Source organism: Cupriavidus basilensis, from assembly GCF_008801925.2.
In the GTDB taxonomy this organism is placed as follows: domain Bacteria; phylum Pseudomonadota; class Gammaproteobacteria; order Burkholderiales; family Burkholderiaceae; genus Cupriavidus; species Cupriavidus basilensis.
This window is the reverse complement of sequence record NZ_CP062804.1, coordinates 454,530-509,893: the sequence shown is the minus strand read 5'-3', so window position 1 is coordinate 509,893 and position 55,364 is coordinate 454,530. Positions and strand designations below refer to the sequence as shown.

The 55,364-nt window shown below is 64.5% G+C and carries 56 protein-coding genes and 1 pseudogene (2 of these 57 cut by a window edge); 33 read left to right on the top strand and 24 right to left on the bottom strand.

What is annotated here, in order from left to right:
• Positions 1 to 747: the 5' portion of an ATP adenylyltransferase family protein gene (locus tag F7R26_RS23270; protein ID WP_150984246.1), read on the bottom strand. 210 nt of this gene lie to the left of the window's left edge; 747 of the gene's 957 nt are visible here — the first part of the coding sequence; it begins with the start codon at positions 745 to 747; the stop codon falls past the left edge of the window.
• Positions 748 to 904: 157 nt separating this feature from the next.
• Here F7R26_RS23270 and F7R26_RS23265 point away from each other — a divergent pair, with 157 nt between their 5' ends.
• Positions 905 to 1,270, top strand: coding sequence for a hypothetical protein (locus tag F7R26_RS23265; protein ID WP_150984247.1), 366 nt, complete (start codon positions 905 to 907; stop codon positions 1,268 to 1,270).
• A gap of 61 nt (positions 1,271 to 1,331) precedes the next feature.
• Here the strand turns inward: F7R26_RS23265 and F7R26_RS23260 are convergent, their stop codons facing one another.
• Positions 1,332 to 1,760, bottom strand: a complete 429-nt coding sequence (locus F7R26_RS23260; protein ID WP_241754812.1) for an Lrp/AsnC family transcriptional regulator — start codon at positions 1,758 to 1,760, stop codon at positions 1,332 to 1,334.
• A gap of 160 nt (positions 1,761 to 1,920) precedes the next feature.
• Between F7R26_RS23260 and F7R26_RS23255 the strand changes: the two genes are divergently transcribed.
• The 4 genes from F7R26_RS23255 to F7R26_RS23240 all read left to right on the top strand — a co-directional run bounded on the left by F7R26_RS23255 (position 1,921) and on the right by F7R26_RS23240 (position 4,996).
• The gene (locus F7R26_RS23255) at positions 1,921 to 2,550 is read left to right on the top strand and encodes a LysE family translocator (RefSeq protein WP_150984249.1); all 630 of its coding nucleotides are present in this window, start codon (positions 1,921 to 1,923) and stop codon (positions 2,548 to 2,550) included.
• Positions 2,551 to 2,676: 126 nt separating this feature from the next.
• Entirely contained in the window at positions 2,677 to 2,832 is a 156-nt protein-coding gene (locus tag F7R26_RS23250) for a hypothetical protein (protein ID WP_170301749.1), read from the top strand.
• A gap of 21 nt (positions 2,833 to 2,853) precedes the next feature.
• Positions 2,854 to 4,008 (top strand): patatin-like phospholipase family protein, encoded by a 1,155-nt coding sequence (locus F7R26_RS23245; RefSeq protein WP_150984250.1) that lies wholly within the window; start codon positions 2,854 to 2,856, stop codon positions 4,006 to 4,008.
• A 187-nt stretch (positions 4,009 to 4,195) separates the two neighbouring features.
• Positions 4,196 to 4,996 (top strand): SDR family oxidoreductase, encoded by an 801-nt coding sequence (locus F7R26_RS23240; RefSeq protein WP_150984251.1) that lies wholly within the window; start codon positions 4,196 to 4,198, stop codon positions 4,994 to 4,996.
• A 112-nt stretch (positions 4,997 to 5,108) separates the two neighbouring features.
• Here F7R26_RS23240 and F7R26_RS23235 read toward each other — a convergent pair whose 3' ends face one another.
• Positions 5,109 to 6,017, bottom strand: coding sequence for a LysR family transcriptional regulator (locus F7R26_RS23235; protein WP_150984252.1), 909 nt, complete (start codon positions 6,015 to 6,017; stop codon positions 5,109 to 5,111).
• Between the two features lie 248 nt (positions 6,018 to 6,265).
• Between F7R26_RS23235 and F7R26_RS23230 the strand changes: the two genes are divergently transcribed.
• Positions 6,266 to 7,822, top strand: a complete 1,557-nt coding sequence (locus F7R26_RS23230; protein ID WP_150984253.1) for an MFS transporter — start codon at positions 6,266 to 6,268, stop codon at positions 7,820 to 7,822.
• Between the two features lie 19 nt (positions 7,823 to 7,841).
• On the opposite strand, the gene F7R26_RS23225 is transcribed toward F7R26_RS23230, so the two are convergent.
• The 6 genes from F7R26_RS23225 to F7R26_RS23200 are packed head-to-tail and all read right to left on the bottom strand — an operon-like array spanning position 7,842 to position 13,926.
• On the bottom strand, positions 7,842 to 8,837 hold the full coding sequence (locus tag F7R26_RS23225; protein WP_241754697.1) for a Bug family tripartite tricarboxylate transporter substrate binding protein: 996 nt from the start codon (positions 8,835 to 8,837) through the stop codon (positions 7,842 to 7,844).
• Between the two features lie 36 nt (positions 8,838 to 8,873).
• Positions 8,874 to 10,316, bottom strand: a complete 1,443-nt coding sequence (locus tag F7R26_RS23220; RefSeq protein WP_241754696.1) for an MmgE/PrpD family protein — start codon at positions 10,314 to 10,316, stop codon at positions 8,874 to 8,876.
• 58 nt (positions 10,317 to 10,374) lie between these two features.
• Positions 10,375 to 11,001, bottom strand: a complete 627-nt coding sequence (locus tag F7R26_RS23215; protein WP_150984254.1) for a YbhB/YbcL family Raf kinase inhibitor-like protein — start codon at positions 10,999 to 11,001, stop codon at positions 10,375 to 10,377.
• On the bottom strand, positions 10,998 to 11,624 hold the full coding sequence (leuD, locus tag F7R26_RS23210) for a 3-isopropylmalate dehydratase small subunit (protein WP_170301760.1): 627 nt from the start codon (positions 11,622 to 11,624) through the stop codon (positions 10,998 to 11,000). The genes F7R26_RS23215 and leuD overlap by 4 nt, the downstream gene beginning before the upstream one ends.
• A gap of 2 nt (positions 11,625 to 11,626) precedes the next feature.
• On the bottom strand, positions 11,627 to 13,027 hold the full coding sequence (gene leuC, locus F7R26_RS23205; RefSeq protein ID WP_150984256.1) for a 3-isopropylmalate dehydratase large subunit: 1,401 nt from the start codon (positions 13,025 to 13,027) through the stop codon (positions 11,627 to 11,629).
• 2 nt (positions 13,028 to 13,029) lie between these two features.
• Positions 13,030 to 13,926: an isocitrate lyase/PEP mutase family protein gene (locus F7R26_RS23200; protein ID WP_150984257.1), complete on the bottom strand. Its 897-nt coding sequence runs from the start codon at positions 13,924 to 13,926 to the stop codon at positions 13,030 to 13,032.
• A 198-nt stretch (positions 13,927 to 14,124) separates the two neighbouring features.
• On the opposite strand from F7R26_RS23200, the gene F7R26_RS23195 reads away from it, so the two are divergent.
• Positions 14,125 to 14,928: a GntR family transcriptional regulator gene (locus tag F7R26_RS23195; RefSeq protein WP_150984258.1), complete on the top strand. Its 804-nt coding sequence runs from the start codon at positions 14,125 to 14,127 to the stop codon at positions 14,926 to 14,928.
• A 24-nt stretch (positions 14,929 to 14,952) separates the two neighbouring features.
• On the opposite strand, the gene F7R26_RS23190 is transcribed toward F7R26_RS23195, so the two are convergent.
• The gene (locus F7R26_RS23190) at positions 14,953 to 15,336 is read right to left on the bottom strand and encodes a DUF427 domain-containing protein (RefSeq protein WP_150984259.1); all 384 of its coding nucleotides are present in this window, start codon (positions 15,334 to 15,336) and stop codon (positions 14,953 to 14,955) included.
• 67 nt (positions 15,337 to 15,403) lie between these two features.
• Positions 15,404 to 16,102, bottom strand: a complete 699-nt coding sequence (locus F7R26_RS23185) for an aspartate/glutamate racemase family protein (RefSeq protein ID WP_150984260.1) — start codon at positions 16,100 to 16,102, stop codon at positions 15,404 to 15,406.
• Between the two features lie 158 nt (positions 16,103 to 16,260).
• Between F7R26_RS23185 and F7R26_RS23180 the strand changes: the two genes are divergently transcribed.
• Entirely contained in the window at positions 16,261 to 16,503 is a 243-nt protein-coding gene (locus F7R26_RS23180) for an antitoxin (RefSeq protein ID WP_150984261.1), read from the top strand.
• A complete protein-coding gene (locus F7R26_RS23175; protein ID WP_150984262.1) occupies positions 16,500 to 16,892 on the top strand; it encodes a type II toxin-antitoxin system VapC family toxin in 393 nt (130 codons plus the stop codon). Before F7R26_RS23180 ends, F7R26_RS23175 begins: the two co-directional genes overlap by 4 nt.
• 44 nt (positions 16,893 to 16,936) lie before the next feature.
• Here the strand turns inward: F7R26_RS23175 and purT are convergent, their stop codons facing one another.
• Positions 16,937 to 18,142 carry a formate-dependent phosphoribosylglycinamide formyltransferase gene (gene purT / locus F7R26_RS23170; RefSeq protein WP_150984263.1) on the bottom strand — a complete coding sequence of 402 codons (1,206 nt, stop codon included), beginning with the start codon at positions 18,140 to 18,142 and terminating at the stop codon, positions 16,937 to 16,939.
• A 216-nt stretch (positions 18,143 to 18,358) separates the two neighbouring features.
• On the opposite strand from purT, the gene F7R26_RS23165 reads away from it, so the two are divergent.
• Together F7R26_RS23165 and F7R26_RS23160 are read left to right on the top strand one after the other, a co-directional pair.
• Entirely contained in the window at positions 18,359 to 19,396 is a 1,038-nt protein-coding gene (locus F7R26_RS23165; protein ID WP_170301750.1) for an OmpA family protein, read from the top strand.
• 325 nt (positions 19,397 to 19,721) lie between these two features.
• Entirely contained in the window at positions 19,722 to 20,516 is a 795-nt protein-coding gene (locus tag F7R26_RS23160) for an SDR family NAD(P)-dependent oxidoreductase (RefSeq protein WP_150984266.1), read from the top strand.
• A gap of 55 nt (positions 20,517 to 20,571) precedes the next feature.
• Here the strand turns inward: F7R26_RS23160 and F7R26_RS23155 are convergent.
• Together F7R26_RS23155 and F7R26_RS23150 are read right to left on the bottom strand one after the other, a co-directional pair.
• Positions 20,572 to 21,002, bottom strand: a pseudogene (locus tag F7R26_RS23155) (NAD(P)/FAD-dependent oxidoreductase); the annotation flags it as partial.
• Between the two features lie 241 nt (positions 21,003 to 21,243).
• Positions 21,244 to 21,798 (bottom strand): YbhB/YbcL family Raf kinase inhibitor-like protein, encoded by a 555-nt coding sequence (locus F7R26_RS23150; protein WP_150984452.1) that lies wholly within the window; start codon positions 21,796 to 21,798, stop codon positions 21,244 to 21,246.
• A 187-nt stretch (positions 21,799 to 21,985) separates the two neighbouring features.
• On the opposite strand from F7R26_RS23150, the gene F7R26_RS23145 reads away from it, so the two are divergent.
• The 5 genes from F7R26_RS23145 (at position 21,986) to F7R26_RS23125 (ending at position 25,985) form a co-directional block, all read left to right on the top strand.
• Positions 21,986 to 22,153, top strand: coding sequence for a hypothetical protein (locus tag F7R26_RS23145; RefSeq protein ID WP_170301751.1), 168 nt, complete (start codon positions 21,986 to 21,988; stop codon positions 22,151 to 22,153).
• A 43-nt stretch (positions 22,154 to 22,196) separates the two neighbouring features.
• The gene (locus F7R26_RS23140) at positions 22,197 to 22,814 is read left to right on the top strand and encodes an SH3 domain-containing protein (RefSeq protein WP_150984267.1); all 618 of its coding nucleotides are present in this window, start codon (positions 22,197 to 22,199) and stop codon (positions 22,812 to 22,814) included.
• 159 nt (positions 22,815 to 22,973) lie between these two features.
• Entirely contained in the window at positions 22,974 to 24,623 is a 1,650-nt protein-coding gene (locus tag F7R26_RS23135) for an acyl-CoA synthetase (RefSeq protein ID WP_150984268.1), read from the top strand.
• Between the two features lie 220 nt (positions 24,624 to 24,843).
• Positions 24,844 to 25,593: an SDR family oxidoreductase gene (locus F7R26_RS23130; RefSeq protein WP_150984269.1), complete on the top strand. Its 750-nt coding sequence runs from the start codon at positions 24,844 to 24,846 to the stop codon at positions 25,591 to 25,593.
• A gap of 68 nt (positions 25,594 to 25,661) precedes the next feature.
• Positions 25,662 to 25,985 (top strand): putative quinol monooxygenase, encoded by a 324-nt coding sequence (locus F7R26_RS23125; RefSeq protein WP_150984270.1) that lies wholly within the window; start codon positions 25,662 to 25,664, stop codon positions 25,983 to 25,985.
• Between the two features lie 47 nt (positions 25,986 to 26,032).
• Here F7R26_RS23125 and F7R26_RS23120 read toward each other — a convergent pair whose 3' ends face one another.
• A complete protein-coding gene (locus F7R26_RS23120; protein ID WP_170301752.1) occupies positions 26,033 to 27,184 on the bottom strand; it encodes a GNAT family N-acetyltransferase in 1,152 nt (383 codons plus the stop codon).
• 379 nt (positions 27,185 to 27,563) lie between these two features.
• Here F7R26_RS23120 and phaP point away from each other — a divergent pair, with 379 nt between their 5' ends.
• Complete coding sequence (phaP, locus tag F7R26_RS23115) at positions 27,564 to 28,124, top strand: TIGR01841 family phasin (protein WP_150984272.1); 561 nt, start codon at positions 27,564 to 27,566, stop codon at positions 28,122 to 28,124.
• A 194-nt stretch (positions 28,125 to 28,318) separates the two neighbouring features.
• Here phaP and F7R26_RS23110 read toward each other — a convergent pair whose 3' ends face one another.
• Both F7R26_RS23110 and F7R26_RS23105 read right to left on the bottom strand, forming a co-directional pair.
• Entirely contained in the window at positions 28,319 to 28,465 is a 147-nt protein-coding gene (locus F7R26_RS23110; protein WP_150984273.1) for a DUF3096 domain-containing protein, read from the bottom strand.
• Between the two features lie 159 nt (positions 28,466 to 28,624).
• Positions 28,625 to 29,050 carry a phasin family protein gene (locus F7R26_RS23105; RefSeq protein WP_150984274.1) on the bottom strand — a complete coding sequence of 142 codons (426 nt, stop codon included), beginning with the start codon at positions 29,048 to 29,050 and terminating at the stop codon, positions 28,625 to 28,627.
• Between the two features lie 316 nt (positions 29,051 to 29,366).
• Between F7R26_RS23105 and F7R26_RS23100 the strand changes: the two genes are divergently transcribed.
• The 4 genes from F7R26_RS23100 (at position 29,367) to F7R26_RS23085 (ending at position 33,617) form a co-directional block, all read left to right on the top strand.
• Positions 29,367 to 30,548 carry a CaiB/BaiF CoA transferase family protein gene (locus F7R26_RS23100; RefSeq protein ID WP_150984275.1) on the top strand — a complete coding sequence of 394 codons (1,182 nt, stop codon included), beginning with the start codon at positions 29,367 to 29,369 and terminating at the stop codon, positions 30,546 to 30,548.
• Positions 30,549 to 30,594: 46 nt separating this feature from the next.
• Positions 30,595 to 31,566 (top strand): Bug family tripartite tricarboxylate transporter substrate binding protein, encoded by a 972-nt coding sequence (locus F7R26_RS23095; protein ID WP_150984276.1) that lies wholly within the window; start codon positions 30,595 to 30,597, stop codon positions 31,564 to 31,566.
• 9 nt (positions 31,567 to 31,575) lie between these two features.
• Positions 31,576 to 32,352, top strand: a complete 777-nt coding sequence (locus tag F7R26_RS23090) for an enoyl-CoA hydratase (RefSeq protein WP_150984277.1) — start codon at positions 31,576 to 31,578, stop codon at positions 32,350 to 32,352.
• 173 nt (positions 32,353 to 32,525) lie between these two features.
• Entirely contained in the window at positions 32,526 to 33,617 is a 1,092-nt protein-coding gene (locus tag F7R26_RS23085; protein WP_150984278.1) for a porin, read from the top strand.
• 22 nt (positions 33,618 to 33,639) lie between these two features.
• Here F7R26_RS23085 and F7R26_RS23080 read toward each other — a convergent pair whose 3' ends face one another.
• On the bottom strand, positions 33,640 to 34,290 hold the full coding sequence (locus tag F7R26_RS23080; protein WP_170301753.1) for a response regulator transcription factor: 651 nt from the start codon (positions 34,288 to 34,290) through the stop codon (positions 33,640 to 33,642).
• Positions 34,291 to 34,688: 398 nt separating this feature from the next.
• Between F7R26_RS23080 and F7R26_RS23075 the strand changes: the two genes are divergently transcribed.
• Together F7R26_RS23075 and F7R26_RS23070 are read left to right on the top strand one after the other, a co-directional pair.
• On the top strand, positions 34,689 to 36,164 hold the full coding sequence (locus F7R26_RS23075) for an outer membrane beta-barrel protein (RefSeq protein WP_170301754.1): 1,476 nt from the start codon (positions 34,689 to 34,691) through the stop codon (positions 36,162 to 36,164).
• A gap of 86 nt (positions 36,165 to 36,250) precedes the next feature.
• Positions 36,251 to 36,448 (top strand): hypothetical protein, encoded by a 198-nt coding sequence (locus tag F7R26_RS23070; RefSeq protein ID WP_193692228.1) that lies wholly within the window; start codon positions 36,251 to 36,253, stop codon positions 36,446 to 36,448.
• A gap of 100 nt (positions 36,449 to 36,548) precedes the next feature.
• Here F7R26_RS23070 and F7R26_RS23065 read toward each other — a convergent pair whose 3' ends face one another.
• On the bottom strand, positions 36,549 to 39,128 hold the full coding sequence (locus tag F7R26_RS23065; protein WP_150984282.1) for a penicillin acylase family protein: 2,580 nt from the start codon (positions 39,126 to 39,128) through the stop codon (positions 36,549 to 36,551).
• Between the two features lie 677 nt (positions 39,129 to 39,805).
• Positions 39,806 to 40,324 (bottom strand): universal stress protein, encoded by a 519-nt coding sequence (locus tag F7R26_RS23060; protein ID WP_150984283.1) that lies wholly within the window; start codon positions 40,322 to 40,324, stop codon positions 39,806 to 39,808.
• Between the two features lie 429 nt (positions 40,325 to 40,753).
• Here F7R26_RS23060 and kdpF point away from each other — a divergent pair, with 429 nt between their 5' ends.
• From kdpF to F7R26_RS23025, 7 genes are all read left to right on the top strand, one after another.
• Entirely contained in the window at positions 40,754 to 40,852 is a 99-nt protein-coding gene (gene kdpF, locus F7R26_RS23055; protein WP_150984284.1) for a K(+)-transporting ATPase subunit F, read from the top strand.
• A complete protein-coding gene (kdpA, locus tag F7R26_RS23050; protein WP_150984285.1) occupies positions 40,849 to 42,636 on the top strand; it encodes a potassium-transporting ATPase subunit KdpA in 1,788 nt (595 codons plus the stop codon). Before kdpF ends, kdpA begins: the two co-directional genes overlap by 4 nt.
• Before the next feature lie 10 nt (positions 42,637 to 42,646).
• Complete coding sequence (kdpB, locus tag F7R26_RS23045) at positions 42,647 to 44,764, top strand: potassium-transporting ATPase subunit KdpB (RefSeq protein ID WP_241754695.1); 2,118 nt, start codon at positions 42,647 to 42,649, stop codon at positions 44,762 to 44,764.
• 44 nt (positions 44,765 to 44,808) lie between these two features.
• A complete protein-coding gene (gene kdpC, locus F7R26_RS23040) occupies positions 44,809 to 45,378 on the top strand; it encodes a potassium-transporting ATPase subunit KdpC (RefSeq protein WP_150984286.1) in 570 nt (189 codons plus the stop codon).
• A gap of 82 nt (positions 45,379 to 45,460) precedes the next feature.
• Positions 45,461 to 48,169 (top strand): DUF4118 domain-containing protein, encoded by a 2,709-nt coding sequence (locus F7R26_RS23035; RefSeq protein WP_150984287.1) that lies wholly within the window; start codon positions 45,461 to 45,463, stop codon positions 48,167 to 48,169.
• A gap of 10 nt (positions 48,170 to 48,179) precedes the next feature.
• The gene (locus F7R26_RS23030) at positions 48,180 to 48,881 is read left to right on the top strand and encodes a response regulator (RefSeq protein WP_373887611.1); all 702 of its coding nucleotides are present in this window, start codon (positions 48,180 to 48,182) and stop codon (positions 48,879 to 48,881) included.
• 63 nt (positions 48,882 to 48,944) lie between these two features.
• Positions 48,945 to 50,189, top strand: coding sequence for a cation:proton antiporter (locus F7R26_RS23025; RefSeq protein ID WP_150984289.1), 1,245 nt, complete (start codon positions 48,945 to 48,947; stop codon positions 50,187 to 50,189).
• 238 nt (positions 50,190 to 50,427) lie between these two features.
• Here the strand turns inward: F7R26_RS23025 and F7R26_RS23020 are convergent, their stop codons facing one another.
• The gene (locus F7R26_RS23020) at positions 50,428 to 50,712 is read right to left on the bottom strand and encodes a DUF2188 domain-containing protein (RefSeq protein WP_241754694.1); all 285 of its coding nucleotides are present in this window, start codon (positions 50,710 to 50,712) and stop codon (positions 50,428 to 50,430) included.
• Between the two features lie 25 nt (positions 50,713 to 50,737).
• Here F7R26_RS23020 and F7R26_RS23015 point away from each other — a divergent pair, with 25 nt between their 5' ends.
• Complete coding sequence (locus F7R26_RS23015) at positions 50,738 to 50,992, top strand: hypothetical protein (RefSeq protein ID WP_170301755.1); 255 nt, start codon at positions 50,738 to 50,740, stop codon at positions 50,990 to 50,992.
• Between the two features lie 503 nt (positions 50,993 to 51,495).
• Complete coding sequence (locus F7R26_RS23010; protein WP_150984292.1) at positions 51,496 to 52,308, top strand: helix-turn-helix domain-containing protein; 813 nt, start codon at positions 51,496 to 51,498, stop codon at positions 52,306 to 52,308.
• Between the two features lie 155 nt (positions 52,309 to 52,463).
• Here F7R26_RS23010 and F7R26_RS23005 read toward each other — a convergent pair whose 3' ends face one another.
• A complete protein-coding gene (locus F7R26_RS23005) occupies positions 52,464 to 52,751 on the bottom strand; it encodes a hypothetical protein (RefSeq protein WP_150984293.1) in 288 nt (95 codons plus the stop codon).
• Between the two features lie 274 nt (positions 52,752 to 53,025).
• Here F7R26_RS23005 and F7R26_RS23000 point away from each other — a divergent pair, with 274 nt between their 5' ends.
• Positions 53,026 to 53,847, top strand: coding sequence for a CPBP family intramembrane glutamic endopeptidase (locus F7R26_RS23000; RefSeq protein ID WP_150984294.1), 822 nt, complete (start codon positions 53,026 to 53,028; stop codon positions 53,845 to 53,847).
• A gap of 94 nt (positions 53,848 to 53,941) precedes the next feature.
• Here F7R26_RS23000 and F7R26_RS22995 read toward each other — a convergent pair whose 3' ends face one another.
• Positions 53,942 to 55,024 (bottom strand): FUSC family protein, encoded by a 1,083-nt coding sequence (locus F7R26_RS22995; protein WP_170301762.1) that lies wholly within the window; start codon positions 55,022 to 55,024, stop codon positions 53,942 to 53,944.
• Positions 55,025 to 55,241: 217 nt separating this feature from the next.
• Positions 55,242 to 55,364 carry the 3' portion of a CzcE family metal-binding protein gene (locus F7R26_RS22990; protein ID WP_150984295.1) on the bottom strand. 240 nt of this gene lie beyond the right edge of the window, so 123 of the gene's 363 nt are visible here — the last part of the coding sequence; its start codon lies beyond the right edge, outside the window; its stop codon occupies positions 55,242 to 55,244.

The window sequence follows — 55,364 nt, the reverse complement described above, 5'->3', positions numbered from 1 at the left end:
GTTGTATGGCGTGCATGCTTGCGACGCTCCATCCACATCGATCACCCGCACGGCGGCCGCGGCCAGCAGCGCGCGGTAGCGCTCAAGTGCGGTGCGCGCCAGATCCGGCCCGCGGGCCGCCGGCAAAGCCAGCGGCGCGAACGCATGCGAAAACGCTAGCCCCGGCACTGTGCCGACGGCGCCATCGATGCGCGCGGCCGCAAGCAGCGGCGCGATGGGCAACGCCGGGCCTTCGCTGGCAAGCGGCAGCGGCACAAGTTGCAGGTGCTTGTGGCGCTGGCTGGCGCCGGCCGCCGCGCCGCCGTTATAGAAGCCAAGGCCATCGAACTCGGCCATGCAGGCCAGCAGTGCCTCGAAGTCCGCCAGGTTAAGCAGCGCGTCCTGCGGCTCGAAGCGGCGGGTAACAATCAGCAGGTGATGGTCCAGGACGTTGAACTTGTTCAGCAGCGCAAGATGGGTCTCGGAGATATCGGCGACAAACAGGTCCGGGTCGTAGGGAAGGAACAGGTCGGCGCCCGCCTGGCTGCCGGCAGCGGCGTTGTCGTTCTGGCGCGCGTGGCCCTGGTCCCTGTAGCGGTCCTTGCGCGCAAGGCTGGAAACCTGGCGCACCAGGAAGCGCACGCCGCCATCGTCGATGCCCACCTGGAAGGTCTCGATCGGACGCAGCGCGCCGCATTGCAAGGCGTGCTCCGTCTGGCGCAGGATGGCCGGCCACAGCGTGCCGGGCTGGAGAGATCGATGTGGCATGGTCTGGCCCAAGGGGTGAATGACTGTAGCCGGAGGAGTCTGATCGATCTTATCCCTCGGAGGCAGGGCAGGCTGGAAGTGACGCGCCCTTTATTACAATACGTGGGCGCCACCTTGGAAACCTAAGGCACCACGGAACACACTACAGAGGACACCAATGACCAACGCGGAACAACGGCAGGCACCGGGCAAGCGCTGGCCCCTGCCCGCTCGCATTTACCTGCTGGGCGCCGTGATCCTCGCTGCAGGCTGGATCGCAGGCGTCCTGATCTACCTGTCCGCCGCGCGCGACGAGGCCGGCGACCTGGCCTACGGCCCCGGGTGGCAGCGGCAATATGATTTCCAGCTCGAACGTATTGGCGGCAAGGCGGCGGTGCTGGCTGCCGAGTTCTCGCAGTGGTTTTCGGATCTGTGGCACGGGCGGCAACTGGCCGTCACCGTGGCGATCCTGTGCACGGGCATCGCGCTGCTGTGCTTCTTTGTCGCGCGTGAAATGTCCCTGGCCGCGAATCGCGACGACTGAAGCGGGATGCGGCGCCCAGCCTTGCAACGCCACCCCGCCACCCCGTCATCGCGTCATCGCTTCATAGCAACGGCAAGCCGGCATTGCGCTTGACCTCGCCCAGCGACAGCATGGACTCCACCGCCGTCACGCCGGGCAATGTGCGCAGCACGTCGCGCATGAAGATGCCGTAATCCTCCAGGTCCCGCGCAACCACTAGTAGCAGGTAATCGGCGCTGCCCGAGACGTTATGGCAGGACACGATGCGCGGGATTGCCTGGATCTCGCGCTCGAAGCGGTCGGAAAGCTCACGGCTGTGCACGCCAAAGCGGACCTGCGTGAACGCCATCAGGCCAAGCCCCAAGGCCTGGCGGGACAGCACCGCGCGATAGCCCTCGATATAGCCGTCGGCCTCCAGCCGCTTGAGCCGGCGCGCGCACGGCGTCTCGCTCAGCCCCACGGATTCCGCCACGCTGGCGTTGGTGGCGCGTCCGTCCGCCTGCAGCGCCATCAGGATGGCGCGATCGGTTTTATCGAGATCCAAAAGACATCCTCCATTCAATCAGCATAAATTAGCGGATTCCACCAAATTATATGGGTTCACCCCATAAAATCGCCAGAATCCCCTCCACCCCCTGGGTCATGATGTTGCCCTCGCCACCGCATGCATCATGGTCTCCCCACATTTGCTCCTTACCTTCATCGGCGCCCTGGCCGTGGTCTACGCCTTACCCGGGCCGGACATGGCACTGGTGCTGCAAACCAGCACCGGCCGGGGCGTCCGCCACGGCCTGGCCACCGTCGCCGGACTGGCCATGGCACGCGCCGCGCATGTCACGCTCTCGGCATGCGGCGTGGCCGCGCTGCTGCGCGCGGCGCCCTGGCTCTACCAGGGCATTCGCGTCGCGGGCGGCCTTTACCTGGCCTATGTGGCCGTCCAGATCTTCCGTAGCCCGGCCTTCGGGATGCACGCCGGCACCGGCACGGCAGCTTCGCCGGTGCGGCTGCGCGCCTCCGTTGCCAAGGGCGCGCTCAGCAGCATCCTGAATCCCAAGGCCCTGCTCTTTTGTTCCGTGCTGTTGCCGCAGTTCGTGGATCCGCATGGCGCGCCGGTGTGGTCGCAAGTGCTTGAGCTGGGCGTGGTGCTGGTGCTGACCGGCGTGGCCTTCGACCTGGCGTGCGTGTTCGGCGCGCTGCGCCTGACCGGCTGGCTACGCCGGAGCCCGCGCGCGCAGACGGTCCAGCGCTGGTCCTTCTCGGCCGCGCTGCTGGCCTTTGCCGCGCGGATCTCGTTCGAGTAAGGGGAAGCGCAGGACGACAGAACCTTCAAGCGAGTGACGCCTTTTGCCCACCGGCAACACGGTTCTGGCAAGAACAGCGCGAGGTGCTAGCCTTACTAAGCGGCCAGGCCCCCTGAGCGCGATCCCTTGTTCCTGGAAACCAGCGTGCCCGGCAACTTTGACCAGACCGTGGTGAACCGGCATGGCGGCGCAATGCTCGTCAAGTCGCGTCCTGGCGAGACCACGTTCCAGGTCCGGCGCCCGCCCATGCCGCGAACACCGGCAAACGCGGCCGCCCCCTGACAACCCGGGAGCCGGAACACCATGGATAGCAAGACGCGACCCGCCGCAGCCCCGACCGACGCGCCTGGCGCGGCCAGTCGGCCCATCGATCAGCAAGTGGTGTTCGTCCTGCAGGGCGGAGGCGCGCTGGGCGCCTTCCAGGCCGGTGTCTACCAGGCGCTGCACGAGGCAGGGGTCGAGCCCGACTGGGCCATCGGCACCTCCATCGGCGCCATCAACGCCTCGATCGTGGCTGGCAACCGGCCTGCGGATCGCTTGCCGCGCCTGCGGCAGTTCTGGGAGCAGGTGGGCCGCCACGGGCCGCTCGAACTGGCCCGACTGCTCTCGGGCGGCGACAGCACGATGTCGAACCTTGCCACCCTCACCCAGGGCATCCCCGGCTTCTTCACGCCCAACCCGGCTGCCTGGTTCGGCACGCGCATGCCGCTCGGGGTGGAGCGCGCCGGCTTTTATTCGGTCTCGCCACTGCGCGACACCCTGCTCTCGCTGGTGGATTTCGCTTACCTCGGCGAGAAACACACGCGGCTCACCGTCGGCATGGTCAATGTCCGCAGCGGCAGGATGTGCTACTACACCAACCGGGACACCGCGCTGAGCGTGGAACATCTGCTGGCATCCGCGGCGCTGCCGCCGGGCTTCCCGGCGATCCGGATCGACGGCGAAGCATTTTGGGACGGCGGCATCTGCTCCAACACGCCGATCGAAGCCGTGCTCGACGACTACCCGCGCCGCAGCTCGGTGATCTTCGCCGTGCAGCTGTGGCCCCTGCAAGGCCCTGAGCCCGACACCATCTGGCAAGCCATGGGACGGCAGCGGGACATCCAGTACTCAAGCCGCGCCGAGACCCAGCTGGAGCACCAGAGGCAATTGCACCGGCTGCGGCATGTGATCCGCGAACTGGCCAAGCACATTCCCCAGGCGGAGCGCAGCACGCCCGCGGTCGAGGCGTTGCTGGGCTGGGGCTGCCACACCACCATGCACGTGGTCGAGCTCAATGCGCCGTCGCTCGGCGGCGAAGACCTGACCAAGGATATCGACTTCAGCGCCGCCGGCATCGACGCGCGCTGGAACGCCGGCTATGTCCACGGCAAGCGGGCCATCGCAGCCGCGCCCTGGCGCGGTGCGCTCGATCCGATCGAGGGCATCGCGGTGCACGCGGCGCTGACACCGGCGTAGGCGCGTTGACGCCGCGCTGGCACGGCGTCCCGGGATTGAGCGCTCACCAGCAAGGCTGGCGCGGGCGCGCTAAGATGGCAGCCCTGTCGTCTCACCGGCCTGACGGCCGCCCCGCCACGCACGCGGATCCGCCATTGATTGATCGATCGACGCCCGCGCGCTCCCCGACCAGCCAGGACACATCACCATGGATCTCGAACTTCGCAATCAACGCGTGCTCATCACCGGCGGCAGCCGCGGCATTGGCCTGGCCTGCGCGGCCGGCTTCCTGCGCGAGGGTGCGCGCGTAGCCATCGTTTCGCGCAGCGCCGAGAACCTGGCCAAGGCCTGCGCCAGCCTGGCCGAAGGCGAAGGCGAATACGCCAAGGACGTGGTCGCGATATCCGCCGACCTGACCGATATCGCCGCGGCCGCGCGCGCGGTGGAGCAGGCAGTGGCAGCGCTTGGCGCCATCGACATCCTGGTGACCTCCGCCGGCGCGGCCAAGCGCCGTCCGCCGGACGAGCTGACTCCGCAGCTGTGGCAGGACGCCATGGCCGCCAAGTACTTCAGCTACATCAACGTGATCGACCCCGTGGTCAAGCGCATGGCACAGCAGGGGCGCGGCGCCATCGTCAATATCGTGGGCATGGGCGGCAAGCTGGCCAACCCCGCCCACCTGGCGGGCGGCGCGGCCAACGCAGCGCTGATGCTAGCCAGCGCCGGGCTGGCCAATGCCTACGGCAAGCAGGGCGTGCGCGTGAACGCGGTCAACCCGTCGGCCACGCACACCGAACGCCTGCAGCAAGGCATGGAAGTCGATGCGCGCATCAGCGGCACGACCGTGGAGCAGGCATTGGCACGCGCCAACGCACGCACCGGCCTGGGCCGCCTGGCCACGCCGGAGGAGGTAGCAAACGCCGTGCTGTTCCTCGCCTCGCCCCGCGCCAGCTATATTTCGGGCGCCATCCTGTCGGTCGATGGCGCCACCACGCCCATGGTGGTCTGACGCCGCTGAACGCTACCGTACAGACGCGCCCCGCCACGTGTGCGATTGTCAGGCTACAGTCTGCGCAAGGAGCGTGTCATGAACAGCATCGTCTGGTTGGTAGGCGCGGTGGTCATTGTCCTGTTTGTACTCGGCTTTTTCGGCCTGAGGTAACCGCGGGCCGCGACACCAGTTCGATATAACGTCGAATGGTCGCGGCCTTCTCGTACTGGCGCGACATCAGCGACAGATACGACGTCACCTCCAGGCCCGCGATATCCCGGTAGACAAGGCTGGGCAGGCTGATGTGGCCGGCCACGGCGTTCGGGACAATCGCCACGCCTTCGCCCAGCGACACCAGCGTCAGCACCGCCACCAGCCCGCCCGGCTGCGGGCCCAGCCTGGGCACGAAGCCGCCCTGCTCTGCGGTGGACAACGTGCCCGAAACCTGTTCGGGAAGAATGAATGTCTCCGCCTTGAGATGCGCGGGCTGGATCTCGGCCAGGCCGCACAGCCATGAGTCGCTGTGCAGCGCGAGGATGAACCCTTCCGGCGCCAGCGGCAGCGCGTCCACGCCCTCTGGCAGGTTCATCGGGGAGCGGATATAGGCGATGTCGACCTGCCCATCCCTGACCTGCTCGGGCAACGTGCCCATGGGCGCCTCGCGCACCAGCAGCTGCACATCGGGGCAGGCCTTGCGGAATGCCGCGACCTGCCGCTGGAGCACCCCCGAGTAGGCCGCCGAGGCGACATAACCCACATGGATCTTGCCCGTCTCGCCACGCGCCTCGCGCTGCGCGCGCAGTTGCGCGGCCTCGAACTGCGCCACCACGGCTTGCGCCTCCGCCAGCAGTACCTCGCCGGCCGGCGTCAACACCACCGAGCGCTGGTTGCGCTCAAACAGGCGAATGCCAAGGCTGGCTTCCATCTCCTGGATCTGGCGGGTCAGCGTCGGCGTGGAAATGCCGAGCCGCGCGGCGGCGCGGGTGAAGTGCAAGTCCTGGGCTACCGCGATGAAGTAGCGAAAGTGGCGCAGTTCCATCGGTTTGCTGTTTTCCTTCCTGGTACCGTCTGATTGTTAGCTAGCAGGCAACAAAATAGCACGGCCGGCGCAACAACGCCCGGCCCTGCCCGCCGTATCCTGACCCGCATCCCATCAAGGAATGCGACAGGAAGCGACGACATGCGGCACAAGACGAATCGGCACCCACAGCCAGCCAGGTACGGTACATCCGGATTTATTTCATTTCAGGCAATATCGCCGGCAGGGCAGTATGAACGGGAGCCGGCATGGGCGGCATGAACTCGCGCGCCGCGCTGCTGACCGCCTCGGGCGCCTGCGCGCTGATCGTCCTGGACACCAATATCGTGGCTGTCACGCTGCCGCGTATCGCGAGCGACCTGCATGCCACGTTCTCCGACATCGAGTGGGTGGTCAGCGCCTACATGCTGACCTTTGCCGGTGGCCTGCTGCCCGCGGGCAGCCTGGCCGACAAGTTCGGCCGCAAGCGCATGCTGCTGACCGGCCTGGCGGTCTTCATGCTGGCCTCGCTGGGCTGCGGCCTGGCGGGGAGCAGCCTGGCGCTCAACCTGGCGCGCGCCGTCAAGGGCGTGGGCGCGGCCATGCTGCTGACCTCCGCGCTGGCGACCATCGCGCACGCCTTTCACGACGAGCGCGAGCGCGCCCGGGCGTGGGCCTTTTGGGGCGCGTGCATGGGTGTGGCCATGCTGGTAGCCCCCGTCCTTGGCGGCGTCATCAGCCAGGCGCTGGGATGGCGCTGGGTGTTCCTGCTGAACCTGCCGGTCGGCATCCTGCTGGGTGCCATGGTGCTGCGGCATATCGCGGAGTCGCGCGACACGGGCGCGGCGCGCATCGACCTGTGGGGCGGGCTGTGCTTTTGCGGCAGCCTGTGCCTGATGATCTGGGCCCTGATCGAGGCCAACCGCATTGGCTGGGGCAATACGCACACGCAGATGCGGCTGGCCGGCGGGGCCGTGCTCTTCGCGCTGTTTATCGGCGTGGAGCGCATCCAGCGCCGGCCCATGGTGGATCTCACGCTATTGCGCAATCCGCGCCTGATCGGCGCATTGCTCGGCATGGCCGCCTATGCCGCCTGCGCCCAGGTGATGATGACCCTGATCCCGCTATACCTGCAGACAGGCCTCGGGTTCTCGGCAATCGCCTCAGGTGCCGCCATGCTGCCATTTGCGCTGACCATGCTGATCTTTCCGCGCATCGGCGTGCGCCTGTCGGGACGGCTGGACGCGCCATCGATGCTGGTGTTCGGGCTCGTGCTGGTCGGCCTCGGCAACCTGCTCAGCGCGTGGGCGGCCGTCACCATGTCCTACCTGCCTTTCGCGCTGGCCATTGCCGTCACCGGTAGCGGCGCGGGCCTGCTCAACGGCGATACGCAGAAGAACATCATGGCCTGCATGCCGCGCGAGCGCTCCGGCATGGCGTCCGGCATCAGCACCACCACGCGGTTCAGCGCGATCGTGCTGTCTTTCGGCTTGCTCGGCGGCCTGCTCGCCTACCGCACCCAGGCCGCGTTCGGCACGGCGCTGCATGCGCATGAGGAAAGCGCGGGGATAGCGCCCGGCCTGGCCGCGCACATCATCGCGCGCGTGGTGGCCGGCGACCTGCACGGCGCGATGGCCGATGTGCAAGCACCGCTGCGCAGCGTGCTGGAGCCGCTTGCGCGCACCGCCTTCGCGGATGGCTTCGCCTGGATTCTTTGCGTGGCCGCCGGGGTTGCACTACTCAGCGCCGTCCTGGTGCGCCTGCTGATGCGAGACGAAGCGCCGGCGCACCAGGCGGTGCGTGTGGAAGTGCCGGCGCGGCGCTAAAGCGCGCCGTGCCAACCACTCAATCGATCGTCATGTGCGCGTCGTGCACGATCTTGCCAAGGCGCTGCTTCTCGTCCTGCACAAAACGCGTGAACTCCACCCGCGTGCCCGACACGGGACGGTAGCCGTAGGTCTCGAACTGCGCGCGCAGGCCGGCATCGCTCTGGAACGCGGCCTGCGTGGCTTGCGCGATGCGGTCCAGGATCGGCGCCGGCGTGCCCTTGGGCGCATAGATGCCGCCCCAGTGCTCCATGCGGATGCCTGCAAAGCCTTGCTCCGCCGTGGTGGGCACGTCCGGCAACGCCTGCGCGCGCTTGTCGTCGGTCACCGCCAGCGCGCGCAGCTTGCCGCCGCGCAGGAAGCCGAGCACGCCAACCGGGGCTTCGGACGCCAGGTCGATCTGGCCGCCAATGACCGCGTTAAGCGTTTCCGAGCCGCTCTTGTAGTGCACCAGTGTCACTGGCACGCCGAGCGCGGTCTGCACCATCTCCGCCACGAAATGCCCGGTGCTGCCGGCGCCGGCGGTGCCGAACGTGATGCCACCGTTGGCCTTGCCGTAGGCCTGCAGCGCCTTCAGGTCCTTGATTTCCTTGCGCGCAGCACCGGCGCCCACCACCATCACCGACGGCGCCGCATTGGTGCTGACCACAGGAACGAGGTCGCTGTCGGCGTAGGGCATCTTCGCGCGCAACAACGCGTTGGCGACCGCGCCATTGCCGGCGATCAAGAGCGTATAGCCATCGGGCGGGCTCTTGGCGACAAACTCGGCGCCGATGATGCCGCCGGCGCCCGGCTTGTTGTCCACGATCACGGTCTGGCCGAGTTGCCGGCCGAGCGCCTGCGCGATCAGCCGCGTGGTGATGTCGCCCGGGCCGCCGGCCGAGAACGGCAGCACCAGGCGGATCGGCTTGTCCGGCCAGTGCGCCTGGGCAGCGGCCGGCAGGCTGGATAGGGCCAGCATCGCGCAAGCTGCCATCCGGGCCAGCACGGCACGCCGGGGGATTCGTTGGGTCATGTCTCACTCCTGGTGTTCTTCGTTGTCGGCAGGCACTCAGTCGAACGCGCAGCCCACCGGCGGCGCAAGCAGGGCGAGCAAGTCGCGCACATCGTCGAGCTGCTCAAGATCCCGCACCATGCGCTCGATGGCTTGCTGCCGCTCGGGCGCAATCAGCCCGTGCGTCAGGGCCCTGTACTTCGCGGCCACTTCGTCGCTCGATTGCGGCGCTTCGATGGCGCGCGACGCCGTACGATTGACCTCGATGCGCTGCCCGTCGTTGAAGGTCACGGCCAGACGCACACGCCCGCGTGCCCGTTGCCCGCCTGCGTCGAAGGCGGGATCGTGCCGCACGGCGATACGCGGCAGCAACGCCCAGACGTCGTCGGCATCGATGCGCGCCGGCGCGAACTGGGGCACCAGCGCCGCGCCGTCCAGCACCGCCACCGCAAGCGCGTAGCCGATGTTCATCTGCGCGCCGATTGGCGTCAGCGGCCGCTGCGGCACCCACCAGCCATGGTGATAGACGGCATGCGACACATCCACCTCGATCGCGGCGATCTCCCCGGCCTTGAGCGTGCGCTGCGCGCCGACGTCGAACAGCGCATCGAGCGGCGCGTGGATGCCACCCATGGCCGCGTAGGGCTTGATGACGATGCGCTCGACTTCCCAACGCTCGCCCAGGCCATCGGTGATCTGCGCGGCGTCCGGCGCATGCCCTTCGCCGAACGTCGAGAGAAAGCCGCCGTACTCGCGCTCGAACACGCGCTTGATGCCGGTGTAGCCGCCCGCCGCCAACACCGCCGCATAGAGCCCATTGCGCGCGGCGAAGCCGTGGTGCATGCGCTTGCACATGGCCTCGTACTGCGCCGCCATCAGCCCGGCCGACTGCGTGCCGGCCAACCCCAGCGCATCCTCAAAACGCGCGGCATCGAGCCCCAGCAGCTTGCCCACCGCGGCGGCGGCCGCGTGCGTGCCGAACACCGATCCGGAATGCCAGCCGCGCGACAACATCTGCGCACCGTGCAGGGCCATGCCCACGCGCGGGCCCACCTCATAGCCGGCCATGGCCGCCTCCAGGAAGCGCCGCCCGCTGACGCGGCTCTCGCCTTCGGATGCTGCCCACAGCGCGGGCAGCACGAGCGAGGCGCTGTGCAGCGGCCCGAGCGGATGGTAGTCGTCGAGCTCAAACCCCTGGATAAAAGTGCCATTGAGCAGCGCGGCGCCCGGCGCGCTGGTGCGCGCCCCCCAGCCGACGATGGTCCGGTCCCCCTGCCCCTCCATCTGCCGGACGATGTTGGCGGCGGTGCGCGACCACGGCAATTGCGCACCGACGATGGCGCAGCCGATGCCGTCCAGCGTGAGCGCCTTGGCGCGCTCGCGCGCGGTGGCGCTGGCTTGCTCCAGCCGGAAGGCGGCCAGCCATTGGGCGAGCCTGCCGGTGGGCCCGTCGGGATCGGTTGGCGGCATGGGTGTGGCGTTCTGATTCAGGTTTTGCATGGTGTGTCCGTATTTATTAGTGATAACCCGTGTTGTTTCCGGCTAGCCGTGCGAGCTCTCAAGCCGGTGCGGCGTTCGCTGGAGTCAGCGGCCGGCCACGCCAGTCACGCTGGAACACGCCATCGAGCCGGCCCCGCGCGATGGCATGCACGCGCAGCCACGCCAACAGCGCTTCGCGCGCAAGACCGGCTGGCGGTTCGGCGGCAAGCGCGAACAGCTGGAACACGTAGCGATGTGGCCCGTGCCCCGGCAGGGGCCGGGGGCCGTCGTAGGCTGCATCGCCCAGCCCGTTGGTGGCCAGGGTCACGCCGGCCGGCAACGGCGCGCGCGACAGTGCGCCTTCGGCCAGCGCGCCGACCGAGGCCGGGCCCCAGGCAAGCGCGTGCACGATGGCGTAAGCCAGCGGCACATCCGGATCCTCGACCAGCAACAGCCAGTGCGTGGCCGTTGCCGGCAATCCCGTCCAGGCCAGCGCGGGCGAGCAGTTGGCGCCCACGCCGGCGCCCGCGTGGCGCACGGGCATCGCGCCGCGATCGGCAAACGACGCGCTACGCAGCGCCAGCGTCTGGGGCAATGCGGCGAGCACGGCGTCGCTGCTCGCCAGGCTGCCATCGCCCGCGTGGCGTCCGCGCAGCAGCAGGCCGGCTGCGCGCAGCAACAGTGGATGCTGCAAGCGGGCGTTCATGCCGCGTCTTGCCGGCGCACCGCCCAGGCCCAGGGCCGGCGGGTGCGATCGGCTTGTTGCCAGGCACGGATCAGCGCATCGTCCTTGAGCGTAAGGCCGATATCGTCCAGCCCGTGCAGCAGGGCTTCACGACGCAGCGCGTCGACGGGAAACGCGACGGTCGCGCCATCGGGCGCGGTCAGCGTGGCGCTCACCAGGTCCACGCGCACCGGCGCGCCGCTTGCGCATTGCGCGGCCAGCGCATGCACCGTTTCGGCGGGGAGCTGGATCGGCAGCACGCCATTCTGGAAACAGTTGTTGTAGAAGATATCCCCATAGCTCGGCGCGATCACGCAGCGCACGCCCAGGCCCATCAGCGCCCACACCGCGCCCTCGCGCGAGGATCCGCAGCCAAAGTTGGCGCCGGCCAGCAGTACCGGTGCGCCGCGAAACGCCGGCTGGTTGAACACGCAGCCCGGGTCCTCGCTGCCATCGGCGCGGTAGCGCAGCGCTTCCAGCGCGTAGGGGCCGAGTTGCTCGCGCGGCAACGTGGTGAGCCGCTCGATGCGGATGATCACGTCAGTGTCGACGTTGGCGCGCAGCAGCGGCACGGCAGCGCCCGTTACGACCGTAAAGGGTTGCATGGTCATGTGAGTTTCCTTACGTCGGCAATGTAGCCTGTGACCGCGGCGGCGGCGGCCATCGCGGGGCTGGCAAGATGGGTGCGGGCACCTGGCCCCTGACGCCCGACAAAATTGCGGTTGGAGGTGGAGACCGAGCGCTGGCCGGGCGGCACCTGCTCGCCGTTGGCGGCCACGCACATGCTGCAGCCGGGCTCGCGCCAGGCAAAGCCCGCCTCCTCGAACACGGCGCGCAACCCTTCGGCCTCGGCCGCGCGCTTGACGTTCTCCGAGCCCGGCACCACCCAGGCGGTCACGCCCGGGGCCACGCGCCGCCCGCGCGCCACGGCGGCCGCTGCGCGCAGGTCGGACAGGCGCGAGTTCGCGCAGGAGCCGATAAAGACCCAGTCCACCGGCGTACCGGCGATGGGGGCATTGGGTGCCAGGCCCATGTAGTCCAGCGCGGCGCCAATGGCGGCGCTGGCCGCCTGGTCGCTGGCGGCGGCCGGATCGGGGATCTGCCCGTCGATCGCCATCGCGTGCTCGGGGCTGGTGCCCCACGTGATGGTGGGCGCCACGGCGGCGGCGTCGATCACCTCTTCGCGATCGAACACGGCACCGGCATCGGTGGCGAGCGTGCGCCAGTACTCGGCCGCGACGTCGAACTGCGCGCCGGTGGGCGCATACGGGCGGCCGCGCAGCCATTCGATGGTGCGCGCGTCGGGCGCCACCATGCCAAAGCGCGCGCCCAGCTCCACGCTCAGGTTGCACAGCGTCAGGCGCCCTTCCACTTCCAGCGCTTCGATGGCCGTGCCGGCAAACTCGATGGCATAGCCGCCGCCAGCCGCCGCGCCGAGGCGGCCGATGATATGCAGCGCCAGATCCTTGGCGGTGACACCCTCGGCCAGCACGCCATCGCATCGGATGCGCATGCGCCGCGGCTTTTGCTGGCGCAGCGTCTGCGTGGCAAGCGCGTGCGTGCTCTCGGACGAGCCCACGCCGAAGGCCATCGCACCCAGGCCGCCATTGGTACAGGTATGGCTGTCGCCGCAGATGACCGTCAGGCCGGGCAGCACGATGCCAAGCTCCGGGCCCATCACGTGGACGATGCCCTGCCCCGGCTGGCCAAGGTCGAACAACGTCACACCCGCCGCGGCCGAGCGATCGCGCAGCGCAGACCATAGGCGCCCGCCCGGCACATAGGTATTGCCATCGCGCCCGGGCTGGCTGGAGACGGCGTGGTCCGGCGTAGAGAACACCAGCGCCGGATCATGTAGCGGCAAGCCGCGCGCCGCCACCTCGGCCAGCGCCGGTGGGCCGGAAAGATCGTGCAGCAAGTGACGGTCGATGTGCAGCAGCGCCCAGCCATCGCCGAGCTCGCGCACCACATGCGCGTCCCAGAGCTTGTCAAAGAGAGTGCGCGCCATCGTCAAGCCTTTGCGCTTGCCGGCGCGTCGGGGTTGGTGGCGCGCTCGCCGGCATTGAAGCGCTGGCGCAGGCTGTCCCATTCATCGGCGCCGAAGCGGCGGAAAGTCTGCCCCACGCTGGCCGACACGCCCGGCGCGATAAAGGTGGCCTTGAGTTCGGCCAGCGCTTCGTCGCCTGCCTGGATCGCGGCCTTGAGCATCAGGCCCGGCAGGATGGCCAGCTTATAGCCCATGGCCTCGGCTTCGCGCAGGTCGAAGATCGGCGTGCGGCCGCCGGGCACCACGTTCAGCAGGCAAGGGCCGCGCACCAGCCGCGGCACTGCCGCGACTTCCTCGATGGTTTGCGCGGCTTCCACGAAGGCCAGGTCCGCGCCAGCTTCCAGCGCGGCGTTGGCGCGCCAGATGGCCTCTTCCAGCCCGAGCATGGCGCGCGCATCGGTGCGCGCGATGATGACGAAATCCGGCGTGCGGCGCGCCTGCACCGCTGCGCGGATCTTGGAGACGAACTCCGCGCGCGAGACCACCTCCTTGCCATCCAGGTGGCCACAACGCTTGGGCGCAACCTGATCCTCGATATGGATCGCCGCCACGCCACGGGCCTCGTACTCGCGCACGGTGCGGGTAACGTTGAGCTGATTGCCGTAACCGGTGTCGGCGTCGGCAATCAGCGGGATCGACACGGAGCGCGCCATCACCGCGGCGTTTTCAACCATCTCGCTCATCGTCAGCAGGCCGAAATCAGGGAAGCCGCGCGCCGCCGACGTGCCAGCGCCAGTCATGTAGCAGGCGGAGAAGCCGGCCTGCTCGATCAGGCGCGCGCCGATGGCGTCGTAAGCGCCGGGCGCGATGATCATGCCGGGCGCCTGCAGGCACTGGCGAAGGATAGTTGCGAGGGTCATGGATGTGTCCTGTGTGCTTGCGGTAAGTGACGGAATGCGTACGGAGTGGGCATCGGCGCGGCGGGGAACGGGTTGTCTACCGTTACATAGTGTTTATGTGTTTATATTCTAGATACAACTTACCGGTTCCGTCAAGAATCGGAAAATTCGCCGCTGGACCATTGTGCTATGCTGCCCACGCCACTAAACCGTCACCTCATGCCGCGCACGACCGACTCCCCTTCGACGCTGGGCCATATGCCCGGCACCTCGCTGCACCGACAGCTCTTTCTCGTGCTGCGCGATGAAATCACGCGCGGCGTCTATGCGGAAACGGGGGCTTTGCCGAAAGAAGAAGCGTTGTGCGAGCGCTTTGGCGTCTCGCGCATCACGGTGCGCAGGGCGCTAGCCGAACTGGCGGCGCTGGGGCTGGTGGAGCGGCGCCATGGACTTGGCACCTTTGTGCGGGCGGACATGCCGGCGGGGCGCAGCAGCCCGAGCCTTAGCGTGATCGACGGCCTGCGCAAGACCGCGCTGGAGACGGACGTCGAGGTCCTTGAGGTGACCACGGCCGTGCCGCCGGCGGACATTGCCCAACTGCTGCAACTCGCCCCGGGCGAACAAGCCGTGCACGCGCTGCGCCTGCGCAGCATCAAGGGCACGCCGGTGATGCTGACGGATGCATGGGTGCCCGCCGCGCTGGGCAAGCGCGTGTCGGCAGCGGCGCTGCGCAAGCACGCGCTCTACGAGATCCTGATGGCGCAGGGGGTGAAGTTTGGCCGCGTGGTGCAGGAAATCACGGCCCAGGCGGCCGACCCCGCCTATGCGGGCTGGCTGCGCACGGAGGTTGGCGCGCCGCTGCTCAAGCTGGTGCGCCTGCTGCATGACCCGGAGTCGCGGCCGGTCCAGTACATCACGGTGTATATGTCCCCGGAACGCAGCCGCATCCTGATGGATATCCCTGGCGACAAGGTCAACACGCTAAGCGCCGGGCAGTTCGTCCACGACGTGCCGCGCGGCTAAGCGCATGGCCCGGGCGTTCACCGGCTAGCCCTGCTGCCGTTCCTCGATGGCATCGACGCGGCTGGGATAGAAGGCCACGTGGTCCTTGATGGCCTCCACGGCAGCATACGGCGCCTCGTAGGTCCACACCGCATTGACCGATCGCTCACCGCCCGCAGGGATGCTGTAGTAAGCGCAATCGCCTTTGTACGGGCAGTAGGTGGCGTGGTCCGTGCGGGCCAGCAGCGACATATCGACATCCTTGCGCGGAATGTACTGCACCGCCGGGTAGGATGCCTCGCGCAGCGTGAGCGCGCTGCGGGTGTCGGCAACGACGGCGCCGCCGAGCGTCACGACGACGCGCGCGGGGTTCGCCTCGATCACGATCGGATGATCGGGCCCCGGGATCTTGATGGGCTTGCTGGTCATGGCTGGGCTTCCTGATGGATTGCAGGGCCCACCAATACTACGCGTGAACGCGCCAGCTTGCCCGGCATCAAGATGCGCCTTGCACCGCCCTGCGCAGCGCCGCCTGCGCCAGCAGCCGCGTGGAATCCAGCGTCGGCAGTGGCGAGTTGGCGTCGTTCACGATCAGCGGGATTTCCGTGCAGCCGAGCACAACAGCATCGCAACCTTGCGACTTCATCCGCCCGATAACCCGCTGGAAGTAAGTGAGTGCTTCCGGGGTGGCGATGCCGCCCACCAGTTCGTCCATGATGATGCGATTGATTTCATCGCGCTCGGCGGGCTCTGGCCGCATAAAGCCGAGCCCGCGCGCGGCAAGCTTTTCGGGGTAGACCTCGCTGTCGACAAGCCAGCGCGTTCCCGTCAGGCCCAGGCGGGTGAAACCGCGCGCCGCCGCGCTCTCGGCGACCACCTCGGCGATATGCAGCCAGGGCCGCGGCGAACGCGCCGCCACGTACGGCAGTGCCTGGTGAATGGTGTTGTCGGGACAGATCAGGAAATCCGCGCCCATGCCAGCGAGCTTGCTGGCAGAGGTGAGCATCAAATCACCTACGGCCTGCCAGTCCCCGCGATCCAGGTGCTTGACGTACTCGGCAAGCGACGGGGTGTGCATGGATATCTCGGGATGCGCATGCGGCCCGAGCAGCCGCGCGCCCTCCATGCAGATGGTCCGGTAGCAAAGCGCAGCGCCTTCGGCGGAACAGGCAACAATGCCGATATGCAGGGTCATGACGGTTGGCTCCATGGGATGTGATTGGGGAATGCAGTGTCTGAACGAATTCGGCTGGTAGAGGCCAATCAATAGGCATCATAAATCACTAATCGCTATTGAACGCCTCGGCACTCCGGCATATACTTTTGGCATATCTCACTCAACAGGAGTGCGGCATGGATACCGCGAAAATCTTCTGGTCTGGGCGATCACAAGCCGTACGCTTGCCGAAAGACTTCCGTTTCGAGGCAAGCGAGGTGCGCATTCGCCGCCATGGCAACGCCGTCATCCTGGAGCCTATTGCCAGCGATTGGGCGTGGCTGGATCCCATCGTCGGCCCGCTGGACGAAGACTTCGCGCAGGCGGCAAGCGAACAGCCCGCAGATCAGAGCCGGCCAGAACTGGATTTTTTTAAGTGAAATTCCTGCTCGACAGCAATGCCGTCATTGCACTCCTGAGAGGTCACGCAGGCTTTCTGAATCGATTGCGGCAACACCAGCCGCAAGATTTCGGCATCCCGGCCATTGTGGCGCACGAGCTATTCTATGGCGCGTTCAAGAGCCAACGCGCCACGGAAAACCTCGCTCGGGTCGAAGGGTTGCAATTCGAGGTGCTGGATTTCGACCGCGAAGATGCGCGTCACGCCGGTGAGTTGCGAGCGGCGCTAGCCACAGCCGGCACACCAATTGGCCCTTACGATGTACTGATTGCGGGCCAGGCCCGCGCCCGAGCCCTGACACTTGTCACCCACAACACCCGCGAGTTTCAACGCGTACCTGGCCTGCGCGTCGAGGATTGGGAGGGCTGATACCGAGCGCGCGCGCGGGCTCTCTCCCTCCTCGCGCAATACGCTCAGCCTGCCACGCGCGGCTTCACACGTCCGGCCGCATCCTTGGCGCGCACGCGGGCCGCTTCCACGTCGGCGTCGTACGCCAGCGCCACGCCCATGCGGCGCTTGGTGAAGCTCTCCGGCTTGCCGAACAGGCGCAGCTCGGTCTGCGGCACGCGCAGCGCCTCGTCCACGCCGTCGAACACCACGCCCTTGGCATCCACGCCGCCGTAGATCACCGCACTGGCGCCCGGGCTCTTGAGCGCGGTGCTGACCGGCAGGCCGAGAATGGCGCGCGCGTGCAGCTCGAACTCGTTCTGCCACTGGGTGATCATGGTCACCATGCCGGTGTCATGCGGACGCGGGCTGACTTCGCTGAACCAGACCTGCTCGCCCTTGACGAACAGTTCCACGCCGAACAGTCCTTGCCCGCCCAGGTTGGCGGTGACCGCCTGCGCAATCTGCTGGGATTTTTGCAGCGCGGCCGGATGCATCGGATGCGGCTGCCAGCTTTCCACGTAATCCCCGCTGACCTGCACGTGGCCGATCGGCTCGCAGAACTGCGTTTGCACCTGGCCGTCGGCGCCGATCGCGCGCACCGTCAGCAGCGTGATTTCGTAGTCGAAGTCGATGAAGCCTTCCACGATCACGCGGCCGTGGCTGACACGGCCACCAGCCATGGCGTAGTCCCATGCGGCCTTGACGTCGGCGGGGCCGTCGATCTTGCTCTGGCCCTTGCCGGAACTGCTCATCACCGGCTTGACCACGCACGGGTAGCCGATGCCGCCATCGATGGCCGCCTGCAGCTCTTCCAGCGAGTCGCAGAACTTGTAGGGGCTGGTGGGCACGCCGAGCGTCTCCGCGGCCAGGCGGCGGATGCCTTCACGGTCCATGGTCAGGCGCGCCGCGCGCGCCGTGGGGATGACGCGCACCACGCCGGCGGCTTCCAGCGTCTCCAGCATCTGCGTGGCAATGGCCTCGATCTCCGGCACCACCAGGTCCGGCTTCTCGGCCTCGATCAGCGCCTTGAGCTGGTCCGGGTCGCTCATGGAAATCGTGCGCGCATGGTGCGCCACCTGCTGGCCTGGCGCATCGGCATAGCGGTCCACCGCAATCGTTTCAACGCCGAGGCGTTGCAGCGCGATCAGGACTTCCTTGCCGAGCTCGCCGGCGCCCAGCAGCATGACTTTGGTCGCGCCAGGCGAGAGTGGGGTGCCGATAGTGGTCATGTGGGACCCTTGGGATCAAGTAAAAACAGCGATTGTACGTGGACCGAAAGAGCGCGCCCAGGCGGGCCGGCAAGCCGGCCCGGAAGGCATGCGAGCCCGGTGAGGCTTTCGCCACATCGACGCGGCTTTGACACCAAACCCGCGTAGAATCCAGCTCTGCGAATTTACCAACGGGTCGGGTTTCATCGACCTGAAAACACACAGGGATCGGACAATATGCAAGCATGGTTGAAAGTCGGCTGTACCGTTGCACTCGTCGGCGTACTCGCGCTGTCGGGCTGCAAGAAAAAACATGACGCGGCTGCGCCGGCCAGCGACCAGGCCGCGGCTCCCGCAGCCGCATCACCAGCTCCTGCCGCCGCATCGGCCGCAGCCCCGGCCGCCGCCAGGTTCGATATCGCGAGCGTGCCGATGTCCACTGCCGATCTGCCGCCCTTCCCCTATATCGACTGGCCAAGCGGGCTGATCGACGGCCACAAGTTCGTTAAAAGCTCCGAATTCGACCGCATCTATGTGATCGCCGGCAGCCAGCTCCTGCCGGTCGAAGGACGCTACGAAAACCGGCATTTCATGAACTCGGACGCGAAGCTGTCCGACCTCGCCGCGCAACGCAATTACGAAGCGGTCATCAAGGCGCTGGGCGGCGTCAAGGTCAGCACCATGCTGCCGACCAACCCCGCCATGCTGGCCCAGAACAACAACGACCTGGGCGACCTGGTCGTCAACAAGTTGCGCGCGGCGATGAGCCCCGACAGCTATGACTACTACCTGATCCGCAAGCCGGAAGGCAACGTCTGGATCGGCCTGCTTGTCGGTGGCGGCTACACCCAGATCATCACGGTCACGGAAGGCCAGATGAAGACCGTGGTGGGCCTGGTCAAGGCCGACGACATGCAAAAGGCACTCGATGAAAAGGGCCATATCGCGCTGTACCTGAATTTCGATACCGACAAGGCGGCCATCCGCCAGGACGACCAGCCGGTCATCGACGAAATCGGCAAGCTCCTGGACAAGGCGCCTACGCTTAAGCTGTCGATCGATGGGCACACCGATAATGTCGGCGATGAAAAACACAATCAGCAATTGTCCAAGAAGCGCGCCGAAGCCGTAGCCGCCGCACTGATTGCCAAGGGTGTCGACAAGTCCCGCGTGCGTGCCGAGGGCTTTGGCGCCAGCAAGCCGATTGCCGACAATGCCAGCGAGGAAGGCCGCGGCAAGAACCGGCGGGTGGAACTGGTGCGCGTGGCTGCCTGAGAGGCACCCCTTTCAAGGTGATGAAAATTAGGACACCCTCCGTGTTCTCGAACAGAAACCAGAGTCAATGTGGAGACTTTGCTCGCATCGGCCCAGCCGGCCGAACATCCCCCTGCGGGGTTGGTCGTTGTTTCCTTTAGCGGCGTTGGTTTTTGGACCCTTGGGTCCAAAAACCAACATCGCCCCCTTACCTCAAGGCCAAGGCCGCGCAACGACGCCAGCATCTTTTGGAAATGGCCTCTAAGGGACGGGCCTTGCCGAATTCCATGGAGCCCATACACTAGGTCAGTCGGCCTGCGCTCGGCAGGCCTCCCAAGGAATAGCCATGAAGATTGATCTCACGGGCAAGATCGCCCTTGTTTCAGGATCCACCGCCGGCATCGGCTTCGCAACGGCCAAGGGACTCGCTGGCGCGGGCGCCAGCGTCATCCTCAACGGGCGCAGCGAGGCCACGGTGGACAAGGCCCTGCAAGCGCTGCGCGCCGCCGTTGCCGGCGCTGACGTGACGGGCTTCGTCGGCGACCTAACCGACCCCGAGGTCTGCGCCCGGCTGGTGGCGGCCCATCCCCGGGTGGATGTGCTGGTCAATAACCTTGGCATCTTCCAGCAGCAGGACTTCTTTGAGACGCCCGACAGCGAGTGGACCCGCTTCTTCGAAACCAACGTCATGTCGGGCGTGCGGCTGTCACGGGCCTATGCGCCATCCATGGCCGGGCGCAAATGGGGACGAATCGTGTTCGTCTCGTCGGAATCGGCACTGAATATCCCCGTCGACATGATCCACTACGGCTTTTCCAAGACCGCGCAACTGGCAGTCTCGCGCGGGCTGGCCAAGCGGCTTGCCGGTACCGGCGTGACCGTCAACGCGGTACTGCCCGGCCCCACGCTGTCGGAGGGCGTCACCGACATGCTCAAGGATGCCATGGCAAGCTCGGGGCAATCCGCCGAAGCCGTGGCAGCGGACTTCGTCAAGACACACCGTTCCACCTCGATCATCCAGCGTGCCGCCAGCGTCGAAGAAGTCGCCAACATGATCGTCTATGCCTGCTCCCCGCAAGCCTCGGCCACAACCGGCGCCGCATTGCGCGTGGACGGCGGAGTCGTGGATACGATCGCCTGAGCCCCGCATGCAGCGTTCCTCGCGCGGCCATGTGGCCGCGCCTGCTGGCCGTTCCCGACGCTTGCGCTTCGCACCGGATCTGTATAGGCCATTCGGAGTGAATCCGGCCCTTCAGCGCCTTGGCGTCCGCGCCAACGAGCTTGACTTCCGCTCCCAGCCCTCGGTGTAGACCGCGCCCCACGGGCCCAGGTCCAGGCAAGTGACGTACCTCCGCTGGCGATAGGGAATCGGTGCGAGGCCGAGCAGGTCCGCAGCAACGTTGTGCCCCGCCGAGCGGCCAAGGTTCATCGCCTACTGGCACGACATCGCGGCATAGTTGCCGTCATCGTCCGTGGCGGCATAAGCGACATCACCGGTGGCGAACACGGCATCCACGCCCTTGACGCTCAGGTTGCTGTCCACATGCAGGCGACCGAATGCATCGCGCTGCGCAGGGATCTGCTGCGTGAGCGCGCTGGCGCGCACGCCCGCTGTCCAGGTCACCGTCTTGCCGTCATGCAACTCCCCTCAATTCGTAGCGAGGGGATCGAGCGCGCCAGGCAGCATTGCGTGATATTCGGCATCACGTTGGCGCGTCAGTGGTGGCGGTGTGGGTCGCAACCCAGCGATGGCTGGCGGTTACTTTCGAGGGCTATTTATTGCTGATGGCGGCTTAGTGCCTTTCGTTTTTTTCATTTTTCTTTAGCCTCTTGCTCCCGAACGATGCGCTCAAAAAGATACGCGCCGCTTAGCGCGCATATTTTCCGACGACGCTTTGGCCGCTCAGCGCATGGCCTTTCAGCGCCTGCATCAGTTCGTCCCTGTTCAAGCCGGGCGGCAACGCGGTTGGCGCAAGGTCTGTGGCGATGACGGTCAACACATAATGGTGCGGCGCATCACCAACCGGCGGACAAGGGCCTCGATAAATCGGCTCGCCCCGGACATTCTTGCCAACGGTGACACCATGGACATCGGCCTGGCCCTCGCCTTCCTTCAACTGACCGCGATCGGCGGCGATGTTGTAGGCGACCCAGTGCGAAGTGCCTAGCCCCATATTGCCGTCGGGATCCAGTAGCAGCACCGCGACGGACCTGGTGCCTGCGGGAAGATTCGACCACGACACCTGCGGCGACACGCCTTTGCCGCCGCAATCGGACGTATTGTTGCCATACAGCGTAGGGATCGTCGCCCCATCCGCGAACGATGCGGACGACACTTGCATGGCTGCCGCATATGCCGTGCCAATGCAGCCCAGAACCAGTGCGCCAGCCAGCGACGCGAAGCGCGTTCTCATGCAATTCATTTGTGTCTCGCTCCAATGGAATGAGTGGAATGTATTCGGCACACGCAAAGGAAGGTGCGCGTATACCCTCTGGCATTCACGATTGACCAGACTTAATATGGGCTTGATCGTGCTCAAGGCTGTTACTTAGTACGGACGATGTCATTGGATATAACGTTAAAAAATATAACGACTAACGGAGACGTCCATGCAAGATTATCAAAGCCTTGTGTTCATGTGCGCAATTGGCTTGGTGTGCCTCTATGTCTTGCTCGGCACACTCTCCCAATCGCTCGCGATCAAATACGGTGCGCCCGCCATCGTTTCCGTCCTGATGGTGGCGTTCTCGGTCTCGCCGTGGCACGTGGCGGGGTAAACCTGAACCACAACCACAATCGCCAGCGGCCGCGGAGGCCTTGATGCGCCGAGTGGCCGTTAAGTGCGTTCTGGCGGGAATCACCGCATTGCTGGCCGCGCCCGGTGTGGCGCTTGCGCAGCCTGCCCAAGCCTTTACCACCGGCCCCGTCAACCTGCGTGCCGGACCCGCACCGGATTACCCGGTGGTGGCGCAGCTGTCCGGCGGCGTGCCGCTCACCGTGATGGGGTGCGTCAGCCAGTACACATGGTGCGACGTGGCGCTGCCCAACCTGCGTGGCTGGGTCTATGCCGGGCAGCTTGGTTATCCCTATCAGGGCCGCAGTGTTCCGGTGCTGAACTACGGTACCGTGATCGGCCTTCCCATCATCACGTTCTCCATCGGCTCCTACTGGGGTAACTACTATCGCGGGCGGCCTTGGTACCACGACCAGGGACGCTGGGCGCATCGCCCGCCATATGGGCCGGGGCCGGGCCATCCGCCAGCACATGTGCGCCCGCCTGGTGGTTATCCGCCTGGCCGCCCGCCTGTTCATGGAGGCGGCGGCAGCCATGGTGGCGGTCACGGTGGCGGCGGTGGTCACGGGGGAGGGGGCAGCGGCGGTCACGGAGGTGGCGGTCACGGAGGTGGCAGCGGCCATGGTGGCCACGGCGGCCGATAGCAGCGCGCCCAAACGGCCCTTGCGGCGCACACTGGCAAACGGGTTCAGCCAGCCTGGAAATTTTGGCCATTGCCGGGCACGCCGGCGTGGCCCAGAATTTCGCGCACCCCCTGTCCATGCGGACGGCTGCGATTCGTACAAGAAAACCAGGAGACCACCATGCGCGACTACGCCGAGGCCATCGCCGGCTTTTCCTATGAGGCATCGATCTCGGAGCGCCTGAGCGGCAAGCTCGATGCCATCAATGCCTGCGTCGAATGCTGCGACCGCCATGCACTGCCAGGGCGCATCGCGCTGTTCTGGGAGAGCCGAGATGGCACCAGCGAGACTTATACCTTCAGCCAGTTGCAGAAGCTCTCCGCGCAGTTCGCCAGCTTTCTCGCGGCGCAGGGCATCGGCCCCGGCGACCGCGTGGCTGGCCTGCTGCCGCGCACGCCCGAGCTGCTTGTCACCATCCTCGGCACCTGGCGCGCGGGCGCGGTCTACCAGCCGTTGTTCACAGCCTTTGGCCCCAAGGCCATCGAGCATCGGCTGCAAACCTCCGGCGCCCGGCTCGTGGTCACCGACGGCGCCAATCGCGGCAAGCTCGATGAAGTGGAGAACTGCCCCCAGGTACTCACCGTTGGCGGCACCAAAGGCCGCGGCATTGCGCGTGGAGACTTCAGTTTCTGGGCCGAGCTTGACCGCCAGCCGGCCCGGTTCGATCCGGTCATGCGCACCGGCGACGATCCGTTCCTGATGATGTTCACCTCCGGCACCACCGGCCCCGCCAAGCCGCTGCTGGTGCCGCTCAAGGCCGTGGCTGCGTTCGCGGGCTATATGCGCGACGCGGTCGACCTGCGCCCCGAGGATGCCTTCTGGAACCTCGCCGATCCTGGCTGGGCCTATGGCTTGTATTATGCGGTGACCGGGCCTCTGGCCCTGGGGCATCCCACCACGTTCTACGACGGCCCATTCAGCATCGAGAGCACATGCCGGATGATTGACAAGTACGGCATCACCAACCTGGCCGGCTCACCCACCGCCTATCGCCTGCTGATCGCGGCGGGGCAGGCCGTGGCCGGCCCGCTGCGCGGCAAGCTGCGCGCGGTCAGCAGCGCGGGCGAGCCACTCAACCCGGAAGTGATCCGCTGGTTCGCCGACCAGCTCGGCGTCACCATCCACGATCACTACGGCCAGACCGAGCTCGGCATGGTGCTGTGCAATCACCACGCGCTGCGCCATCCCGTGCATCTGGGCGCGGCAGGCTTCGCCAGCCCGGGCCATCGCGTGGTGGTGCTGGGCGACGACGCACGCGAGTTGCCGGCCGGCCAGCCTGGCACGCTCGCGCTGGATATGTCGAAATCGCCGATGGCCTGGTTCGCCGGCTACCATGGCACGCCCACCGGCGCCTTCGTTGGCCAGTACTACCTGAGCGGCGACACCGCAGAGCTGAACCCCGATGGCAGCATCAGCTTTATCGGCCGCGCCGACGATGTCATCACCACCTCTGGCTACCGCGTCGGCCCGTTCGATGTGGAGAGCGCGCTGATCGAGCATCCGGCGGTGGTCGAGACCGCGGTCATCGGCAAGCCCGATCCGGAACGCACCGAACTGATCAAGGCCTTTGTCGTTCTCGGCCCGCAATACAGGGCGAGCCCGGAGCTGGCCGAAGAACTGCGCCTGCACGTGCGCAATCGCCTCGCGGCCCACGCCTATCCCCGCGAAATCGAGTTCGTGCCCGAGTTGCCGAAGACACCGAGCGGCAAGGTCCAGCGCTTTATCCTGCGCAGCCAGGAAGTGGCGCGCCAGCGCGAGGCGCAGGCGTAGCGTTGCCGGCACGGCTGCTGGCGCGGCAACAATGGGGCGCTGCCTGGCAGCGCCCCTTTTTCCTTTCTCCCGAGCCCAAGTGTGACCGGAAGCGTTTTTGACGGGCCGCTAAAGATGTCCAATCTTATCGAACAAGATTGCCAACTCTTTCATACGGCTTATTGCCCTGCGCTGTCCATACTCCATTCACACCACCACAACACGTTCTCAGGAGAACACCATGAATCGCTTCGAAGGCAAAACCGTACTGGTCACTGGCGGCAACAGTGGCATGGGCCTGGCTACCGCGCAGGCATTCGCCGCCGAGGGCGCGCGCGTCATCGTCACGGGCCGGGATACCGCGACGCTGGAGGCCGCCAAGCCCACGCTGGGTGCCAACGCGCTAGCCATCCAGAATGACGCCGGCACCGTGGCCGCAGCCCGCGCGCTGGCAAAACGCCTCACCGATGAAGGCATCAAGCTCGACGCCGTGTTCATCAACGCGGGCGTCGCCAGGTTCGCACCGCTGTCGGATGTCGAGGAATCGATGTGGGACCAGACCTTCAATACCAACGTGAAGGGTCCCTTCTTCCAGATCCAGGCACTGACGCCGCTGTTCAATCCAGGCGCATCGATCGTGCTCAACGGGTCCATCAATGCGCACATCGGCATGCCGTCATCTGCCGTCTATGCGGCCAGCAAGGCCGCCCTCATCTCGCTGGCCAAGACGCTCTCGGCCGAACTGCTGCCGCGCGGCGTACGCGTCAATGTGCTCAGCCCGGGCCCGGTGACCACGCCGCTCTACGGCAAGCTCGGCCTGGACGCCGACGCCCTCGCCAACACCGCCGCCCAGATCAAGAGCCAGATTCCGCTCGGCCGCTTTGGCGAGGCGAAGGAAATCGCGGCAACGGTGCTGCATCTCTCGGCCACCGAGTCGGCGTTCATCGTCGGCACGGAGATCATTGTCGACGGCGGCATGAGCCAGCTGTGAGGCTTGAGCGGGCTCAACCGACTTAGCTGACTTAACTGACCTGCCATCAGCAAGGAGCACTGAACACCATGAGCGAGAACATCGCCTTTGTCGTCCACCTGCCGGGTAAGCCTGAGCATCGCGACGAACTCGAATCCAGCTTGCTGCAAGTGCTGGAGCAAATGGCCAAGGAGCCGGATTTCGTCAACACCTACCTGCATCGCTCGGTCGAAGACCCCGATACGCTGGTACTCTACGAGACCTGGGCTTGCAGCCCCGCGTATTTCCAGACGCATCACTTGAGCCGGCCCTATCGGCAAGCGTATGAGCAGGCATTGCCGCGGCTGCTCAAGCGCGAACGCACGCTGGAATTCCTCAAGCCGCTGCGCGCGTTCGAAAAGCCGGCGGCATAGGGCCGCGGCGTAGCTTATGCCGCATGGCGGGGCGGGCAGGAAGACGGTTATCCGGCGGCGGAGGACTCCGCCGGCTTGCCCGCCGTGTCGCTGGCGCGTTCCCGCAGCCAGGCTACGCGCTCTCGGGCCCAGAGCGCGCCTTGGTTGAGCCGGTAGCCCGCCAGACCCCATTGCGTATGGGCCAAGTGGAGGCTCTGCGTCGCATAGGCCACGCCGTTGCTCCAGTACTGCTTATAGCTCTGCCCGCCCGCGCCGAAATCGAAATCGAGATGGTTGTCGAAGGCCCAGTTCACGCACGCATCGATCAGTACCGTGCCGGGCGAAAGCCGCGCATAGGCCGCGTCGTAGGTGTTCATGATCAGGTCGACGCAATGACTGCGCACAGCAAGCAGGTTGATGGCCACCGGCGCGCCATCGAGCATCAGCACGAACAAGCGAAACAGCCGTGATTGCCCGTCGCCTTGCGTCATCAGCCGGATCAGGAACTGTCGGCTGTCATCCGAGAACAGCCACGCACTCTCCACATCGCCACGCTGCGCCCACCGCCGCTTGTGCAGCAGCAACCAGTCCACGAAGGACGCCGCGCGGCTGTCTGTATGGTCGACGATGGCAATGGTGATAGTGCCCTGGGCCGCGATCCGCCGCTGCAGGTAAGCCGGTGGATTGCGTGAGCGCCCGACGCGAGAGCGGCAGAACGCCGGCCATTCGGCGTGCTCGCGCAGCAGCGCCACGGGCGTGGACTCATCCAGCCTGTGAGCCACCCGCGCGTCACTGGTGACGCAGCGGTGCAGCAGGGAGCCGCTGCGCACGCGTGGCAGGTAGACCAGATCGGGCCTGACCGAGGCTAGCATCGCCCGCCAGGTGGCGGCGACCAAGTTGGCCGCGTCCGGCCCCGGCTCGACCAGCATGTCGTGGGGCGGGTTGTATGCCGGCGCCAATGGCTGCACGAAACGCCAGCACAGCTTGCGATAGCTCACCAGCGGCCAGAGCACTTTGAGCGCGCCGCGCCGGCGCCCGACCACGCAATGCAGCTTGTGGCCTGCCGCGGCAGCGACAACTTCCAGGCTGCTGGCGCAGTAGGCAAAGGCCTGAAAATGCTCGCCCTGCGCCGTGTGCCATAGCGCATCCCATTCCGGCTGCAATGCACGAAACGCAGCGATGTCGCTAATCACCTTGTGCTGCAAGGCATCGTTCGTCATCTGGATTCCATACGGAGCACGTCGGGAGGATAGACAGGCGCATGTTAGCCGCCGCATGTGGTGCAAAAACGTGCGATTGCCAACAGAGGGGAGAACAGTCCCTGGAACGGCGGCGGCGGGGTGCTACCGAAAACACCCCCACACGGTTGGGTATGCGCATGTCGACCTTGCTGCACAGCAGCAAGCGAGATACTCCGTTTGTTCGGGTATCTCCCTAGGGGCTATCCAAATAGAGGGCTCTAGAATCTGCCCTTGGATGGTGCACTGCGCAAATCGGTGATGCCGCCGCCTTTCCGAATCTCATATTCGACCCGCTTGCCGCGACGGCACATCCCGTGCATGTCGACCTGGCTGCCGGGCGATACACAGGAGAACACGCATGTTCGTTTTTTCGTCCGACCAGTTCGCTGAAGCCCAGAAAGCCCATTTCGCCAACTTGTTCGCGCTGACGAATACGGCTTTCGACGGTTTCCAGAAACTGGCCGAGCTGAACCTGCAAGCCGTGAAGTCGAACCTGGCGGAGAGCCAGGAGAGCGTGCAGGCGGCCTTGTCCGGTGGCGACCTGAAGGATGTCTTCAGCGCACAGGGTAAGTTCGCGCAGCCGGCAGCCGACAAGGCGCTTGCGTATGCCCGCCATGTGTACGAGATTGCCTCGGCCACGCAGGCCGAGCTCACCAAGACGGTGGAGGCGCAATACGAACAGCACAACCGCAGCGTGCAGAACTTCGTCGATACGTTCGTGAAGAATGCGCCGGCCGGATCGGAGGCGATCACCGCCCTGCTGCAGCAGACGGTTGCAGCCGCCAACAACACCTACGAATCGGTGCAGAAGGCCTCGAAGCAAGCGGCTGAAACGGTGAAGTCCAACATCGAAGCATCGACTGCGGCCGCGACTGGCGCAGTCCAGCAAAGCGCACGCCGCGCTGTCAAGGCATCTTGAAGTAAAGCACGCCTGCGCAGCGCGGCCTTCCCGTGCTGCGCGGGAGATTCGCGCATTGCCTTCGGCTACGCCGGGCGCCTTCGAGGCCGTTTCAAAATGAAGCGAAGCGGTTCTGGCTAGGCGCGTGGCCGCAGAAAGTACAAGTAGTACGGCAAGGCCGCGCAACGACGCCAGAATCTTTTGGAAACGGCCTCTTAGTGCAGGTGCCCGCCGAACAGCCCTAGCAAGCCGATGATGATCAGGTAGATTGCCACGATGTAGTTCAGCAATCGCGGCATGACCAGGATCAGGATGCCCGCGATCAGCGAGATCAGCGGGCTGGCGTTCGTGATGGCGATCATGATGGATCCCTTTCACAGCAGTGCGATCCATGCACTGCGATGGACGCGCTGGCACGATGCCGCAGCGCGGCCCGCCAAGCCAGGATCTGGAGCGATCCGGGCTTGGCGAGGTTGTCCGCAACAGGCTTGTCGTTTGCGCGGACTTGCGCTTGCTCGCGCTTACTTGCCCTTCGGCTTCATCAGGTTTTTCGCCTCTTCGATATTCTGCTCCGCGCGCTTGGTAATCACGGCGAGCGCCTCGGCCTGCGATTTCTGCGCCATTTCCGCCAGTTCACGCATATTGTTGAACGCCTTCTGCAGGCCCTGCTGAACGAACTCGCCCTGCTTGGCCATGGCTTCGGCCGGGTTGCCGCCGGTGGTCATCTTTTGCGCCGCCGACTGGATCTCCTGCATGGTCTTGCTCAGGATCTCCGTTTGCTTCTGCACCAGTGCCTGCATGCCTTCGTAGGCCACCTTGTTGGCCTCCGTGATGGCTTCGATATCCTTGCGCCGCGCTTCGATTACCGAGGTCATATCGACCCCGGGGAGCTTGTACTGCTCGAGCAACTTGCTGAAATCGGTGAACGGATTGGACGGTGTCGACATGATGCATCTCCTCGCTGGGGGTAGGTGAAGCAGGAAACTGGCCGCGCCGGGATTCGTATGCTTCTGCCCGATCCACTTCTCGATCGCGGGCGCGGTAGCTCAAGTGTAGCGCGTACCGCACGCCGCTAGGAGGGGAATGCGCCACCGTTTGCAGCCGAGCGCTGCGGAATTCACTTCAGGCCGCCCCGGCCCTCACCATGCCTGCACCGGGCCGTTCGAATTCGGCGAACGCTTCCTTGAAAACTATGAACTGGCCCGCCCCGGGGGCCGCCGATACACTCGCCCGCACCATAACGAATTGTCTTGCGGAGACTCCATGCTTCATCAAGCCCTGGCCGGCATCAAGGTGCTGGATTTGTCCCGGATACTGGCCGGCCCATGGTGCACGCAGAACCTGGCAGACCTGGGCGCCGAAGTCACCAAGGTGGAACGCCCCGGTCACGGCGACGATACGCGCGGCTGGGGCCCGCCCTACCTGCACGCGCCCGAAGGCAGCGCGGGCGGCGATGGCGAGGCTGGCCTCTCCGCCTACTTCATCTGCTGCAACCGCGGCAAGCAATCCGTGGCCATCGACTACGCCACCCCGGAAGGCGCCGCGCAGATCCGGAAACTTGCGCTGCAGGCCGACGTGCTGGTGGAGAACTACAAGGTTGGGACGCTGCGCCGCTACGGCCTGGACTATGCATCGCTCAAGGCGCTCAACCCGCGGCTGGTCTACCTGTCGATCACCGGCTTTGGCCAGAGCGGCCCGATGGCCGACAAGCCCGGCTACGACTATGTGTTCCAGGGCATGGGCGGCCTGATGAGCTACACCGGGCACCCCGACGGCGAGCCTGGCGCCGGCCCGCTGCGCACGGGTGTGGCGGTGGTGGACCTGACTACCGGCATGTATGCCACCTCGGCGGTGCTGGCGGCCTTGGTGCGCCGTCACGCCACCGGCGAAGGCCAATACCTGGATATCGCCCTGCTCGACGTGGCTGTCGCGCTCAATGCCAACCAGGCCTCCAACTACCTGGTGTCCGGCAAGGCGCCGCAACGCAGCGGCAATGCGCATCCCAACTGCGCGCCGTACGAAGTCTTCCGCTGCGCGGATGGCCACCTGATCCTTGCCATCGGCAATGACGCGCAGTTCGCGCGCTTCTGCGAAGTGGCCGGCCTCGGCGCGCTGGCAACGGACCCACGCTACGCCAGCAACTCCGGGCGCATCGCCAACCTGCCGGCGCTGCGCAAGCTGCTCACCGACGTGTTCCCCACCCGCGACCGGCAGAGCTGGACGCAAGCCTTCGACGCGGCCGGCGTGCCATGGGGCCCGATCCACTCCATGGCAGAAGTGTTCGCGCATCCGCAGGTCGCGCACCGCCAACTGGTGCAGCAAGCCGAGCACCCGGTGCTTGGCCGCGTGCCGATGATCCGCAACCCCATGCTGGCCGGCAGCGGCGCGCAAGCACTGGCGCCGCCGCCGCTGCTCGATGAGCACGGCCGGCGCAACGGCGGCTAGTGCCAGCGCGCACCAACACATAAGCAAACCCATCCGGAGACATCGCTTGAACAATCACATCATCGCCACCACCCTGCTCGCCGGCCTGAGCCTAGCCAGCGGCGCGCAGGCCACGGCCTACCCCGACAAGCCTATCAAGCTGATCGTGCCCTACGCGGCCGGCGGCACCACCGACATCATCGCGCGCATCGTCGGCACCCGGCTAGGCGCCGTGCTCAAGCAGCCCGTCGTGGTGGAAAACCGCCCTGGCGCGGGCGGCGCTGTGGGCAGCGCCTATGCGGCCAAGCAGTCTGCGGACGGCTACACGCTGGTCATGGAAGTAGAAAGCTCGCACGCGGTCAACCCCAACGTGTACGCCAAGACGGCCTACGACCCTGTCAGGGATTTCGACCCCATCAGCAACCTCGCCGACGTGCCCAATGTGCTGGTGGTCAACCCTGCCTTCCCGGCCAGCGACCTGCCCGCCTTCATCAAGCTGCTCAAGGCCAACCCGGGCAAGTACTCGTTCGGATCTTCGGGCAATGGCGGCCTGAGCCATATGAATGGCGAGCTGTTCATGAACGAGACTGGCACCAGGATGCTCCACGTGCCCTACAAGGGCCTGGGTCCCGCGCTCAACGATGCGGTGGCGGGCCAGATCCAGGTGGTGTTCGACAACATCCCCTCCTCCTCCAGCCTGATCCAGGGCAACCGCCTGCGCCCGCTGGCGGTGGCGGCCAGGCAGCGGCTGAAAGTACTGCCCAATGTGCCAACCTATGCCGAGGCCGGCCTGCCGGCCATGAACAATCCCTCCTGGTTCGGCCTGGGCGCGCCCGCCGGCACACCGGCGGCTATCCTGGACAAGCTCAACGACGCAGTGCGGCAAGTGCTGTCCGATCCCGAGGTCGTCACCGCCATCGAGAAGCAAGGCGCCATTCCGGCACCGATGACGCGCAAGGCATTCGCCGAGCTGATCCGCAGCCAGAACGCGCACTGGAAGAAGGTCGTCGAAGATATCCATTTCGCAAAACTGCAGTGAGACCACGCCATGAGCCAAGCAGATAACAAGCAATACGCCGGCATCGAGATCAATGCGCTCGGCATCGCCACCCTCACCATCCGCGAGGCGGGCTCGCTCAATATCCTTAGCACGCCAGTCATCGCCGCACTGACCCAGGCCGTGGCCGAGCTCGCGGCCCGGGACGAGATCCGCGTGCTGATCGTGCAAGGCGCCGGAGAGAAGGGCTTTATCGGTGGCGCCGACATCAAGGAGATGGCCGCCCTGACCCGTGACAGCGCGCAGCGCTTCATCAGTGGCCTGCGCGGCCTGTGCGATGCGCTGCGCCACTTCCCCGTGCCGGTGATCGCGCGCATGCCCGGCTGGTGCCTGGGCGGCGGCCTGGAACTCGCGCTGGCCTGCGACATCCGCGTCGCCGCGGATAACACCCACGTCGGCATGCCCGAGGTCAAGGTCGGCATTCCGTCGGTCATCCACGCCGCGCTGATGCCACGCCTGATCGGCAACGCCCGCGCCGCATGGATGCTGCTGACCGGCGAGATCTCCGACGCGCGCGAAGCGCTGGCCTGGGGCCTGGTAAGCAAGGTGGTGCCGCTAGCCGAACTGGATGCCGAGATCGAACGCCTCGCCACGCTGCTGGCCGGCTTCGGCCCTGCCGTGGTACGCCAGCAGAAGCGGCTGTTGCGCGAGTGGGAAGAGGCGCCGCTGGAGGTGTCCATCAACAACAGCGTGGCGGAGTTTGGCAGTGCCTTCGAGACCGGGGAGCCGCAGCGGTACATGAACGAGTTCTTGCAGCGCAAGCGGTAAGCGGTACGCGCTACGCGGGAAAAGGGGGCCTGGGGAGCCAGGATGGACTGTTCGCCGGCAGGAACAGTTTGTTCCGGAAACGCCCTTTCTTGCATTGTCCTTATGAAGCTACATTGACGCCGCTGCGAAGCCCGAGCCCTTGGGGCGTCGCAAATCATAAGGAAATCAACGCAATGAAATCTCGTGCATGGCTGGCACTGTTGCCGCTCATCCCCGGCGCCGCAATGGCGCAAGGCAGTATCACGCTTTACGGCGTGGTCGATGCCGGCATCGAATACCTGAGCCACGTGCCCAACGCCACCGGCGGCAGCGACTCCACGGTGCGCATGTCCACCGGCAATCTCTCCACCTCGCGCTTCGGCCTGCGTGGCACGGAAGACCTGGGCAACGGCCTCAAGGGCGTATTCGTACTGGAGAACGGCTTCGACCTGGACACTGGCAAGGTCAACCAGGGCGGCCGCCTGTTCGGCCGCCAGGCCTTCGCCGGCCTTCAGGCCCGGTACGGCACACTGACCCTCGGCCGCCAACAGACGCTGCTGTACGATCTCTCGTCGGCGTTCGACCCCATGGTCATCTCGACCCGCTACTCCCTGTTGATGCACGACAAATGGATGTCCGGCCGCGCAGACAACGCCATCAAATTTACCGGCACCACTGGCGGCATCTACTACGGCCTGCTCTACAGCACCGGCTACGACAGCACCGCCGGCGGCGAGATCGCCGGCGCATCCAAGGCGGGACGGGAATGGAGCGCCAGCCTGGGCTACGCCAACGGCCCCCTGTCCACGCGCGTGGCCTACGACGAGGTCCGCGGCAGCACGGTCACGCTGCAGGACAACCGCGAGCGCCGCGCCGCCGTGGCCGCGGCCTATGCCATCTCGTCCGTCAAGGTGCTGGCGGGCTACCGCTACTACCGTGGCGACTTCACCACCAGCTCCCTGCGCACCAATCTCTACTGGGCCGGCGTGCAGTACCAGGCCACGCCAGCCATTTCGCTGACCGGCGCTGCGTACTATACCGACGTGCGCAATTCGTCAGCCGATCCGCTGAGCTTTGTGTTATCCGGCACCTACGCGCTGTCCAAGCGGACCGATCTCTATACGATCCTCGCTTACGCGAAGAACCGCGATGGGTCTGCGATGGGATTGTCCGGGTTCGGGCCGTCGCTGAATGCCAATGCGACCACGCTGGTAAATACCACGGAACAAGTCGGCGCCGGGCAGAGCCAGGTGGGTGCGATTGTGGGCATGCGGCATCGGTTCTGAGCCGTTTTTCCTCGGTTGTGAGCTACCTCTTGTCTTGATCAAGCACATACCCGACCTTTGGCACGGTGCGGATGATGTGTGGCTGCCCGCCGGCGTGGCCCAGCTTCTTGCGCAGGCTGGCGATGGCGACGCGCAGATAATGCGCGTCGCCATGATGCGAAGGGCCCCAGACCTCGCTGAGCAGGCGCCCATGTGGCACGACCTTGCCCTGGCTCGATGACAGCAGCCAGAGCAGGCGAAATTCGCGCGGCGTGACCGCGATGGTCTTTTCGTCGATGCTGGCGACACATGCGAACGGATCGAGATGGAGCCGGCTCTTCTTGCGCATCGGCGCCGCGTCCAGCTCCGGAAAGCGTCGCCGCAGCAATGCGCGGATGCGCGAGGCGAGTTCACCCATGCCGAAGGGCTTGGTCAGGTAGCCATCGGCGCCGGCATCGAGCAGGCGGATCTTGTCGTCCTCCGTGTCCGATCCAGAGATTGCCAGGATTGGCACGCTCGACCATTTTCGGACTTCATCGATCACGCGCATGGCGCTCACATCCGGAAGACTGACATCGAGCAGAACCACATCAGGCCGCCGGGCGCTGGCCAGCTTGATGCCCTCCTTGCCGCTCTCGGCCACGAAGACCTGATAGCCCTCTCCTGCGAGGAAGCGCCGCAGGATGAACTGCATCGAACGTTCATCGTCGATCACGATTACACAGTGCATTGCCTTAGAAAGAATTACCTACCTAAATCAATTAGGCCTAAATACAGATAAAAAAATAATAAAAAATCACGCGAAACAACATCGAAAAAATAAAAAACCTGTTGCGATTTCATGCACCAATGCAAAGCTTTGCACCACTTGTGTGCTGGGTTGTACGCATTGTTGAATCTTCTATATCGCGGCGCAACATCTTTAACTAAAACTTTATGTTTCGCATGGCTAAATCGCCGGCAACGTAAAGCAGACCAGGGGAGTCTCATCAAGCCTTACGTTCGGGAGAATTCATAAACCGTACCCCACTCCAGTGAACCTAGACTATGCTGTCGCTCAAAGTAAAAAAACTACCAGGACTGCCAAAGCTCATGCCGGCCTTGCTTGGTGTCCTCAGCCTGGCGCTCGGCCAGAGCGCCTTCGCCGACGATGCGCCAGCCTCAGCGGCCGCGCCAAAGCCGGAATCCGGCAGCGCCATCGGCACGTTCATCAGCGCGTACGTGGATGGTTCGCAGGCGATGCCTGATACACCCTGGCCCTACACGGGCGACGGCGGCAGTGGTGGGGACGCGCCTGAGCTGCGCAAGTTTCCCGCTCCGCAGAACTCCCCGCCCTTTCCCTATGGGGAATACCAGATGGGCGGCACGCCGACCATCGGCGACCGCAACAACGCGCCGGTTTATCCGTTGATGAAGGCACTGAGCGAGTCCACCGACTTCTGGAAGGACTCGCGCACGCAAATCAGCGGCTGGGTGGAAATCGGCGGCAATATGAGCACCTCGCAGCGGCAGCCGGGCAACCGCTACACAAACGCGCCGGCCGCCTACGACCAGATCCCCAACTCGGTGCAACTACACCAGGCGGACCTGCGTGTGACGCGCCTGCCCGACACGTACCAGACCGATCACGTCGACTTCGGCTTCCGCTTCGACTTGTTGTACGGCATGGACTACCGCTTCACCACCATGAAGGGGTTCTGGAGCAACCAGTTGCTCAGCAAGAACAAGCAATACGGCTTCGACATGCCGATGGCGTATGTCGACACCTACGTTCCTGGCGTTGCGCAGGGCATGAACATTCGTGTGGGCCGCTTTATCTCGCTGCCAGACATCGAGGCCCAGCTCGCGCCCGACAACTACATGTTCAGTCACTCCCTGCTCTATGCGTATGACCCGTACACGCAGATCGGCGTGGTCGACTCCATCAAGCTGAACAAGAACTGGACGGTGCAGTTTGGCCTGACCGGTGGCAACGACACCATGCCCGGCACCCAGGGGTCGAAGCTGTCGCCGCTGGTTTGCGCGCAGTGGATCAACAATGCCAATTCCGACTCGATCTACGGCTGCGCGAATACGATCAACGGCGCTAACTACGCATACAACAACGTCAACCAGTGGGTGGCAACCTGGAGCCACCGCTTCACCCAGACGTTGAACAACGCGGTCGAGGCCTGGTACATGAAGGAGAACAATGTTCCCGTTTGTACCGGCCAGGTTGGCAGCGACGGCCCTGCAACCCCCAATGGATGCTTGAACAGTGCCTTCTTCACCGACCCGAGCAAGCGCTTCAAAACCAGCGAAATCGCCGTCGTGGATTACCTGAACTGGCAGTTCAGCTCCAAGGACAGCGTCTCGTTCCGCCTCGAATACATGGACGACCGCCAGGGCCAGCGCACGGGCACTCCCGCCAGATACTGGGGCGAGGCGGTGAGCTGGACGCACTTCTTCAACCAGTCACTCATCTTCCGGCCAGAGATCAATCGCTATACGGCCAGCAGTCCCGCCTTCAACGGTGGCACGAAACGGATCCAGACCATGGTAGCGGCGGACCTGATCGTCCGGTTCTGAGCGGCGAAGGCAAGAACGTGATCTACCCCGTGATCTACCCCGACATGAAATCTGAAGACTCCCACTCGTCAAGAAGGAATCCCGCAATGAAGAAGCTTGTGTTTGCCCTGCTCACCCTGGTTCCCGTCCTGTTACTTCCCCTTCGTGCCCACGCGTTTCACGACCTGGCGCAGCAGAAGGTGATCGACAAGGCCATGGCCGACAAGAGAAAGGCAAAGCTCGGGCCGGCCAGCGGCGCGCAGCCAATGTTGCCGCTGGCGAAGGGACACAGCGGCCATCCCTGAATCCTGGCGGGTGGCGAGCGCATCGGCATGACGAGGCCAGATCGATCGCATCGCCACCGGGTCCGGCACCGGCGCTCAGCCTGAGGCCGCCAGCCACGAACTATCGCGGTGCGACCGTGACCCTTTCCTCGCTGCGCGTATGGCGCGCAACCTCGCCCGCCTCCAGGCGCAGCGGCTTGCGGCCAAAGCTCGTATAGAGGGCGAGCTGGTCGCTGTAGTGCGGTGAGCGGGTGCCATCCGGCGCGACGAACCCGCTCTGCCCCGGCGCCACCACATCCCATGCCTGCGTCTTGCCGGCGGCGGCGGCACTGCCGAACACGATCAGGTCATTCTCCGTCCCGCGATTCTGGTACTCCGGCACGCGAATGGCTTCGGCCGCATCCGCCTGCGGAATGCCGAAGAAGTTGTTCGCGCGGAAGGTGAGCATCACGGCTGGCGGTTGCCAGCGGGCGATATCGTCCCCGTACCTGGCGGACAGCGATGTCCAGGTGTCGCCCAGTGCGGCGCGAATGACATCGTCTGGCGCAGCGCCGCCAAACAGGTCCACGCGCTGGGCAATGGTCGAGCGGGATCCCAGCAACGCCTCGTAAAGAACCTTGCTGCCCGTGCTGAGGTTCAGCGAGCCGGTGGGCCCATCCTGCGTCGTCTCGTAGCCGCTGGCCATGTACCACTTGTCGAACGGCGCGGGAACCGCCTTGACGACGGTCCTTGCCAGCATCGACGTGAGCCAGGCGTTCATGATGGCTGAGCCGGGCTGGGCATACTTTCCGGTGTCGCGCGGGTCGTCGTTGATGCCGTTCCAGCCCGCCAGCGTATCGGCAAGGCGGCGGCGCGGATCATCGGCAGGCAGCGCCGCCGCGGCATTGCGGATGAACGGCAGGAAGTGCCGCACGTTCAGGTCCGAGCGGCTGGTGTCCTTCAGGATCTGCCAGGCATCGTCGCTGTCGAGCGTCGCGTGCGCCTCGATGCGATGCTGGATCTCGACATTGCGGTCCGCCGCGCCCCACAGGAAGGCAAACAGATCCGAGGCCGGGTAGCCCTGCTCAGGCGAGTTGTTCCAGTTGGCGATATACCCGGAGCGCGGGTTGTAGACCTGCGGGTTGGTGGAGAACGGCAGCACGCCGCGCCAGTCCCATTCCCCGGTACCGGGCACGGGCAGGCGCGGGTCATGGCCCGTGCGGCGATGTGGATAGGCGCCGGTGTGTGCATAACCGATATTGCCCTGGCGGTCCGCGTAGTACCAATTGATGGTCAGGGCCTGTCGTGCGGCCTGGGCTGTCCAGCTCTTCCAGTCATGCGCCTGTGCCTGATGGGTCCACGCCAGGAGCGACTGCACTTCCTTTCCGCTCCACGCGCGTGCCTTGGCATAGGCAGTGTGCGTGGCGTCGTCCCGCTGCATGACGATGCCGTGCACGGTACGGTAGACGTCGAGTGTCACGGGCGCGCCATCCTTGACGTGGATGATCTCGGCGCGCTTTTGCATCTGCACCCACTTGCCGTTGTGCCAATAGAAGTCAGGCCGAGCGGGGTCGATGCGCTCGGCGAACATGTCGATGTCGTCGCCAAAGCCAGCGGTCGATCCCCATGAGATCTTGCCGTTGTGGCCAAACAGGATGCAAGGGTAGGCAAACGGCGTATTGCCCACGATATCGAAGCCCGCGCCATGCAGGCCGATACCGTAGGTGTAGCCCGGGTTGAACCAGCCGAACTGTGGCCCGTTGAGCATGATCGCCTTGGCGCCGCGCGCACGCTGCTTGCCGATCACCCACATATTGCTGGTGGTCGGGAAGCCGGCAGGGCCGTTGGCGCCGCTCTGCGCATACTGGGCGAACACGGTGTCGCGGTTGGCCTGCGTGTCGAGCGCGAGCAGCATGCCGTCGTCGCCGCGCGCGGGTCGCTCCGCCATCGGCGGTGGTCCGTCGTAGCGTGGCAATGCGTAGGCAAGTTCGCCGGTGCCTGCCGGAGCGCCGAGCCGTATCGGGTAAGTGCGCTCGCCGGCCGCGATGGTGGTGACCGCCTTTGGATTGACGAGCCACTTCAACTGCGTAAACAGATCCATGCCACGCGCTTCGCCATACCGGTCTTTCAGGGCGGTCAACAACGCCAGGTTGTCCACCTCGCTGGTGCTGTCGGAGAAGCGGTTCGCCATGGTACCGACGAACACCATCGCCACGTCGAATGCGCTCCAGTCTGACGGCTTGAAGCCCGCATCGTTGAACTGCTTTGGCATCAAGGTGTCAGGCCGCGCACGGACCTGCGCGATCCACGCATTCATCCCGGCGGCATAGCCATCGAGGATGTCACGCTCCCTCTGCGGCAAGGCCGCGATTTGTTGCTCGATCGCCGCGGGCCAGTAGTTGCCGCGCGTTGCCAGGTCGAACTTGACGAACTTCTCGCCCAGCACCTCGGCCACCGTTCCTTGCGTGCTGCGCTTTGCCATCTCCATCTGGAACAGCCGGTCTTGTGCGACGGCATAGGCATAGCCATAGAAAAGCTTGTAGGCGGTATCCGCGTAGATGTGCGGCACGCCATACTCGTCACGCTTGATCACGACCTGCTGCGCGGCACGGGACGAGGCCGCATGCGCCGTCGCAAGACCAATGGGAATATCCGCGATGCTGCCAAGGGCGAGGATGACGGCAGTCGATGCAATGCGGGCAAGGCGGGGGCGCAGGGTCATGATGTCTCCGGGGTCTTTTTTCTTTATGGCGCCGGCACATCCTAAAATAAACCGACCGGGCGGTCAATTAATAAAGGCGCATATGTCCCTGCAACAACGCCTGCCGCGTGCCACGTTAGCTCAGAGGATTGTGCCAACCAAGACTCTTTCGATCAGGGTTTACTCGGAATACGATCTAGCGGAGTCTCGGCGCCCTGTGGAGGGGAAAATGTTCGCCCAAGAATCGAGTGCTCGCTGTGGCGAGGAGCGGAAGGTACCCGAGGCTACTACCGAAGCAATGTAGAAGATGTGGCTGGCCTTGGGCGAGCGCATGGCATGGGTATCCGAGGAATAAGCTACCGCCCTGGGAAGCGGTGTACCAGCAAACACAGCGCTGGCTCAAGGCGGACTGATTCGAGGCGATGGCCCATGACTTGCGCTCGGTATTCCATCAAGCCGTTGCATCGACCAGTTGAATCTGCAACTCAACAATGGCCACTCGCGCGTCGGCGGCACTCGTCGGTTCGTCGACCATTCCGGCCGGTCGGGTCGCGTAAAAACGCGGTCCACGGCGGACCTTGAAATTATCACGCTTGCAGTTCGAGCGAGATTCGTAACTCGGGCTGGGCGGATCAGCCTCTTGACCGCCCCCGCCTTCCAGGGAACGTTCCGCCAATTTGATACAACATTGGCAGCCTTCAAAACGCGGAAGTGTAAACAGCAAGCGAGGGGGGCGCGTGGTGGGTGTTCTGCTTTCCTGGCTCCGGCATCGGGGCGGCCGGACCACGGTTTGATTTGACCAGAGTCACTGGTATGCCGGCCCGCCGCAGCACCTTGCCGGCCATTCCGCCGCCAAACAAAACGTTCAGACGCGACCATGCCGTGGTGCCCATGAGGATGCCATCGCACTGGTTTGCCGCAGCGGCACGGACGATGGATTTGGCTATGCCACCCAGGCCGATCTGCGACACATAGTTGACACCAGAGTCGTCGAGTATCTCGCAGGCCTGCTGCAGCGCCTCTTCTCCCTTTTCCCGCTCCAGCTTGCGCAGCTCCGAGAGAGAATGGAAGACGGCAGCACGACCCAGTTCCAGGGGTTCCTGGACGTTGAGCAGGACCACCTTGGCGACGCTATGCTCCCGGAATAGGAAGGCGGCGTGACGAACGGCCCACAGGGAACACTCGGAACCGTCGACGGGAACGAGAATTGTCAGCATCTGAAATACCCTGCCTCTGCGCACAAGACCTGTCTGTTTAGATATAGGAGCCCGCGCGCAAAGACGGCATAAAAAAACGCCCCTTTGTTTCGTCAATGCCCGTGTGCGAGGACAAAAGGCCAACTTATCTGGCGCCGTATTCGCTTCAGTTGAGTGTCTCCAATACCACTTTCGATGAGAAAAAGAGTCCGCTCGGATCGCAGCGTGACGGTCGAAAACGGCACTTTCCATTGAAAATCTATACACGTTTTTTACGTTCATCGCGGCGTTTTCGACACATATTTTGTGGCGGCTCTCCTATATTTAGTCAGTCTCCCTTTGCAAGACGGAGCCATCTCATGGAAATGCTGGTGGTACTGCTGATTGCAGTCTTCGGTGCGGCACTGTGGGCACTGATTGCAGGCTTTCGCCGTCTGGAGCGTCGCACCCATGAACGCTGACCTGCTTTACTGGCTTGCGGGCGGCGTGACCGTCGGCCTGTTCATCTACCTCCTCTATGCACTGTTTAACGCGGAGGACGTGGCATGAACGCCTCTCCCTTCGTCCAGCTCGGACTCTACCTGGTTGTGCTGTTCACGCTGGCCTGGCCGCTGGGCCGTTACCTGACCGCTGTCATGGACGGCCACCTGAGCGCCCGCTATCGCTGGCTCGGCACCTTCGAGCGCGGTATCTGCAGGTTGATCGGCACCCGTGCCGATGAAGACATGCCGTGGTGGCGCTATGCCACTGCCATCGTGCTATTCAACCTGCTTGGGGTGATCGCCGTCTATGCACTGCAACGCCTGCAAGGCTGGCTGCCGCTCAACCCGGCCGGCATGGCCAATGTCGAGGCGGGCTCCGCTTTCAATACCGCCGTCTCCTTCGTCACCAATACCAACTGGCAGGGCTATAGCGGCGAAAGCACGATGAGCTACCTGACCCAGATGCTGGTATTGACGGTGCAGAATTTCTTTTCGGCCGCCACCGCGATGGCAGTGGTGGTAGCGTTGGTCCGTGGCTTTGCCCGCCGCTCGGCCGCCGGTATCGGCAATGCCTGGCTCGATCTCGGCCGCGCCACCTGCTACGTATTGCTGCCACTGGCCTTCCTGATGGCTCTCTTTCTGGCCTGGCAGGGTGCGATCCAGAACTTCGGCGCCTATCAGGACGCGAAGCTGATCGAGCCGATTGCCTATCAGCAGCAAAAGAACGATGCCAATGGCCAGCCCATGGTCGATGCCGCCGGCAAGCCGGTGATGGAGGACCTGAAGACGGATAAGCAGACCATTCCCATGGGTCCGGTTGCCTCGCAGGAAGCCATCAAGATGCTGGGCACCAATGGAGGTGGCTTCTTCAATGCCAACTCTGCCCACCCGTATGAAAACCCGACGGGGGTGTCCAACTTTGTGCAGATGTTGTCGATCTTCCTGATACCGGCCGCGCTGTGCTTCATGTTTGGCGCCATGGTCGGCGATATGCGCCAGGGCGTCGCGGTGGTCGCGGCCATGACAGTGATCTTCATCGCCATGTTTGCCGTGGTGCAGTGGTCCGAGATGCATGCCAACCCGCTGCTGACGCAACTTGGCGTGGACGGCACTGCCGGCAACATGGAAGGCAAGGAGACCCGCTTCGGCATCACCGCCTCTAGCCTGTTCGTTACGATTACCACCGCGGCAAGCTGCGGTGCCGTGAATGCGATGCACGACAGCCTGTTGCCTCTCGGTGGCCTTGTGCCGATGTTGCAGATGCAGCTTGGCGAAGTGGTATTTGGCGGGATTGGGTCGGGCCTGTATGGCATGCTGGTGTTCGCCATCCTGGCGGTGTTCCTGGCCGGCCTGATGATCGGCCGAACGCCGGAATACCTCGGCAAGAAGATCGAGTCCTATGAAATGAAGATGGTCTCGGCCGCGATCCTGATCACCCCATTCCTGGTGCTGGGCGGGACAGCGGTTTCGGTACTGGCCAAGGACGGCCTGGCGGGCATCCTGAATCCAGGGGCGCATGGCTTCTCGGAAATCCTGTACGCCTTTTCCTCCGCCGCCAACAACAATGGCTCGGCCTTTGCGGGGCTCAGCGCCAACACACCCTACTACAACCTCCTGCTGGCGCCGGCGATGTGGTTTGGCCGCTTCGTGCCAATCGTGGCCGTGCTTGCCATTGCCGGTAACCTGGCGAGAAAGCCGCGCCTGGCGGTATCGAGCGGCACCATGCCCACCCATGGCGTGCTGTTCGTATTGCTGCTGGTCGGCACAGTGATCATGGTTGGCGCGCTCACCTACATCCCGGCCCTGGCCCTGGGTCCCGTGGTCGAACACCTGCAACTGTTTGCGCACTAGGACGGCAGTCATGAACGATACGACAAGGCCTGAGCCACCCTCGCAGGGGGGCCACGCTGCCGACGACCGCGCTTTGCGTTCGCTGCCTCTGTTCGACCCGGTGCTGGTCAAGCCAGCCATCGCGGAATCCTTCCGCAAGCTGTCGCCGCGCGCGCAGCTGCGTAATCCGGTCATGTTCGTCGTCTGGGTCGGCAGCGTGCTCACCACCTTGCTCGGCATCCAGGCCGCATACGGTCGCGGTGAGGCGCCCGCCGGCTTTATCTTTGCCATTTCCGCCTGGTTGTGGTTTACCGTGCTGTTCGCCAACTTCGCCGAGGCATTGGCCGAGGGCCGTGGCAAAGCCCAGGCGGCGGCTTTGCGCGGTAGCCGCAGGAACGTGATGAGCAAGAAGCTTGAGCAAGCCAGGCGGGATGCAGAGATCACGGTGATGGATTCCGCCAGCCTGCGCCGCGGCGACCTCGTGCTGATCGAGGCCGGCGACATCGTACCAGCCGATGCCGAAGTGCTGGAGGGCGTCGCCTCGGTGGACGAATCGGCCATTACCGGCGAATCGGCCCCGGTGATCCGCGAGTCCGGCGGCGATTTTTCCGCCATCACCGGGGGCACCCGCGTGCTGAGCGACTGGCTCGTCGCCCGCGTGACCGCCAATCCCGGCGAGGCCTTTCTCGACCGGATGATCGCCATGGTGGAAGGCGCCAAGCGCAAGAAGACGCCAAATGAAATCGCTCTGACCATTCTCCTGGTGGCACTGACCCTGGTCTTCCTGATGGCCACCGTGACCCTGTTGCCGTTCTCCCTCTATGGCGTCACCGCTGCCGGCAGCGGGAGCCCGGTCAGCATCACCGTCCTGATCGCGCTGCTGGTCTGCCTGATCCCGACCACAATCGGCGGCCTGCTTTCCGCCATCGGCGTGGCCGGCATGAGCCGCATGCTGCAGGCCAATGTGATCGCCACCTCAGGGCGCGCGGTGGAGGCCGCCGGCGATGTCGACGTCCTGCTGCTGGACAAGACCGGCACCATTACCCTTGGCAACCGCCAGGCCAGCGCCTTCCTGCCGGCACCGGGTGTCTCGGACCGGGAACTGGCCGATGTCGCCCAGTTGGCCTCCCTGTCGGATGAAACACCGGAAGGCCGCTCGATTGTCGTGCTCGCGAAGGAAAAGTTCGGTATGCGCGGTCGCGAACTGCATGACGCTCATTTCCTCCCCTTCACCGCGCAGAGCCGGATGTCCGGGGTCAACATCGGCGAACGGCATATCCGAAAAGGTTCGTCCGATGCGGTGCGGGCGCATGTGGAGGCCGCAGGTGGCCTCTACCCGCAGGGTGTCGCCGATCAAGTCGACCAGGTCAGCCGCCGTGGAAGCACACCTCTGGTGGTGATCGACGGCGAGCGCGTCATGGGCGTGGTGGAACTGAAGGATATCGTTAAGGGCGGCATCAAGGAGCGCTTCGCTGAACTGCGCGTGATGGGCATCAAGACGGTCATGATCACCGGCGACAATCGTCTGACCGCGGCCGCCATCGCCGCCGAGGCCGGCGTGGACGACTTCCTCGCCGAGGCCAGGCCGGAAGACAAGCTCAAGCTGATTCGCGACCAACAGGCCGGCGGCAAACTAGTGGCGATGACCGGCGACGGTACCAATGACGCGCCGGCGTTGGCCCAGGCAGACGTGGCGGTGGCCATGAACAGCGGCACGCAGGCGGCAAAGGAAGCCGGCAATATGGTCGATCTCGACAGCAACCCGACCAAGCTCATCGAGATCGTCGAGACAGGCAAGCAGATGCTGATGACGCGCGGCGCGCTAACGACCTTCTCGGTGGCCAACGATGTGGCCAAGTACTTCGCCATCATCCCGGCTGCCTTCGCGGTCACCTACCCGCCACTGAAGGTGCTGGACGTGATGCACCTCTATAGTCCGGCCTCGGCCATCCTGTCGGCGGTGATCTTCAACGCCGTCGTCATCATTGCCCTGATCCCGCTGGCCTTGAAGGGTGTGAAATACCGGCCGCTCGGCGCCGATGCGCTGTTGCGCCGCAACCTGTTGATATATGGCGTAGGTGGTTTGATCGTCCCGTTCGTCGGCATCAAACTGATCGATCTCGTGCTTGGACTGATCGGCGTCGCTTAGGCGCCGGGAACCCTGCCCAAGCAGGTAGCAGAGGAGTGTTGGACATGAAATCGCTGATACGCCCGGCCGTGACGCTGTTCCTGCTGCTGAGCGTCGTGACAGGCCTGCTCTATCCGGCAGCGGTCGCTGGCGTGGCGAAACTGCTCTTCCCCCATCAGGCTGCGGGTAGCCTGATCAAACATGGCGACGAGGTAGTCGGCAGCGAACTGATCGGCCAATCGTTCAGTGGCATGCGCTACTTCTGGAGCCGGCCTTCGGCCACCACGCCGATGCCGGACAACGCGACAGGCTCCAGCGGCTCAAACCTTGGCCCTACCAACCCGGCCCTGGTCGATGCGGTGAAGGCACGCGTCGAGGCAGTCCGTGCCGCGCATCCGGATCGGACGGGCCCGGTGCCGATCGATCTGGTAACGGCGTCCGCGTCCGGCCTCGACCCGCATATCTCGCCGTCGGCGGCTTACTATCAGGTCGAACGGGTCGCCAAGGCGCGCGGTCTGCCGCCTGCCAGAATCAAGCAGTTGGTGGACCAATACGTGGAGAACCCCAGTTGGGGCATCTTTGGCGACAGCACCGTGAATGTGCTCAAACTGAACCTGGCACTCGACAAGGGCTGATCCGCCTATCCGAAAGGCCCGTGTCCGTGTGGTTCGGCCTTACACCATTGGGGTCTCCGTTTCTGGACCGAAGAGGTGGACCGTGGACGCCGACCGTCCCAATCCTGACCGGCTGCTGGAATCCCTCAAGGAGGAAGAACTGGCCGCCGCGCGCGGCAAGCTGAAGATCTTCTTCGGCGCCTGCGCCGGTGTCGGAAAAACGTACGCCATGCTGCAGGCCTGCCGGCAGAAGCAGGCCGAAGGCGTGAACGTTGTCATCGGCTTGGTGGAAACGCATGGCCGGGCCGAGACCGCCATCCTGCTCGATGGCATGCACGTGTTGCCGCCGCGCAAAGTCCCCTACCGGGACCGGATACTGGCCGAGTTTGATCTTGACGCCGCGTTGGCGCTGAAGCCCGCGCTCGTCGTCGTAGACGAACTGGCGCACTCCAACGTCGAGGGCAGCCGCCACCAGAAGCGCTGGCAGGATGTGGAGGAACTGCTGTCCGCCGGCATCGACGTCCATACCACGCTCAATGTGCAGCACATCGAAAGTCTCAACGATGTGGTCGGATCGATCACTGGCATCCGCGTGCGCGAGACGGTACCCGACCGGGTGTTCGACGCCGCCGACGAGGTGACGCTTGTTGATCTGCCGCCTGACGAACTCCTGAGCCGGCTCGAAGCCGGCAAGGTCTACCTGGCCGACGAGGCAGCGCGCGCCGCAAGGAATTTCTTCCGCAAGGGCAACCTGATCGCATTGCGCGAACTGGCGCTGCGCCGTACCGCCGATCGGGTCGATGCGCAAATGCGGGCCTACCGGGCCGACCGCGCCATCGTCAGCGTCTGGCAGGCGAAGGAACGCCTGGTTGTCTGCATTGGCCCTGGGCAGAGCGGCGAAAAGCTCGTCCACGCCGCCGCCAGACTGGCCGCGAAGCTCCAGGCCGACTGGATCGCCGTCTATGTCGAAACACCCGCACTGCAACGACTACCGCCCGCCGGTCGCGCGCGTGTGCTGAGCGTGCTCAAGCTGGCCGAGGATATGGGCGCCGAGACTGCCACGCTAGCCGGCAGCGACGCCGCTACCACGCTGGCGGCCTATGCCAAGAGCCGCAATGCCAGCAAGCTCGTGATCGGTCACCGGCTGATGCCCGGCTGGCGCCGTAAGCTGCTGCCAGGCCTGGCCGACCGGCTGGCAGAACGCGCAGCCGAGTTGGACCTCTACCTGGTCGGCATTGATGAAACCGCGCCGCCGGCCGACGAGCGGCGCAGCCAGCCCGGCAAACCGGACTGGCGCGGCTATGGCGCGGCCACCGCCATTGTGGCGGCCACCACAGTGGCGACGGCGGCCCTGCTTTCGGTATTTGAGCTCGCCAATGTGGTGATGGTATTCCTGCTCGCAGTGGTGGGGGTTGCCATCCGCTACGGACGTGGCCCGGGTGCGCTGGCGGCCATGCTGTCGGTGCTGGGACTTGATTTCTTCTTCGTCCCGCCCAGGTTTGCCTTCACCGTCAATGACACCCAATACGTCTTCACCTTTGCCCTGATGCTTGTGGTGGCTTTGGTAATCGGACAATTGGCCGCCCAGTTGCGCTTCGAGGCTACGATTGCTCGCCTGCGCGAACGGCGGGCCAGTGAACTGGCAGGCCTGGCACAACAGCTCTCGGCGGCATTGATCACAGAGCAGATTGTCGGCATCGCAATCGACAGGATTGACTCCATCTTCAGCGCCAACTCGGCGGTGCTGCTGCCAGACAGCCGCGAGCGCATACATGAGCCGTCGACACCATCCGATGCGGCCACGTTGGCGCAGACCGATAACAGCGTGGCGCAGTGGGTTTACGACCATCAGCAGCCGGCCGGTCAAGGTACCAGCACACTGCCATCGACGCCGGCCAGATACTTGCCGCTGAAGGCGCCGATCCGAACGCGGGGCGTGCTGGCCATCCAGCCGGCTGACAGGGCGCTCTTCGAGACCCCGGAAGACATGCGCCTGCTCGACGCCTGTGCCGCACAGATCGCGCTTGCACTGGAGCGCGTGCATTTCGTGGAAGTCGCACAGGACGCCCTGGTCCACATGGAAGGTGAGCGGCTGCGCAATGGTTTGCTTGCAGCCGTTTCCCACGACTTGCGTACCCCGCTGACGGCACTGGTCGGCCTGGCCGATACATTGAGCCAGAATGAATTGCCGCCGGTGACCCGAAAGGAGCTCACCCTGGCCGTGGGCCAGAAGGCCAGGGGAATCGCAGAACTCGTGGGAAAGCTGCTGGATATGGCGCGCTTGCAAGCCGGCGCAGTCAAAGTCAAGCGCGACTGGCAATCGCTGGAGGAGGTGATTGGCTCCGCCCGGCGCCAGCTCGAACCGGTGCTGTCCGGGCACAAGGTAAGCGCCCGCCTGCCCGCCAATCTGCCACTGTGCGAATTCGATCCGGTGTTGATCGAGCGAGTATTGGTGAATCTGTTGGAAAACGCTGCCAAGTACACGCCACCGGGAAGCGAGATCGTGGTGTCTGCCAGCGTCGGTGACGGCATGCTCCGAGTTTGCGTGGACGACAATGGCCCCGGGTTGCCGGCTGGGCGCGAGGAATCGCTGTTTGCCAAGTTCGAGCGAGGTGAGAGCGAATCCGCGCTGCCTGGCGTCGGACTCGGCCTCGCCATTTGCCGCGCGATCGTCGAAGCACACGGCGGCCGCATATATGCTGAAAACCGCAACGAAGGCGGAGCCCGCTTCGTCTTCCTGCTGCCCTTCAGCGCTTCTCCCTCCATTGACGAAACGAGGACCCAGGCGCACTCATCGGATCTGCCCATCTAGCCGCATGCGCATCATGAAAACCGCAATCCGTATCCTGGTCGTTGAAGACGATGCGCAGATCCGCCGCTTTGTCTGCGCCTCACTGGCCGCCGATGGCTATAGCGTATTCGAAGCCGACACCGTGGCACGCGGGCTGATCGAAGCCGCGAGCAGGCAGCCAGAGTTGTTCATCGTCGATCTCGGGCTACCTGACCGCGACGGCCGCGAACTCATCTCAGAACTCCGCGCGTGGACCGGTGCCCCCGTGATTGTGCTGTCGGCTCGTGACCGCGAAGAGGATAAGGTGGCAGCATTGGATGCCGGCGCCGATGACTACCTGATGAAACCCTTTGGCGTTCCGGAACTGCTGGCAAGGGTCCGGGCGCAATTACGCCGTAGCACCCTGATGGCCAGCGGTGAGCCCGCCGGGATCGTGACCTTCGGCGAAGTATCGGTGGACCTGGCATGCCGCGAAGTGAGGCGGCAAGGTAAGCTGGTACGACTGACGCCAATCGAATACCGTCTGCTGGTAGCCTTGATCAGCGGTCATGGCCGCGTGCTGACACATCGTCACCTTTTGCTCGAGGTATGGGGACCGAATAGCGCCGGACGCTCGCACTACTTGCGGATCTACATGGGCAACCTGCGACAAAAGCTGGAGGCTGATCCAGCAAATCCTTGTCATTTCATTACCGAGCTTAGCGTGGGATATCGGCTTGTTGGCCTGAGCTGAAAGGACATTGTCGATTTTGCGGAGTAAGAAGATGCAGGCTGCGATGCAGAAAGACGGCGCGTCATGATCAATGCCATCGCCTTGCTCGTCGTTGCGGCGGCGGGGTTCGCCTATCTCAATGAACGAATCACGCGGCTGCCGATGACCATCGGCGTCGCAGCGATTGCGCTTGCCTGTTCGCTTGCGTTCATGGTGTGTGACGGCCTGCAGCTTGCAAACTTGCGCGATCCCGTGTCCCGGTGGCTGTCGGCGCTTGATTTCAGTCAGCTACTGCTGCAGGGCATGCTGTCTTTCCTGCTCTTCGCGGGCGCGTTTCATGTGGATGGGCGCAGGCTGCGGCAATACGCCTGGCAAATTGGATTTCTGGCCGTAGTGGCAACGGCGGCCTCGGCTTTCCTCATCGGTGTCGCGACACACTGGGTGCTCCGGGCAGCGAGCGTCTCGCTACCGTTATCCTACTGTCTTGTCTTTGGGGCGCTGATCGCGCCCACCGATGCGGTCGCAGTCCTGGGAGCCTTGCGCCGGGCGAAGGTGCCAGGGAACGTTGAGACGGCTATCGCCGGAGAGTCCCTGTTCAACGATGGGGTGGGTATCGTGCTCTTCACCATCTTCGCGCAGCTTGCCACTTCTCCTGGCATGCCTTCTACCTGGTCGGTCGTCGCCGACTTTTCTCGCCAGGCGTTTGGCGGGTTGCTCCTTGGCGGCGCTGTCGGCGGTGCCACGTTCTTGCTGATGCGGCGCATTGACCGTTATCAGGTCGAAGTCTTGCTGACACTCGCGGCGGTTGTCGGTGGCTATGCGGTTGCGGCGAATATCGGCGTCTCAGGCCCTCTCGCGATGGTAGTGGCGGGTGTTCTGTTGGGCAACGAAGGACGCGAACAGGCCATGTCGGCTACCACGAGGGACAATATCGACACATTCTGGGAACTGATCGACGTTGCTCTTAACGCGATACTCTTCACCCTAATCGGACTAGAAGCCGTCTCTGTGCATGCAGAAACGCGCGCATGGATTGCTATACCGGCCACAGTCCTGATCGTGCTTGTTGCTCGAATCCTGACCGTAGGCGCTCCCGTTGCATTGGTGAGCGCGGCCTTTCGGCTGCCGGCGAAGACAGCTCCACTATTGGTATGGGCCGGACTACGAGGCGGAATTTCGATCGCGCTCGCCCTGTCCTTGCCGTCCGGGCATGCGCGCGATATTGTTCTTATGCTGACTTATGGCAATGTCATCTTCTCGACTTTTTCCCAGGGCCTGACTATCGGATGGCTTGCCAAGCGCACCCAGAAACACTTGCAAGGCCGGTAGCCGGTTCGCTGAGTTCTGGGCGTCATGGATTTTTCGCATATGGCACCTCGGCTCCAAGGATTGGCGATTCGATCGCAGAATCGCAACAAACGAGTTCATTCCCGAATTGACGCATCCACTTCAGTCCTGAAGCGGCTTCGGCCTTGACCCTCAACGCGTGGAGTTCATCAAACTTGGGGCAAGGACGCGCGCCTTAAGTGCGCGATTTCGCATGAGAGTGCGGCAGACTCTTTATTCTCTATCGGCACTTGAAAGCGAGATCGTGATTCAAGGCATTGCGCATGCATACCCTGCCCTCGCTATCGAAGACCAGCATGTCGACATTGTCTCGCCGCGCTCTTATGTTACCGGCCGCAATGGCTTGATCCCGGGTCGCATGGTGCGACTCGGCGTATCTCGCGCCTTCAAAAATGACATCCCAGCCGTCACGGTACGGGACGATCCAAAGATCGGTGTTCAAAATACTCTCCAACTTCAACAAAATTGACTTGTTGTGGGCTGTGCATTGCAAAAGAAAACCCACGCGCGTCGCGCCTGGCTAAGCAGGCATGGCGCCGCTCTCGCTGCTAGGACTTTTCTCCGCGGTCAGCCGGATGCTCGTTGCCCAAGTCAAGCACGTGGCCGAATCCAGCGGCGGGAAGTGCCGCTCTGAGGGTATCCATGACGGCGTCATGCATACCCTCTTCGAGGTGCATATGCACAGTGGTTTGGCCGCGGCTACAGTCAACTTCGACGACGTAGGAACGAGCCACGTTGCCGAGGATACTGTGCAGCCACTGGCGCAACGTGAGCACGTGACTTGAGGACACTGGCAAGCGCAGACGGACCCAGCGACTGGCGGTGTACCCCGTGCCGCCGGCTGCCGGCCTGATCAGTTCGCCCTTGCGGGCGCCATGCCGACGAGGAACGCTAGCGAGGGCAAGTGCGAGGCTTGACTGGAGCATACGGTTTTCGCTGTGGGGCGCGGATGGTCTCTTCGTGAGCTAATGGTAGGAGGGGAGGTGTCAACATGGCGCAACAGTGTGTGCGAATTGCATAAGAATTCCGTCAAGAAACCCCCATCTCAACGATTCGGCAATGTCGCTTCGTGCACTTGACCGCCGGCCGAATTCAACAGGGCATGATGTTTATGTAGAAGGGCAGCGCGTCGCTAACCGCATGCTGCGCCAATCCGATCAGAGATTGTGCAATCTGCACGCTAGCGTACCGACTTACACCATCCAACCCGACATTCTTGGACCAGTTATTGCACGCGCCAAACGGCCAGCGCAATTAGCGCCCTCCCCCAATCTGGTCAAGGACCACAATGCGCAGTGAATCGACGATAACAGAAACCCTGCAGCAAGAAGTACTGGTAGCAGCGATCGACCCGACTCATCGCGATCATGCTCCGCGCCCCCCATCCACAGATGAAGTGCCAGGGAAAGAGATCAGCCACATCGCGAACTGTTCGAATTGCCCGATGCGACAATTTTGCATGGGCGACAATCTCGATGACTCAGAAACGGTCAGGCTCGCTTCCGTTATCCACAACTGGCGCATGGTTCGGCGCGGCGATGCCCTCTATCGCGATGGTGACACGTTCCATAGCCTCTATCCCCTGCGCTCGGGGGCATTCAAGACGGTCGTTACCAACCAGAATGGATGCGAGCAGGTTAGCGGCTTCTACTTCACTGGTGATACTCTAGGGTTGGATGGAATCTGCACTTCACGGCATGGATGCAATGCCATTGCGCTGGAAGACAGCGCAGTCTGCGTGATTCCATTCCGCTTGCTCGAAGCGCTCTGCCGCGAAATGCCCTCCCTGCAACGGCATCTGCATCGTATGCTGAGTAGCGAAATCGTGCGGGGCTCCGGCGTGATGCTCTTGCTTGCCAGCCTTTGCGCCGATCGGCGCGTCGCCTCCTTCCTGCTGGATATTTCCACACGGCAGCACTCGCGTGGCTACTCTCGCCGGGAACTCTCGCTACGCATGACACGGCAAGATATCGGCAGCTATCTCGGCATAAAGCTTGAAACCGTCAGTCGCACACTGTCACGCTTTCAGGGAGATGGTCTGATCCGTGTGCAGGGCAGAACCGTCACACTGCTTGATCCTGATACCCTGGACTGTATCTAGCATCTCCCGGCAATCGAGCCCATAGTGCGGCTACGCCCACCGCGCTTGTTGAAGAGCTGGATCTTGAGTCGCTCGGGGCCGAAGGCGAAGGCGCCAATCCTTCGACTACAGGTCGCCCCTCATATCATTAGCGCAAAAGACGCTGTCTCTGACCCCTAGGGCAAATTTCTGCCGGGAAGTGAAGGTGTCCTTCCTCGTGCGCCACTGGCGCGCACTGCGTGCCGGTCAATGGCGCGCGCGCGGTTCCTGTCCCGGCGTGCTGCATTGAGCCCTTGGCTGTCTGGCAGGCTGCGGCCGCCCAGGTCATTGTCGCCGCGGCCACCGAAAGCGCCGAGCCTGACGTCCTCGCCCATCCCCCCGACAACATGCTGCGCCTGGGCGGCTCCCGAGCTCGCCGCCAGCGCGGCGATCGCCATCAGGGCAAACGAGTAGATCTTGTTCATGCGAATTTCCTGCGTTTCATGTCGTACCGCATGCCGCAGTATTGGCGGCCGCCGTCTTTTGGGGCTCGGGGAGCATAGTGCGACGGGCCTCCCGCGGTTGTAATCAATTGTTAGTACCTGGCCGGTGCTAAAGCGAAAAGCCACGATGCACGCACCTGCCGCCTGCCTTCCACGTCATTTTTGAGCGGCCGACTCTACAGAATCGCGATACCGCTGCCGTTAATGGAGACGGCCGTCGACAACAAGCCCTTCGCCCCGAAAGATTTCGCGATCCATGAATTCCAACCGGCCAGACCAGACCCGACCGATTACCTTCCAATGGGCGCTCGCGCTCACTTTCGTGGCCTGGTTTGTCGAGGTGATTTTGACCATGTTGCTGCGCCCGGCCTTGCTGCGCAGCGGCATGCAGCCAATGGCCGCCGCCAGCCTGATTCGCGTGGCCTGCTATGGGCTGGTATTCAGCACCTTGCTGCATGCCAGCGGGTTGAGCTATCGCAAGCTGTTCCACGAAGGCAGCGCCAGCGTGGCGGCCACGCTTGGCCTGTTGGGCCCGCCGATCCTGCTGATGGTGCCGCTGATCCTGCTGCTGGACGGACTGGCCATGGTCGGCATAGAGGCGCTGTTCCCGTTTTCCGCCGACGATGCGCGCATGATCACGGAGATGACGAGCGGGGGCATCGGCATCTGGGTGCTGGTGTGCGTGATCGCGCCGTTCGTTGAGGAGATGTTCTTCCGCGGCATCCTGCTGCGCGGCATGCTCCGTCGGTACGCGCGAGCCGATGCCACCGTGTATTCGGCCTTCGTCTTCGGCGTGGCGCACCTGAACATCTACCAGTTCGTGATTGCGTTCGCCATCGGGCTGTTCGCGGCGGCGCTCTATTGCCGCACGCGTTCGCTCTGGCCTGGCATCGTCCTGCATGCGGGCCTGAACACCGGCGTCATGATCTCAGGCGCGGTGGTGCCGGAAAGCACGGCGCTGGAAGCGCCGGTCGCCGTGTGGGCGTTAGCCGTTCCATTGGGGCTGGCCGGCGCCTGGATGCTACGCCGGCTGCTCTGGTACGCGCGTGGCGCGGGTGCGGCCGAAGGCCAATCCTGACAGCCAGCTTCCTCCCTGCAGGCAACCCGCGAGGCCGGCGCCCGGGCAAACTTCATCACCGGCGTCGAGGCAACCGTAGAACACCAAAGCGGGCTTAAATGTTCCAGCGATCCGCGATGGCCGCCAGACGCTGCCTGAGATCGTCGAACTCGTCGGACAAGCGCAGCGTCAGCGAGATATAGCCAGCCCATTGCGGCGCGACGGTGCCCGCGACTTGCGCAAGCGAACAGCTACCGCGCGGGGCCAGGCGCGCCACCACGCCATGGGTCAATGCGCGCGCCATGCCGATCAGCATGGTGCTGACGCGGTGGTTTTCCTGGGCAAGATGGTCGCGCACGAATGCCTTGTCTTCGTCGTCGTCAACGCACGGGCGCGTGGCCGCGAGCACTTCCAGCAAGCTGATGCACACGCGCATGCCATGCTGGATGGCTTCGAGCTGCTCCATCGATACATTGATCTCCTTGGCCACCGACGGCATCAGCGATCGCAGCTGCACCAGCAAGTTGCCTTGCAGCACCATGGCCCGCTGCAACACGGCCCGGTCGAAGCCCGCGTCGTTGACGATGGCCGTGTGCATCCTGGCGCAACTGCGCAGGGCCTCGGCCAGCTTGTAGCGCCACGTATAGGTGGCGTGCAGTGGCAGCGCGAAGGAGAACAGCAGTGCGATCGCGATGCCGATCAGCACATCCGCCGCGCGCCAGAGGCCGTCCGCAATGACGTTCTCGCCATGGCCGGCGACGATAAAGATGGTAATGGCGGAGAGCAGCGCCACATAGCCGCCCTTGCCGATCGCGTGATACGCACAGACGGCGCAAGCGATCACGATCAGCGCGTAGCTGAGCAAGGGCGCGTGCAAATACGATTGCTGCAGGATGATCACCAGCCCCGCGCCAGCGCCGATCAGCGTGCCGAGCGCACGCTCGGCCGCCTTCTTGCGGATATTGCCGTGGTGCTGCAGGCCGCCGATGACCACCAGCAGCGTAATTGACGCCCATTCGCCATGAGGCAGTTGGATGCCCGTGGTCAGCGCGATGGACGTCAGCAGCCCGAGCGCCACCCTGCACGCATGTATCACCTTGGCATGGCGGTAGCGCCGCGCCGGATCCAGTACCGGGCGCAACACGCGCCGCAGCACCGGGTGGACGCGCGCGAGCAGATGGGTGATTCTGGGCAGCATCATCGGCGACCTGGCTGACAGCGAAGCGGCGCTGGGCGCAGTCGCCCGGCTGGCACCGGCAAAGTACGCTAGTGTCCTCCGCCTTTCACCGTAAGGCAACCAGGCCCGGGCACGCGCCCTGCGCCACCCGCCGCATCGGCATCGGCGCGGGTGTATTGCCCGCCAGGCCTGACGGCAGTCCGACCTCCGCTCCAGGCAGCCTCCGGGGCTGCCGGGCTCAGCCCCCGGTAAACAACTGGCTCGGCGCGATGTACACCCGGATCCCCCTGGCCTGCGCCACGTCCGGGAAGATGGTCCTCATATCGACCGAGGTCCCGCCGATGGCCTCCAGGAACGTCCA

Excerpts from the sequence above, each read along its gene's own strand:
- F7R26_RS23240 (WP_150984251.1), top strand. The coding sequence starts at position 4,196 with ATGGATCTCGAACTTCGCAATCAACGCGTGCTCATCACCGGCGGCAGC.
- F7R26_RS23060 (WP_150984283.1), bottom strand. The coding sequence starts at position 40,324 with ATGCTGACAATTCTCGTTCCCGTCGACGGTTCCGAGTGTTCCCTGTGG.
- F7R26_RS23160 (WP_150984266.1), top strand. The coding sequence starts at position 19,722 with ATGAAGATTGATCTCACGGGCAAGATCGCCCTTGTTTCAGGATCCACC.
- F7R26_RS23070 (WP_193692228.1), top strand. The coding sequence starts at position 36,251 with ATGAAGAAGCTTGTGTTTGCCCTGCTCACCCTGGTTCCCGTCCTGTTA.
- F7R26_RS23015 (WP_170301755.1), top strand. The coding sequence starts at position 50,738 with ATGGCGCCGCTCTCGCTGCTAGGACTTTTCTCCGCGGTCAGCCGGATG.
- F7R26_RS23140 (WP_150984267.1), top strand. The coding sequence starts at position 22,197 with ATGCGCCGAGTGGCCGTTAAGTGCGTTCTGGCGGGAATCACCGCATTG.
- F7R26_RS23105 (WP_150984274.1), bottom strand. The coding sequence starts at position 29,050 with ATGTCGACACCGTCCAATCCGTTCACCGATTTCAGCAAGTTGCTCGAG.
- F7R26_RS23190 (WP_150984259.1), bottom strand. The coding sequence starts at position 15,336 with ATGACCAGCAAGCCCATCAAGATCCCGGGGCCCGATCATCCGATCGTG.
- F7R26_RS23230 (WP_150984253.1), top strand. The coding sequence starts at position 6,266 with ATGGGCGGCATGAACTCGCGCGCCGCGCTGCTGACCGCCTCGGGCGCC.
- F7R26_RS23010 (WP_150984292.1), top strand. The coding sequence starts at position 51,496 with ATGCGCAGTGAATCGACGATAACAGAAACCCTGCAGCAAGAAGTACTG.
- F7R26_RS23150 (WP_150984452.1), bottom strand. The coding sequence starts at position 21,798 with ATGAATTGCATGAGAACGCGCTTCGCGTCGCTGGCTGGCGCACTGGTT.
- F7R26_RS23085 (WP_150984278.1), top strand. The coding sequence starts at position 32,526 with ATGAAATCTCGTGCATGGCTGGCACTGTTGCCGCTCATCCCCGGCGCC.
- F7R26_RS23000 (WP_150984294.1), top strand. The coding sequence starts at position 53,026 with ATGAATTCCAACCGGCCAGACCAGACCCGACCGATTACCTTCCAATGG.
- F7R26_RS23200 (WP_150984257.1), bottom strand. The coding sequence starts at position 13,926 with ATGACCCTCGCAACTATCCTTCGCCAGTGCCTGCAGGCGCCCGGCATG.
- kdpF (WP_150984284.1), top strand. The coding sequence starts at position 40,754 with ATGAACGCTGACCTGCTTTACTGGCTTGCGGGCGGCGTGACCGTCGGC.
- F7R26_RS23260 (WP_241754812.1), bottom strand. The coding sequence starts at position 1,760 with ATGGCGCTGCAGGCGGACGGACGCGCCACCAACGCCAGCGTGGCGGAA.
- F7R26_RS23090 (WP_150984277.1), top strand. The coding sequence starts at position 31,576 with ATGAGCCAAGCAGATAACAAGCAATACGCCGGCATCGAGATCAATGCG.
- F7R26_RS23075 (WP_170301754.1), top strand. The coding sequence starts at position 34,689 with ATGCCGGCCTTGCTTGGTGTCCTCAGCCTGGCGCTCGGCCAGAGCGCC.
- F7R26_RS23005 (WP_150984293.1), bottom strand. The coding sequence starts at position 52,751 with ATGAACAAGATCTACTCGTTTGCCCTGATGGCGATCGCCGCGCTGGCG.
- F7R26_RS23065 (WP_150984282.1), bottom strand. The coding sequence starts at position 39,128 with ATGACCCTGCGCCCCCGCCTTGCCCGCATTGCATCGACTGCCGTCATC.
- F7R26_RS23145 (WP_170301751.1), top strand. The coding sequence starts at position 21,986 with ATGCAAGATTATCAAAGCCTTGTGTTCATGTGCGCAATTGGCTTGGTG.
- kdpC (WP_150984286.1), top strand. The coding sequence starts at position 44,809 with ATGAAATCGCTGATACGCCCGGCCGTGACGCTGTTCCTGCTGCTGAGC.
- F7R26_RS23215 (WP_150984254.1), bottom strand. The coding sequence starts at position 11,001 with ATGAACGCCCGCTTGCAGCATCCACTGTTGCTGCGCGCAGCCGGCCTG.
- F7R26_RS23225 (WP_241754697.1), bottom strand. The coding sequence starts at position 8,837 with ATGACCCAACGAATCCCCCGGCGTGCCGTGCTGGCCCGGATGGCAGCT.
- leuD (WP_170301760.1), bottom strand. The coding sequence starts at position 11,624 with ATGCAACCCTTTACGGTCGTAACGGGCGCTGCCGTGCCGCTGCTGCGC.
- F7R26_RS23025 (WP_150984289.1), top strand. The coding sequence starts at position 48,945 with ATGATCAATGCCATCGCCTTGCTCGTCGTTGCGGCGGCGGGGTTCGCC.
- purT (WP_150984263.1), bottom strand. The coding sequence starts at position 18,142 with ATGACCACTATCGGCACCCCACTCTCGCCTGGCGCGACCAAAGTCATG.
- F7R26_RS22995 (WP_170301762.1), bottom strand. The coding sequence starts at position 55,024 with ATGCTGCCCAGAATCACCCATCTGCTCGCGCGCGTCCACCCGGTGCTG.
- F7R26_RS23165 (WP_170301750.1), top strand. The coding sequence starts at position 18,359 with ATGCAAGCATGGTTGAAAGTCGGCTGTACCGTTGCACTCGTCGGCGTA.
- F7R26_RS23180 (WP_150984261.1), top strand. The coding sequence starts at position 16,261 with ATGGATACCGCGAAAATCTTCTGGTCTGGGCGATCACAAGCCGTACGC.
- F7R26_RS23135 (WP_150984268.1), top strand. The coding sequence starts at position 22,974 with ATGCGCGACTACGCCGAGGCCATCGCCGGCTTTTCCTATGAGGCATCG.
- F7R26_RS23100 (WP_150984275.1), top strand. The coding sequence starts at position 29,367 with ATGCTTCATCAAGCCCTGGCCGGCATCAAGGTGCTGGATTTGTCCCGG.
- F7R26_RS23255 (WP_150984249.1), top strand. The coding sequence starts at position 1,921 with ATGGTCTCCCCACATTTGCTCCTTACCTTCATCGGCGCCCTGGCCGTG.
- F7R26_RS23120 (WP_170301752.1), bottom strand. The coding sequence starts at position 27,184 with ATGACGAACGATGCCTTGCAGCACAAGGTGATTAGCGACATCGCTGCG.
- F7R26_RS23110 (WP_150984273.1), bottom strand. The coding sequence starts at position 28,465 with ATGATCGCCATCACGAACGCCAGCCCGCTGATCTCGCTGATCGCGGGC.
- F7R26_RS23185 (WP_150984260.1), bottom strand. The coding sequence starts at position 16,102 with ATGACCCTGCATATCGGCATTGTTGCCTGTTCCGCCGAAGGCGCTGCG.
- F7R26_RS23130 (WP_150984269.1), top strand. The coding sequence starts at position 24,844 with ATGAATCGCTTCGAAGGCAAAACCGTACTGGTCACTGGCGGCAACAGT.
- kdpA (WP_150984285.1), top strand. The coding sequence starts at position 40,849 with ATGAACGCCTCTCCCTTCGTCCAGCTCGGACTCTACCTGGTTGTGCTG.
- F7R26_RS23235 (WP_150984252.1), bottom strand. The coding sequence starts at position 6,017 with ATGGAACTGCGCCACTTTCGCTACTTCATCGCGGTAGCCCAGGACTTG.
- phaP (WP_150984272.1), top strand. The coding sequence starts at position 27,564 with ATGTTCGTTTTTTCGTCCGACCAGTTCGCTGAAGCCCAGAAAGCCCAT.
- F7R26_RS23265 (WP_150984247.1), top strand. The coding sequence starts at position 905 with ATGACCAACGCGGAACAACGGCAGGCACCGGGCAAGCGCTGGCCCCTG.
- F7R26_RS23195 (WP_150984258.1), top strand. The coding sequence starts at position 14,125 with ATGCCGCGCACGACCGACTCCCCTTCGACGCTGGGCCATATGCCCGGC.
- F7R26_RS23125 (WP_150984270.1), top strand. The coding sequence starts at position 25,662 with ATGAGCGAGAACATCGCCTTTGTCGTCCACCTGCCGGGTAAGCCTGAG.
- F7R26_RS23245 (WP_150984250.1), top strand. The coding sequence starts at position 2,854 with ATGGATAGCAAGACGCGACCCGCCGCAGCCCCGACCGACGCGCCTGGC.
- F7R26_RS23220 (WP_241754696.1), bottom strand. The coding sequence starts at position 10,316 with ATGCAAAACCTGAATCAGAACGCCACACCCATGCCGCCAACCGATCCC.
- kdpB (WP_241754695.1), top strand. The coding sequence starts at position 42,647 with ATGAACGATACGACAAGGCCTGAGCCACCCTCGCAGGGGGGCCACGCT.
- leuC (WP_150984256.1), bottom strand. The coding sequence starts at position 13,027 with ATGGCGCGCACTCTCTTTGACAAGCTCTGGGACGCGCATGTGGTGCGC.
- F7R26_RS23080 (WP_170301753.1), bottom strand. The coding sequence starts at position 34,290 with ATGCAGTTCATCCTGCGGCGCTTCCTCGCAGGAGAGGGCTATCAGGTC.